Raw genomic sequence first — 55,832 nt, 5'->3', positions numbered from 1 at the left:
ACCGGCTCGGCCACCGACCTGACCGTCGAGGTCGGCCGCGAGGTCACCGTCGAAGAGGTCAAGGAGGCCTACAAGGCCGCCGCGGCCGAGGGCTCGCTGAAGGGGTACCTGACCTACACCGAGGACGACATCGTCTCGAGCGACATCGTCACCGACCCGGCGTCCTGCATCTTCGACGCGGGCCTGACCAAGGTGATCGGCAACCAGGTCAAGGTCGTCGGCTGGTACGACAACGAGTGGGGCTACTCGAACCGCCTGGTCGACCTGGTCAACCACGTCGGCGCCTCGCTCTGACGTTCCGTTCCGGTGCTTGCGTCCGAAGGTGACCCTGGTGTCCTCCTTCGGGCGCAAGCCTGTTTCTCCTGAGGATCTGACACTGTGAAGACCATCGAAGATCTCGGCGACCTGGCCGGTCAGCGGGTGCTGGTCCGCTCCGACCTGAACGTGCCGATCAAGGGCGAGGTGATCGGCGACGACGGCCGGATCCGCGCCTCGCTGCCGACGCTGATCACGCTGGCGAAGGCCGGCGCGAAGGTGATCGTCACCGCGCACCTGGGCCGTCCGAAGGGCGAGCCGAAGCCGGAGTTCACGCTGGCCCCGGTCGCGAAGCGGCTCGGCGAGCTGCTCCGGCCCGAGGGCATCACCGTGCGGTTCGCCGGCGACGTGACCGGCGACGCCGCGCAGGCCGCCGTACAGGACCTGGACGAGGGTGAGGTCCTGCTGCTCGAGAACGTCCGCTACGACCCGCGCGAGGAGAGCAAGGACGAGGCGCAGCGCGAGGCGCTGGCCGACGAGCTCGCCGCGCTCGCGGACGTATTCGTCAGCGACGGCTTCGGTGTCGTGCACCGCAAGCAGGCCAGCGTGTACGACGTGGCGCGCAAGCTGCCGCACGCCGCCGGCGGGCTGGTGCTCGCCGAGGTCGACGTCCTGAAGAAGCTCACCGAGGACCCGGCCCGGCCGTACGTCGTCGTGCTCGGCGGCGCCAAGGTGTCGGACAAGCTCGCGGTGATCGACAACCTGCTCGCCAAGGCCGACAAGCTGCTGATCGGCGGCGGCATGGTCTTCACGTTCCTGAAGGCGCAGGGCCACGAGGTCGGCAAGAGCCTGCTCGAAGAGGACCAGCTGGACGTCGTCCGCGGGTACCTGAAGGAGGCCGGCGACAAGATCGTGCTGCCGACCGACATCGTGGTCGCGGCCGAGTTCAAGGCCGACTCGCCGGCCACCGTGGTGGCCGCCGACGCGATCCCCGCCGACCAGCTCGGCCTGGACATCGGCCCGGAGTCCGGCACGGCCTTCGCCGCCGAGATCGCCGGCGCGCACACCGTGTTCTGGAACGGCCCGATGGGCGTCTTCGAGATGGCGCCGTTCGCCGGCGGAACCAAGGCCGTCGCGCAGGCGTTGACCGAGGTGGACGGCCTGAGTGTCGTCGGCGGCGGTGACTCCGCGGCCGCCGTCCGGCAGCTAGGCTTCGCCGACGAGGCGTTCGGCCACATCTCCACCGGTGGCGGTGCGTCGCTCGAATACCTGGAGGGCAAGGAGCTCCCGGGTCTCGCGGTACTGGAAGAGGACTGAAACCGATGGCCGACAGCGCCCGTACGCCGTTGATGGCGGGCAACTGGAAGATGAACCTCAACCATGTCGAGGCCGTGCACCTGCTGCAGAAGCTGAGCTGGACGCTGCAGGACAAGAAGCACGACTTCGACCGGGTCGAGGTGGCGGTGCTGCCGCCGTTCACCGACATCCGCAGCGTGCAGACGCTGGTCGACGGTGACCGGATGAAGATCAGGTACGGCGCACAGGACGTGTCCACGCACGACTCCGGGGCGTACACCGGCGAGATCTCGGCGGCGATGCTCACCAAGCTCGGCTGCACGTACGTGCTGACCGGGCACTCCGAGCGCCGGCAGTACCACAACGAGACCGACGAGCTGGTCAACGCCAAGACCACGAAGGCGCTCGAGGCGGGCCTGACCCCGATCATGTGCGTCGGCGAGGGCCTGGAGATCCGGAAGGCCGACGGTCACGTCGCGCACTGCCTGGGTCAGGTCGACGCCGGTCTGGCCGGGCTGAAGCAGGACGACGTCCGCAAGGTCGTGATCGCGTACGAGCCGGTCTGGGCGATCGGCACCGGCGAGGTCGCGACGCCGGAGGACGCGCAGGAGGTGATCGCCGCGATCCGGGGCCGGATCGAGGAGACGATCTCACCCTCGGTCGCCGACTCGGTACGGATTCTTTACGGCGGATCGGTGAAGATGGCCAGTGCAGGTGGCATCATGGCCCAACCGGATGTCGACGGCTGCCTGGTCGGAGGTGCGAGCCTCCAGGTGGACGAGTTCGCCGGCATCTGCCGTTACCTGGACCTTCAGTTAGGCTACTCCTCGTGATTCTCGCTTTCTCGATCGTCGTGATCGTCTGCAGCCTGTTCCTGACGCTGCTGGTGCTGCTGCACAAAGGCCGCGGTGGCGGCCTCTCGGACCTCTTCGGTGGCGGTGTGTCGTCCAGCCTGGGCGGCTCGTCGGTCGCCGAGCGGAACCTGGACCGGATCACCATCGGTGTCGGTCTGATCTGGTTCGCCGCCATCGTCGCGCTCGGCCTGCTCTACAAGCTCGGCTGAGGGGGAGTAGGTTCCCGTGGCTGGTGGTGGCAGTGCGATTCGTGGCAGCCGGGTCGGCGCCGGACCGATGGGCGAGGCGGAGCGCGGCGACACCGCGCCCCGGCAGCGCATCGTGTTCTTCTGTGCGAACGGCCACGAGACCGCGACCTGGTTCGCGGTCGAGGCGGCCATCCCGGAGGAGTGGGACTGTCCGCGGTGCGGTCTGCCGACCAGCACCGATGTGAACAACCCGCCTCCGCCGCCGAAGATCGAGCCCTACAAGACGCACCTGGCCTACGTGAAGGAGCGCCGCTCCGAGCAGGAGGCCCAGGAGATCCTCGACGAGGCGCTGGAGAAGCTCCGCGCCCGCCGCGCCCGCGGCGAGGTCATCTTCTAGCAACCACAACGAAGCCCGGACCGCCCGGTCCGGGCTTCGTCATGCCCGCCGCACCCGCACACCCGCGCACCCGCACCCGCACCCGTTTGAGTGGTTAACCCGTCCGCTTGCCCGTTCACCAGTCGCATGCAACTGGTGAACGGTGCCTTTCGGAGGTTAACCCCTCAAACGGGCGGGCCGCCTGGGTCGGCGGGGAGGCGGGAGGCGGGTGGCCGGGGGTGCTTGGGTGACTACGGCGCGCTAGGGTCTGCGCATGAAGTCGTCGATCGCGCCCGTCCGCTGGACTCCGCCGCCCGCGCCGCCGGCCCGGACGCCGACCGGGATCGAGGTGGCGGTCGTCGCGTTGCCGGGCGCCGGCCCCGAGGACACGCTGATCGACGAGGACGGCAGCGTCCTCACCGGGCTGTACGACGGCCGCATCCTGCGCGTCAGCGCCGACGGCCTGACGATCAGCACGCTCGCCGACACCGGCGGCCGGCCGCTCGGGCTGGAGTGGCTGCCGGACGGCAAGGTGCTGATCTGCGACGCCAACCGAGGTCTGCTCACCCTCGACCGCGACCACCGGATCAGCACGCTGCTGTCGGAGATCGACGGCCGCCCGATGCGGTTCTGCAACAACGCCGACGTCACCGAGGACGGCACGATCTACTTCACCGACTCCTCGACCCGGTTCGGCATCGACGAGTGGATGGCCGATCTCCTCGAGCACAGCACCACCGGCAGCGTGTACCGCCGGACGCCCGACGGGGAGATCACCCGGCTGGCCACCGGCCGCGGCTTCCCGAACGGCGTGGCGTTGAGCAGCGACCGCCGTTCGCTGTTCTGGGCCGAGACCGCGACGTACGGGCTGTACAAGCTCGACCTCACGACGGACGGCGCCGAGCCCGTGCAGATCGCCGAGATCCCGGGGCTGCCGGACAACATCGCGCGTGGCTCCGACGGCCTGATCTGGGTCGCGGTCGGCTCGCCGCGCAACGCCGTCCTCGACCTGTTGCTGCCCAAGCACCCGGCGCTCCGCAAGGTCGTCTGGGCGCTGCCGGACGCGCTGAAGCCGAAGGCCGCGGACATCATCGAGATCCAGGCGTACGACGAGACGGGCGCGCTGGTCCACGACCTGCGCGCCAAGCACCCGGACTTCCACATGCCCACCGGCGTCCGCGAACGTGACGGCAAGGTGTGGCTAGGAAGCATCGGCACCAGCTCCCTAGCCACGTTCCCCACGCCTACTTCGTAGGTTCGTCCTGCGGCTGCCCGTCGTTGCCGTTGCCGTTGCAGACGACCAGGGCGAAGTCGTCGCCGTGCCGGCCGACGCCCTCGATGACCGCCGCCTCGACCGCCTCCGAGCCGATCTCGCGGCGCAGCATCAGGGGATCGGTGCGCAGGTCCTTGGCCAGCGCCACCGCCAGCCCGACCATCACGACCGCGAACGGCAGCGCCGCGACGATCGTCAGATTCTGCAGGCCTTGCAGGGCATCCGAGCCGCCTCCGCCGGCGAGCAGCATCACCGCCGCGACCGCGCCGGTGAGCACGCCCCAGAAGATCACCAGCGGCTTCTTCGGCTCGATCGCGCCCCTCTCGGACAGCGTGCCCATCACGATCGACGCCGCGTCCGCACCGGACACGAAGAAGATCGCGACCAGGACGACCACGATGATCGTGGTGACCGCGCTGAGCGGGATGTGGTCGAGCATGCCGAACAGCTGGCCCTCGGTCGTCGACGCGCCCGCGATGTCGGTGCCGCCGCGCTGGATGTCGATCGCGGTCCCGCCGAAGATGCAGAACCACAGCAGGCTGACCAGCGACGGCACCAGCAGCACGCCGGTGACGAACTGCCGGATCGTGCGGCCGCGGCTGATCCGGGCGATGAACATGCCGACGAACGGCGTCCACGAGATCCACCAGGCCCAGTAGAAGACCGTCCAGCCGGACAGCCACGTCGCCATCGCGTCGCCGCCGCTGGCCTCGGTCCGGGCGGCCATGTCGGCCAGGTCGCGGAAGTAGTCGCCGATCGCGGTCGGGACCAGGTTCAGGATCAGCACCGTCGGGCCGACCACGAACACGAAGACCGCGAGCACGACGGCCAGCACCATGTTGATGTTCGAGAGCCACTGGATGCCCTTGGCAACGCCGGACACGGCGGACGCGACGAACGCCGCGGTCAGTACGGCGATGACGCCGACCATGACGCCGTTGCCGGTCTTGTCCAGCCAGCCGAGGATCCGGACGCCGGACCCGATCTGCAGTGCGCCGAGCCCGAGCGACGCGGCCGATCCGAACAGCGTCGCGAAGATCGCCAGCCCGTCGATCACCTTCCCGATCGGCCCTTCGGTACGGCGTCCGAGCAGCGGAGCGAACGCCGCGCTGATCAGCTGCGAGCGGCCGCGCCGGAAGGTGCCGTACGCGATCGCGATGCCGACGACCGCGTAGATCGCCCACGGGTGCAGCGTCCAGTGGAACAGCGTCGTCGCCATCGCGGTCTCCAGCGCCTGCGACGTACCGCCCTCGACGGTGCCGGGCGGAGGAGAGGCGAAGTGCGACAGCGGCTCGCTGACGCCGAAGAACATCAGGCCGATGCCCATGCCGGCGCTGAACATCATCGCGACCCAGGACACGGTCTTGAACTCGGGCTCCTCGTCGTCGCGGCCGAGCGGGATCCGCCCGTAGCGTCCGGCCGCCAGCCAGATCACGTAGACGACGAAGCCGGAGGCCAGCAGGACGAACAGCCAGCCGGTGTTCTGTTCGACCCAGCCGAGGGCCGAGGTGGACGCCGTACCGAGACCGGTGGCGTCGACGATGCCCCAGGCGACGAACGCCAGGGCGATGACCGCGGTGACCCCGAAGGTGACGCGGTCGAGTCCGGAGCCGCGACTTCGGCTGCCGGGTGGTGGTGGTGTGGCGATTGCGGGATGTGCTGCGTGGTCGGGAGTCTCTGTCTGGCTGTCGATGTCGATGGCCACAGGTAAGTCACGCCGCGCTTCGGCGCGCCTCCGTTCTGTTGTGTCGGGGGTAGGGCCTTACGACCGTGTCGGAGATCGTGGCAAAACGCAACAATCGTGGTCTCGGCCACACTCGGTAGGGTGCGGTGCATGCGTTTCGGGATCGCGATCCTGCCGGAGTACCGGTGGCGGGACGCCGCGCCGCGGTGGCGGCGGGCTGAGGAGTACGGGTTCGACCATGCGTGGACGTACGACCACCTGACCTGGAGCGGTCTCCAGGACTCACCGTGGTACGGGACGACGCCGACGCTGACGGCGGCCGCGCTCGCCACGGAGACGATCGGGCTCGGCACCTTCGTCACGTCGCCGAACTTCCGGCACCCGCTCGCGCTGACCCGCGACATCCTGGCGATCGACGACGTCTCCGACGGCCGCTTCCGGTGCGGGATCGGCGCCGGCGGCAGCCTGGACGCGACCATCCAGGGCGGGCCGGACCGGACACCGCGGCAGCGGCAGGACCGCTACGAGGAGTTTGTGAACCTGCTCGACACGCTGCTCACCACGGACGGCGTGGACTTCCAGGGCGAGTACTTCGAAACGCGCAACGCCCGGACGCTGCCGGGCTGCGTGCAGCAACCGCGCGTCCCGTTCATCCTGGCCGGCAACGGTCCACGGTCGGTCAGGTTCGCCGCCGAACACGGCGACGGCTGGATGACGACCGGGGGAGCGGCCGACGACCTGGACACCTGGTTCACATCGGTCGCCGACCTCAGCCACCGCCTCGACGACCTTCTCGAGGGCCGCCACCTGGACCGCTACCTGTCCCTCGACTCCAAGGTCTACGCCTTGTCCAGCCCGTCCGCCTTCGAGGACGCCGTCGGCCGCGCAGCCGGCCTCGGCTTCACCGACGTCATCACCCACTGGCCCCGCTCCGAAGGCGTGTACGCCGGCTCGGAGGCGGTGCTGGAGACGATCGCGACCGAGGTCATTCCTCGTCTCCGCTAGTGCGCCGGATGTAGGCCGGGACGCCGTACCAGAAGATCGTGAACCAGATCAGGATCAAGGCGACGGCGAGGACGGCCATCCCCCGGGGGAGGACGACGTCGAGGGCGAGCAGCAGGCCGCCGGCGACCGCCACGATCAGGAAGATCAGGCCGGCGATCGCCATCCGGCTGGCGATCGGGAGCATCCGGTGCCGGAGCTGGCGGCGGTAGATGAGCCGATGGAAGGACACCGGCGCCACGAACAGGCCGACCGACAGGGCGGACGCGATCAGCGTGGCGGCGTACACGGTGTGGACGAAGCTGCCCGCGTCCTGGAAGCGGGCCTGGAAGGCGATCCCGAGCAGGAACGCGAACAGGATCTGCGTGCCGGTCTGGGCCAGCCGCAGCTCCTGGAGGAGCTCGATCCAGTGGCGGTCGAGGCGCTCGCCGGGATCCTCGTCCGGCCGGCTGTACCGCGGGTCTTCGGTCACGCTTCCATTAGACCCGGGAAACGGCGAAGGGGCCGCACACCAATCGCGGTGTGCGGCCCCCTCGTAGGTTCTAGAAGGGTGATCCGACGAATCAGATCGCGCGGATGTTCTCCGCCTGCAGGCCCTTCTGGCCCTGGGTGATCTCGAACTCGACGCGCTGGTTCTCGTCCAGCGAGCGGAAGCCCGACATCTGGATGGCCGAGTAGTGCGCGAACACGTCCGCGCCACCGTCATCCGGGGTGATGAAGCCGAAGCCCTTGTCAGCGTTGAACCACTTGACAGTACCGACAGCCATTGTCTATCTCCTCGATGGCTATTAACAATCCGCGACCCACACCTCATGAGCCGCGCGTCGCCGAAAGGCCCCAGACGACAGACCGGCCATGCAGCACAGCAAAAGTCAGGGAGTCCAAACTTGCAACGCCATAACTGTAGCCGTTCTGCGGGCTGATGGTAGGGGTGACCACAAACACGTGTCGCTGATTGTCGCCGGTCGTTACCCTCCGTGCCCGGCCGAATCCGGCCGTGACGGTCGCGGTCCGGCACCGCAAATCACGCGCCGACCTGCTGTTTCGCAGGCGGCGGCGGGCGCCGGGCATTGGCAACGAAGGACAATTCACCGGTACGCCGGGTGATGGACGCAGAATTCTGATCGGATTTCCCGGCGTGTCGCGCGGCTGTGGACAGGTGCGGGGCAGGTGCGCTGGAGTTGCAGGGCACGCAACCGCGAGGAGGCAGCAGTGATCGTCAGCGTGACCCGCAGCGGCGGTTTCGCCGGGCTGATCCAGCAGGGCGAACTGGACACGACCGGCCAGCCGGACGCGGACCGGCTGGAGGCCGCGGTCCGCGCACTGGGCGCCAAGGACCTCGGCTCCGGCCGGCCGCAGCCGGACCGGTACGTGTACCGGCTGGAGGTGCGGGACGCGGACACCACGACGCACACCGTCGCCGAGCAGGACCTGGACGAGACCACCGCGTGGCTGCTCGACCGGGTCCTCGGGTCGGACGGCTGACTCGGCCGGGTCGGTCAGCGCCAGTCGATCTCCGGTGCCCGGTAGAAGTTGACGCCGAGCACCTCCCACCGCGATCCCTGCTCGGCCAGCCGGTCGCGGTACGTCGTCCAGTCGAGCGCGGACTCCGGTGACCACCCGAGCTCGGCGATCCCGGGGAGCCGCGGGAAGGTCATGAACTCGACCTTGTCCAGGTCGTCGAGCGTCTCCGTCCACAGCGGCGCCTCGACGCCGTCGATGGCGCTCGCCGGCACGTTCGGGATCAGCGTCGCCGGGTTCCAGCTGTAGGACTGCTCGACGCTGACCAGGCCGGCCCACTGCAGGCCGAGCGGCGTCTCCTCGTGGTACTTCATGTCCAGGTACGCCCGGTTGGCCGGCGAGAGGACGAGCCTCGCGCCCTGTTCGACCGCCTTCAGCGCGAGCGCCTGTGCTTTCTCGTCCTCGGTGCCCCAGTACTGCACGACCGTGCCGGCCGGCAGCGGCGCGTCGGCGATCTCGTGCCAGCCCATGACGGTCTTGCCCTGCTTGATGACGAGCTCGGCGGCCTTCGGTACGAAGGTCAGGTAGTCGGAGTGCGGCGTCGAGTGCGCCTCGTCGCCGCCGAGGTGGAGCAGGCCGCCCGGCGTCTGCTCGGCCACCTCGCGGAACACGTCGGCGAGGAACTCGTACGTCCGCTCCTTGTCGACGGTCAGCGTGCTGAACCCGACCTCGGTCTCGGTGTACAGCTTGGGCGCGACCTCGTCCGGATTGAGCTCCGGGTACGACGCGAGCGCGGCGTTCGTGTGCCCCGGAGTGTCGATCTCCGGTACGACGGTCAGGTAATGCTCCGCGGCGTACCGGACGATCTCGGCGAAGTCGGCCTTCGTGTACGCGCCGCCCGCGCCGCCGCCGACCTGCAGACTGCCGCCGTACTCCGTGAGGCGCGGCCAGGAGTCCACCTGGATCCGCCAGCCCTGGTCGTCGGACAGATGCAGGTGCAGCCGGTTGATCTTGTAGAGCGACACGAGGTCGATGAACTTCTTCACCTGGTCGACGGTGAAGAAGTGCCGGGTGACGTCGAGCATCACGCCGCGGTAGCCGTACCGCGGGGTGTCCGTGATCGTCGTACCGGCGATCTCCCACGGGCCTTCCTGGGCGCTGCCGGCCTCGGCCTTGGCCGGGAGCAGTTGGCGGAGCGTCGTGACGCCGCGGAACACGCCCTCGGCGCCGGCTGCCGTGATCGTGACGCCGGACGCGTCCGCGCGGAGTTCGTAGCCCTCGGCGCCCAGGGACTCGGCGCCGCCGGTCGACAGCGTGATGGTGCCGGCGCCGTCCTGCACCGGCAGCGCGAAGCCGGTCGACCCCCGCAGGCGCGCGGCGAACCGCTCGGCGATCGGCTGGGCAGCGGGGTCGTCGACGCCGATGGTGGCGTCCGCCTGGAGGGTGAAGGTCTCGTCGGGGAGCGGCTGCTGCGCTGTGGGCTGCGGAATCATGATCGAGAGTGTTCGCGGACAGCGGCTTTACGTCAAGAGGCTTCAATACCGCCGGGCGAGGTCGAGGGCCTGCGTCACGTAGCTGCCGCCGAAGAGCACGACATGCACCACCAGGGGATGCAGTTGGTGCAGCCCGATCCGGTCCCGCCAGCCGTCCGCGAGCGGGTGCGCCTCGTCGTACGCGCGAAGGACTCGATCGAGCCGCGGCAGCCCGAACAGCGCGAGCATCGCGAGGTCCGTTTCGCGATGCCCGCCGTGCGCGGCCGGATCGATCAGGTGGACACCGTCCGGCGTCCAGAGCACGTTGCCGGACCACAGGTCGCCGTGGATCCGGCAGGGCTCGTCCGACGGGTCGTCGTACGCACCCGCCTCCAGCCGGGTGCAGACCCGCTCGACGTCGTCGAGGTAGATGCCCTCGTCACGGGCGGCACGCAGGTAGGGCCGCAGGCGCAGGTTGGCGTAGAACTCGCCCCACGACGTCACGGGCTCTGACGCGTGCGACAGCGGGAGCGTGCCGATGTACCCGTCGCCGCGCCACCCGTCCGGCGGTACGCCGAAATAGCGGGCACCGGCGTCGTGCGTGACAGCCAGCCGCCGACCGAAGTCCTCGGCGTCGGACTCGGTCGGCGGTGCGCTGTCCAGCCTGGTGATCGTCAGCTGGGTGGGAGACACATCGAGCGGCTCGGCCACAGGGACGCCGCCAGGCACGGCCAGCCAGCGCAGACCGGCGGCCTCGACCTCGAAGAAGCCCGCCGGCGCGTCAGGCCGGCTCTTCACAAAGGTCATGGGCGCACTCTGGCACGCCGGCCCGGCGCCGGACCAGCAGGGGCTCGCTCAGCATCACCAGGGCTCCGGCCGCGGCCAGCAGACCGCCGACGAGCGCAACCGCGCGCACAGTCGTGGTGTCGATCAGCGCGCCGCCCACGAAGGCGCCGGCGGCGATGCCCACGTTGAACGCCGAGCTTGTCCCGGCCGAGGCGATGTCGGTGCTGCCCGGGGCAACCTGCAGTGTCCTGCTCTGGACGGCGACGGCGAGGCCGCTGAAGGACAGACCGATCAGCGCGATCAGTGCGACCGTCACGGCCTGCACCTGTCCCAGCGCGTACAAGCCGAAGAGGCCGAGCGCGATCAGCCCGAGAGGAACCACGGTCGTGCCCCACGGATACCGGTCGAGGATGCGGCCGACGATCAGCGTGCCGGCCAGGCCTCCGGCGCCGCTGGCCAGCAGCATCGGGCCGAGCACGTCGGGCGAGAACCCGGAGATGTCGAGCAGGAACGGCGTGACGTAGGTGTTGAACGTGAGGAACCCGGTCACGCCGACGGCCGAAGTGACGAGCAGGACGACGTACCGCCGGAGGTCGGGGGAGCTGCCCCGGCGCGACGGGCTGTCCTGCACCTCGGTGCGCGGCAGCAGGGCGGCGATCCCGGCGCAGGCGGCCGCGCCGAGCACGGTCATCACCACGAACGGCACCCGCCAGCCCGCCTGCTCGCCGAGCCAGGTGCCGAGCGGGATGCCGAGGATCGGCGCCAGCGCCGTCCCGATCGCGAGCCGTGCGACCACCCGGCCGCGGAACTCCGGCGGGAAGAGGCTGGTCGCGATCGGCGGCGCGATCGACCAGAACAGCGCCTGCGCGAGAGCGATCACGAGTCGCGCGGCGAACAGCAACTCGTACGACGGGGCGGCGGCGGAGAGTGCGGTGGCGACCGTGAGGACCCCGAGGGTGCCGGTCAGCACCAGGCGGCGGGGGAGGTGGTGGGTCAGCCGGGCGAGGGGGATGGACGCGAGCACGACGACAGCGGCGTACCCGGTGACGAGGAGGCCGACCTGCGAACGCGACCGCCCGAGGTCGTCCGCGATCACGGTCAGCAGACCGATCGGGAGGACCTCGATGGTCACGAACGAGAAGGTCGAGACGCCGAGGAACGCCAGCGCGGCGCCGGCTCGGCGGGACGAGAGGGTCATGGGTCACCTGATCCCGGTAAAATATCGGACAGTGGTAGCGTCTCATCCATGACCGACAGTTTTCGCGGGGAATATCGCATCGTGGGCGGCCACCCGGCTCTCGACCTCGTGAACACGGTCAGCCCGCGCACGCGAGGCGGCGCCGCGGAGGTCGACCACCTCACCTCTCCCGCCGAACTGCTGGCCTGGAGCCGCCGGAGCGGACTGATCGACCTTCGCGACTACAGCGCCGTCGAGGGCACCTGGCGCTCGGCCCCGGAGCTGGCCGTGAAGGCGCTGAACGCGACGCTCGAGATCCGCGAGGCGACCTATGACGTGCTCGCGCCGCGGGCCGCGCACGCGGTGATCGCGGCCGACGGCGTCAAGCAGAGCGAAGGTTCCGCGTTCGAGCGGCTGATGCTGCGCTGGTCGGCGGCGGCCGCGCGGTCGATGCTGATCCCGGATCCGGCCCGCGACCGCGGCATCGCCGAGCTGGTGGTCGGGACGTCGCCGGCGCAGCTGATCCCCGATCGGCTGGTGGTCGCGGCGGTCGAGCTGATCCGGACCGTCGAGCTGCGCCAGCTGCGGGCCTGCCCGGTCGACGACGGCGGGTGCGGCTGGCTGTTCCTGGACCGCAGCCGCAACGGTTCCCGGCGCTGGTGCTCGATGGAGGACTGCGGGACCCGGGCCAAGATCCGCAAGCTCGGCGAACGCCGCCGCGCTACCAGTGTATAGGGGTTTCAGCGGTAGAGAAATCGTCTCTTCACTGTCAGCGATCGGCTCGGTCGGCGAGAACGCGTGTCGAAAGATGCGAACTGTCCCCGCGACCTGTCATCGTAGGCGGCCGGGCCTTCCGACCAGAGGGCCCTGCCCGCACCTGCCCCGGGACCAGGGGCAGGCTGACGTACCAGAAAGTGGAGGACAGATGACGCAGGTGGCAGAGCAGCCGGGCAGTACTGCCGGGCGGCTCGGCTCGGTGGTTCTGGACTGCCCGGACCCACTCGAGCTCGCCCAGTTCTACTCGGCGCTGCTGGGGCTGGAGATCGACGAGAACGGCGACGAGGACTGGCGGAGCCTGACCGGCCCCGGTTCCTCGTTGGGGTTCTCGACGCTGGCCTTCCGGCGTTCGGAGGAGTACGTGCCGGCCACGTGGCCCGGCACCGACGCGCAGGATCTCCATCTCGACCTGATCGTCGAGGACCTTTCGAGCGGTCACGCCACCGTGGTCGCTCTCGGGGCCGAGCCGCTCGACCCGCTGGACCCACCGCCCGCCGACAACGCGCGTGGCTGGCGCATCTACGCCGACCCGGCGGGACACCCGTTCCGGATCTGCCTCGAGTGAGTCGTCGAAAGGGCCCGTCCCCCGGGGGCGGGCCCTTTCGCCTGTCCGGGCTCAGGCGCCGTTGAACGGGAAGTGCCGGCCCTCGACGTACGCCGGCCGCGGCTGGTAGCTGTTCACCCCGGGCGCACCGCGCAGGTGGAAGGCGCTCGGGTACGGCGACTCCGGGTCGGTGATCCTGGTCGACGTCGGGATGTAGCGGATGGTCAGCCCGCAGCGCCGGTACGGCGACGTGTTGGCGTTGCTGCCGTGCACGATGTTCGGGTGGTGCACCTCGACGTCGCCCGGGGCCAGCACCATGTCGACGGCCCGGGTCTCGTCGACCTCGACCGCGATCTCCTTGCCGAGCACGCTCTCCACCTCGATGTTGTCGCGCATCCCGGCCACCTCGGAGCGGTGGCTCCCCGGGATCACCCGGACACAGCCGTTCTCCGGGGTCGAGTGGTCGACGGCGAGCCAGAGCGTCACCACCTCCATCGGGTCGAGCGGCCAGAACGCCGCGTCCTGGTGCCACAGCACCGGCCGGCCGGAGTACGGCGGTTTGGAGATGTAGTGCGACGCGAACAGGGCGATGTCCGGGCCGATGAACTTCTCGGCGATGTCGACGAGCCGGTCGTCGCTGACCAGCCGCACCCAGAACGGGTCGTCGCGCAGGTAGACATGTCCGAGCTGCTCGGGCCGGACCTCGGGGTGCCGGGCCTGCAGCCACTCGACATGATCGTTCACTTCCTTGATCAGGTCTTGGTCGATGACGTCGCGGAAGATGACGTAGCCGTCTGTTTCGAACATGCCTTCAGCGTGCCGCTCCGGCGGACCGGGGAACTAGCAGCGCTGCGACAGGAATTTGTACCGTCTTGATGTGGAGCAGATCCTGCGGTTCGAGGCGCACGCGTTCGGCCGGCCGTACCACGCAGCTCGCGTGCGGATCCCGGCCAGGGCCAGGGACACCGAGTTGCACACCCATGCCGACTTCCACGAGTTCATGGGCATCGTGTCCGGCAGCGGCGAACACCTGCTGACCACCGGCGTCGAGCAGTTGCGTCCCGGTGAGGTGCTCCTGATCCGGCCGAGCGACCGGCACGCCGTCCGCGGCTCGGCGCCGGACGGCCTGGAGTTCGTGAACGTCGCGTTCCCGAGCTCGGCCTGGCAGGGATTCCTCGACCTGACGCGCACCGACCCGACGGCAAGCTGGGCGTCGGCGCGCCGGCCGGTGGCCTTCCGCGGGACGGGGGCGATCGCGGTCTTCGAGCACGCGCTGGAGCGGTTCCAGGACGCGCCCGGCCCCTACGACCTGCTGCGGTTCTGGATCGACCTGCTCCAGTTGGTGTCACCCGACGACGAGACGGCAGGCCCCGGCGTACCCGGTTGGCTGGCGAAGGCGTGTACGGCGATGCGCGCCGAGGACAACCTCCGCGGCGGCGTACCGCGGCTGCTGAAGCTCGCCGGCGTCAGCCCCGCCCACCTGTCCCGCTCGATGCGCGCGGCCTACGGAGTCACCCCGACCGCGTTCGTCACCGACCTCCGCCTCGAACACGCCGCATCCTTACTGGCGGCAACAAACGCCACGGTCGCGAGCATCGCCGCCCGCTGCGGCTTCGGCAGTCAGTCGTACTTCACTCGCTGCTTCACCACGGCCCACGCCCTCTCACCCCGGGCCTTCCGCCACCGCTCCCAACGAGCCTTCGTCCCCTGACGAGCTCTTCGCCGGTCGACGGCGAAGGCACGCGACGCCCATTTCATCCCCGTGCCCGCACTCGCGCACAGAGGCAACGGACCTCTGTGGCCGAGCCGAGCGGCCTGTCGGCGAGCTGATGAAAGGTGCCGTTCGGCCCTGCCTCGAAGCGATCCCGGAGACCAGCATGCGTTGAGTAGGGCGACGCCCCTGAGGCACAGGTGCGGAGGTGACCACCATGGGTCAGCAAGTCACGACGACGACCGAGAAGATCGACGTCAAGGGCGGACACCTCGTGGAGAAGGTCAGGGAACTGGTCCACGAAGGTAACGTGCGCCGGATCATCATCAAGAACTCCGACGGCAAGCCCGTGATCGAGGTACCGGTGACGGTCGGCGTGGTCGGATTCCTCGTCGCGCCGACGGTGGCCGCGATCGGCGCCGTCGCTGCGTACGCGGCGGACTACTCGATCGAAGTCGAACGGGAGTCCAAGAACTCGACAGAACGAGAGGCAGCCACAGGAAACTACAGAGAACTCCTCGAGCAGTACATCGAGAGGTACAACAAGGGCGATCTCGACGGCGTGATGGAGTTGTACGCCGAGGACGCCGTCCAGCTGATGCCCGACGGCTTCTTCGAAGGGCGCAGCGCCATCCGCGAGCGCCTGGGCAAGGAACTCGGCACGTTCTCGGACCTCGCCCACCGCTACACCAGCTACGTCGAGCAAGGCGACGCGTTCGCGGACGAGTTCGTGTTCGTCGGGACACAGACCGGTCCGGTCACGCTGCCCGACGGCACCGAACTGCCGCCGACCGGCAAGCGCATCGAGGTGCAGGGCATGGAACTGGTACGAGTCCGCGACGGCAAGGTCGTGCTCGACAACCTGTACTACGACAACGCGGCCGTCGCGGCGCAACTCGGTCTGTCGCCGCTCGGTGTTTCCGGTCCGGCATGAGGGGAGGTCGACAAATGCCGACAATGCAGCAAGCTGCATCCGCGTTCCTGACGAACAAGCGGATCGCGGTGACGGGTGTATCGCGCAAGCCGAAGGACCACGGCGCGAACGTCGTGTACAAGCGCCTGCGGGACCGGGGCTATCAGGTGTTCGCCGTCAACCCGAACGCCGACTCGGTCGAGGGCGACCGCTGCTACCACGACCTGAAGGGCATCCCCGGAGGAGTCGACGCCGTCGTCATCGCCACGGCGCCGTCGAGGGCCGAGGAGACGGTGCGCGAGTGCGCCGAACTCGGGATCACCCAGGTGTGGATGCACCGCGGCCCCGGCGAGGGCAGCGTGTCGACGGCCGCCACCGAGTACGGGCGGCAGCACGGCATCACGGTGATCGACGGAGGGTGCCCGCTGATGTTCGACCCGACGTCCGACTTCGGCCACAAGGTCATGCGGCTGATGTTCCGGAGCCACGTACCGAAGAACGTGTGAGGAGGCGGTCATGGCGAACCTGGAAGTCATCGCTCACCTCAAGGTTCGCCCAGGCCAGCTCGAGGGGATCAAGGCCCAGGCGGCCGAGATCCTCCGGCTGACCCGGGAGCAGGACACGCACACGCTTCGCTGCGACTGGTTCGTCAACGAGGACGGCAGCGAGTGCGAGGTCCACGAGCTGTTCACGGACGAACACGGACTGGCCGAGCACAACACCCACATCATGGCGGCGCGGACGATCCTCTTCCGCGACTACGCCTACGACCATCGATCGGCTCTGTACGGCGAGGTTTCGCAAGACTTCTTCGACCTGGTCGAGGCTCGCACGGGAGCGGCCCCGGCCGTCTTCTCGTTCCTGGACGGAATCCGGCCATCGGCGTCCGGTGCAGCCCAGGCCCATCTGGAGGTACACGCTCAGCTGAAGCTCCGGCCAGGCGAACTGGAGGGATTCAAGGCCCAGGCGGCCGAGCTCCTGCGGCTGACGCGGGAGCTGGACACGCACACCATCCGTTACGACTGGTTCGTCAACGCCGACGGCACCGAGTGCGAGGTCCACGAGGCGTACCAGAGCGGTGAAGGGCTGATCGAGCACAACGCGCATGTCATGGCGGCGCGAGCGGTTCTCTTCGAGAAGTACGCGTACGACCACCGCATGACGGCCTTCGGCGAGGTCTCGGACGAGCTGAAGCAATTGGGGAAGAAGCACGCCGGAGGACTCGCGGTGTACTCGTTCGTCCTGGGACTCGAACCGATCCCGGCCGTGTAGCCGAGAAGGGGGCGTGACGTCATGGCCGGCAGACGTCGCCTGGAACGACTGACAGCGTCGGACCTGTTCCTGCTGCTGTGGGACGACTACGGCTGGTCCACGGACATCGGCGGACTCGCCGTCGTCGACGGCACCAGCCTGCTCGACGAGCAGGGCCGCGTCCGTGTCGACACGGTCCGCCGGCACCTGGAGCCGAGACTGCAGCTCGTCCCTCGATTCCGGCAGGTGCTGTACCGGCCGCGGCTGGGGTTGGGCTGGCCGCTGTGGGTCGACGCCCCCTCCTTCGACATCGCAGACCACGTCAAGGTCCACGCGGTTTCCGACGAATCCCAATTACTGCGGGCGTGTGAGGAACTGGCCAGGCCCCGATTGGATCCAGACCGGCCGCTGTGGGAGCTCTGGCTGCTCCCCGGCCTGCCGGAGCATCGCATGGGCGCGTTCTTGAAGGTTCACCACGTCTTCGCGGACGGGCCCGCGGCGATGGCTGCCTTCGCGGCGCTGCTCGACCTGAGCGCCGATGCGTCCACTCCCGGAGCACCGCCGTGGACGCCGAGGCCGATCCCGTCGGCCGGCCAGCTGCTGCGCGACAACCTGCACCGCCGCGGGCAGGAGCTGGCTCGCGGGGTTTCGGGCGTCGTCCATCCGCGGCGGACGGTGCAGCAGGTACGACGTACCCTGCCGGCGTGGCGTGAGGTCCTCACCGAGCAGCCTGCTCCACAGACCAGCCTCAACCAACCGGTCGGTGCCGAGCGCCGGTTGTCCGTCGTACGCGGCCGACTCGACCTTGCTCAGCAGATCGCCCATGTCCAGCACGCCAAGGTCAACGACGTGATCCTGGCGGCCGTGGCAGGCGGGCTGCGCCGGCTGCTGGCAAGCCGCGGTGAGGACATCGACGGCCTGGTGCAGCGGGCCATGGTGACGATCTCCCAGCACCAGGAGGGTCCTGCCCAAGCCAAGGGCAACAAGCCTGGCTGGATGATGGTGCCGCTACCGGTCGGCGAGTCCGACCCGGTCCGGCGACTCGAGTTGATCGCTGCCGAGACCGCCGCGCGCAAGCACGAGGCACGTCCGGAGGCCGGCAGTGGAATCTTCCGGTTCGTCGCGGGGCAACGCGTCTGGTACCGGATGTTCCCGCGGCAGCGGTCGGTGAATCTGGTGGTCAGCAACGTCCCTGGCCCGCCGGTGCCGCTCTATCTCGCCGGCGCAGGATTGCTGGAGACGTTCCCCCTGATGCCGCCGATGGGCAACCTGACGCTGGTTGTCGCCGCGCTGTCGTACGCGGGCCAACTGAACATCACTGCCGCCGCCGACCGGGACAGCTGTCCCGACCTGGAGATCTTCACCCAAGGCGTCCACGACACCCTCGACGCCCTCGCCCGGTCGCTCGCGTCCGCGATCCCACCGGGCAAGCTCAGACACCGCTCCCGGAGTGCGTTCGCGCCGTGAGGTACTGGGCTGCCTCTGACTGCTTGAACCAGGTGGCCCAGCCGAGGACGTCGGCGTTGAAGCGGGGGTCGGTCAGGGACAGGTCCGCGCCGTGCTCGACGAGGAAGCGGAGGGTATCGAGGGATCCGGTGCCCGCGGCGAGATGCGCCGCGGTGACGCCATTCGGTGTGCGCTCGTTGAGACCGAAGCCCAGGTCGGCGAGTCGCGGGATGACTTCCCAGCGCTGGGCGGCGGCGGCCTCGGCGAGCAGGGCCGGCCGGTCTGCCGGCGTGACGTCGCCGGCCAGGGCGGGGGCGAACGGGTCCTCGGCGCGCAGGCCCCGGTAGAAGTCGCGGACGGACCCGACCTCGGCGCCGTGATGGATCAGCTCGTCGAGAATGTGCAGCACGAACGCCGTCCCGTCGTGGTCCGCCCACGGGCCCGCGATCTCCCCCATGGGCCGATCCAGGTCGTCCTGACTGAACGCCGCAAGCCGTCGGCGCCACACGTCGTACGCGTGCTGGAGTGCGGTCACGGCCTCCGCCGCCGACGCCGGTACCGGGGGTTGACCGTCGTCGTCCGCGGGCTGGTGCCCGAGCCACGTGGCGGTGCGGTCCTCCTGCAGGATGTCGACGATGTGGGTGATCCGCCACGCCAGGGTGGTGAACGGCGCCGGCTCCGGCGGGATCCAGGCCCAGTCGGCCGCGAAGCCTGAATCTGTCTTCCGGACCGTCCAGCAGCCGTCGAAAGGCTCCCAGAAGTACTCCTCGTCGGTGAGCCCGGCGACCCGGTCGCGCAGTCGCTGCCACGCGAAGTCGGATAGGTCGAGCAAGTTCTCCTGTGTCGTGGTCATGACCTCACCGTAGGACGACCTGCGGACAGGATCGGTCCGCAGGTCGGGGCAGAATGAGCAGATCATGGACACCGCGGCCCGCCTGCTCCGACTGCTCTCACTGCTCCAGTCCCGTCCGCAGTGGGACGGCGCCGACCTCGCAGCCCGGCTCGACGTCACGCCCCGGACCGTACGCCGCGACGTCACCCGGCTGCGGTCACTCGGGTACCCCGTCGACGCCGAGGCAGGGATCGGCGGCGGCTATCGCCTCGGGCCCGGCGGCCGATTGCCGCCGCTGCTGCTGGAGGACGAGGAGGCGGTCGCGATCGCGGTCGGGCTGCGCGTCGCAACGACCACGACGGTGTCAGGCGTCGAGGAGGCGGCGATCTCCGCGCTGGCGAAACTCCACCAGGTCCTGCCGGCGCGGCTGCGCGAGCAGGTCGCGGCGATCGGCGCACACACCAGTCAGCTGCCGCAGGGGGAGTTGCCGAGGGTCGACGGCGAGGTACTCGTCACCCTCGCCGCGGGGTGCCGAGACATCGAGGGGATCCGGTTCCGGTACCGCACGCACGGCGGCGACGAGTCCGAGCGCAGCGTCGAGCCGCTCCAGATCGTGCACACCGGCCGGCGCTGGTACCTGGTCGCCCGCGATCGGGACCGGCAGGCCTGGCGGACCTTCCGCGTCGACCGGATCGCGGACCCGGTGCTGACCGGCGCGCGCTACCGGTTCGAGAACCCGCCCGACCCGATCGCCCTGGTGGCCGAGGGGACCGGGGTGGCGCCGTGGGACATCGTCGCCCGGATCCGGGTCGAGGCGGAGGCGGACACGGTGCGCAAGGTCTTCCCGGCCCGCGAAGGCATCGTCGACCCGATCGACGCGACCACCTGCGAACTCCGCTTCGCGGCCAACGACCTCGGGCCGCTGATCGCCCAGACCCTGCGGATCCGCTGGCCGTTCGAGATCCTCGAACCGCCCGAGCTACGCACCGCCGTCCACGAGCACGCCCGGCGGCTACTGAACTCCTAGGTCTCGATCGCTGAGCTCGCCGAGGAACATGTCGGCGCGTTGCGCGAACAGATATGCCTCCTGCCGTTCGGCCACAGCGCGTGCCTGCCTGGCCAGACGTACGGCGCTGCCCGGATCAGCGAGCGTCTTCGCCAGCTGAGCCCGGACGAGAAGGTGCAGACCGTCCGCCGACCGCTGCCCGTAGCGGTCCCGGAAGGCGTCGGCCTGGTCGAGCGCAACAGCCGCGGCGTCCGGGTCACCGGCTGCCAGCCGCATCTCCGCGAGGAGTGCGTAGCACGTGGAGACGCTGGATCGGACAGGGTTCGTCAGGTTGGCCACGATCAGCCGCTCCGCTGCCTCCGCGGCCGCGCCAGGATCGTGACCGCTCATCGCCAGCGCCCAGCATCGCGCCAGGCGCAGGTAGGTGCCGAGAAAGACGAACGAGAACTGCGGATCCGCCGCGATCCCACGGTCCGCGACCTGCAGCGCCCAGTCCGGGTCGCCGACGACGGAGGCGGTCCGGGCAGCCATGCACGTCGCGACGGCGATCGCGTAGGAGTCGTCCCCCGCGCCCGCGACGAGCTTGTCGAGGGTCGCCCGGGCGTGAGCGGCCTTCCCGTGGTACGCGGAGATCTCGGCCAGCGTCGCCGCGATCAGCAGCCGCAGGCCGTCCCACACCGGGTCAGGGCCGTGGTCGCCAGGCAGCCCGTGGGACGCTGTCGCTGTCAGGTGGCGGTAAGACGCTCCGAGACGTCCGAGGTGCCACTGCTGAATTCCCCACGCGGCGTCGCCGTAGCCGCGGACGACCGGATCGCTGGAGCTCGATCCCTGCTCCAGCAGGCGGTCCGCCAGGATGTCGCTGCGTTCGTGCTCGAGGCCCTGCACGTGCGCGGTCCACCGGGAGAAGAGGAAACTCGCGGCCTGACGCTCCCGGCCGAGTGTCCTTGCCACGGTTTCTGCTCGTTCCAGCAGCTCGACGGAGGCAGCGCCGTACATGGACCGCATGCCGGCCACCGCGATCAGGCGGGCCAGCGCCTCCAGTTCGAGCTCGGGGAGCGAGGCTCCGCGGGCTCGCTCGACGGCCCGGACGAGGTGCCGTTCGGCATCCTGGAGCGCGGTCTTCGCCGTCGCCCGGGCCCCGGCCCGCAACAGAGCCGACACCGTGCGCGCAGGGTCGATGAGCGGACCGGCCTCCCAGAGATGGTGTGCCGCTCGCTCGGCGAGTGACTCGTCAGCGGGGCCGACGGCCTCGAGTGCGTCGGCGATATCGCGGTGCAGTGATGCGGCGCGTCCGGGCGGGATGGCCTCGCAGACCGCCTCGCGGACGAGATCGTGGGCGAAGCAGTACCTGAACGGATCGCCCGGTGCGGGGCCGGCGAGCCCGAGGTCGCGGACCGGCTCCAGTTGCTCGAGACAGGTCGCCACGGTCGCGGACGCGATCCTCGCGAGCAGCACGAGTTCGACGCTCCGGCCGGCGAGCGCGGCCGTCTGCAGAAGCTCCTGGGTGCCGGGATCCAGCGCGGCCATGCGGTCGCGGACGACGTCCCGGACTGTCAGGGGGACACCACTGCGCAGCACGGACTCCTCGGTGATCGTGCTGCCGTTGGTGAGAAGCCGCGCTACCTCTTGGACGAAGAAGGGGTTGCCGCCGGTGCGCGCATGCACCGCACGCGAGACTTCCGCGGCGGGCAGGTCGCCCGTCTCGCGTCGCATCAGCTCGGCAACACCCGGTGCGGCGAGCGGTCCGACGAAGAGGCGCCGGTGGCCGGGGATCCGGCTCGCGGCGGCGAGGGTCCGGGCCAGCTCAAGGCTGAGCGACGGGTCCCGGTTCCGCAGCGCGGCGATCACGGCCGTGCCTGCGGGAAGCCGGGCGACAACATGGTCGAACAGCCGCAGCGAGGCGGGGTCGGCCCACTGCAGGTCGTCGAGGACGATCAGCAACGGCCGCTCGGCCGCCGACTCGGAGATCACCCCCACAACCTCTTCGAACAACCGGAACCGCGCGCCGTCATCCGGGACGGTCGGTGCGGCCCGGGCGGTGTTGCGAGGCTCGGTGAGGCGGCTCAGGTCGCCGGCGAGCCACTCGGCGCGACGCGTTGCCGGCCGGGTCTCGAGGAGACCTTCGACGACCTCGACCCATGGCCACATGGTCGGTGCCCCGCCGCCCTGGAGACCGTGCCCCCACACCACCCGCGCGGCGCGATCGTGCGTATGACGAGCGATCTCCTGCAGTAGACGCGTCTTGCCGATGCCGGGCTCGCCTTCGAGTAGGGCGACTGCCGTCCCGCCGATCAGCGCCGGCTCGACGGCGCCGCGGAGCATGTCGAACTCCTCAGCTCGACCGACGAGCTCGAGGCCGGTGCCACTCTGCGCGGTCCGGAGGGACGCAGCCCGCTCGAGAACGCGGCGCTGGGCGGAGCGCAGCGCCGCGCCTGGTTCGATCCCGAGGTCGTCCGCGAGCCGCCGGCGGATCGCGTCGTACGCCGTCAGCGCCTCCGCCTGCTGCCCGGCGCCGCACAACGAGCGCACCAGGGCAGCGTGCACCGGTTCGTGCAAGGGCGCCATGGCCGAGGCGACGTGCAGCGCGGGCAGCACCAGGTGGGGTCGGTTCTGCGAGATCGCGAGCCTCGCCGCGTCGACACAGGCGCCGAAGAACTCGTCGTCGAGGCCGGCGAAGATCGGAACCGCGGCGGGGCTGTGCGCGGTGCCTCCTCCGGCCGGGCCGCTCCACAGCTCCAGCGCGGCGACGTACTGGTCGAGCGCGGCCGCTTCGTGGTTGTTGCCGAGGGCTGTCCGAGCCGTGGTGACGAGTTGCCGGAAGCGAGCGAGGTCCAAGACGTCCGGACCGGCGGTGCACAGGTACCCGTTGCCGCTGCGCACGAGGAAGGCTCCCGGCTCCCGCGGGCGCAGGGCGGGCTCGAGGAGACGGCGCAGCGCTCCGACGTACTTGTGGATCACGTTGAGTGCGCTGGCCGGCTCGTTCTCGCCCCAAATCAGGTCGATCAGCTCGCCCGCGCCGATCGGTCTCCCGGCGCGTGCCAGCAACAGCGCGAGCAGATAGGCCTGCTGGCGTGGACCGGGGTCGACCTCGAGACCGCCGTGCCAGACCCGTAGCGGACCCAGGACCTGCAGCCTCAGCGAGCTCACGCCGCCCGCGGGCTGCCCGGCGACGCTTCGAGGCGTGAGTGTCTCCGTCATGTCCGGCTCCCTCGCCATGGTCCGGCCTCCGCGACAGCTGCCGTCACGCGCGTCGGTCAAGTTGCACTCTAGAGGCTGGAGTCACGCTCCAGCCAGCGATCCACCGCAAATCCACTGGCCGTCAACTGCGGATCCCTACCGTCGGACGTGGCGTGCGCGCTCCCGCCCCGGGGCGACGGCACGCGGACCAGGTCAAGCGAGAAGGTGGGACACCATGGCAACGATCACGACCCCCGACGGGGTGGAACTGTTCTACAAGGACTGGGGATCCGGCCGGCCGATCGTGTTCAGCCACGGCTGGCCGCTGTCGGCCGACGACTGGGACAACCAGATGCTGTTCTTCCTCGGCCAGGGGTTCCGGGTCATCGCGCACGATCGCCGGGGACACGGAAGGTCGGCGCAGGTCTCCGATGGCCACGACATGAACCACTACGCCGACGACCTCGCGGCGCTGGTCACCCACCTCGATCTCCGCGACGCCGTGCACGTCGGCCACTCGGCCGGCGGTGGCGAGGTGGTGCGCTACCTCGGACGGCACGGCGAGGGCCGCGTGGCGAAGGCCGTCCTGATCAGCTCCGTCGTACCGTCGCAGCAGCTCACCGACGCGAACCCTGACGGTCAGCCGCCGGAGGTCTTCGCGGGCCTCAAGCAGGGCATCGCGGCGAACCGGTCGGTGTTCTTCCGCGAGGTGGCCGCCGGGCCGTTCTACGGGTACAACCGGCCGGGCGCCGAACCGTCCGAGGCGGTCATCCAGAACTGGTGGCGCCAGGGCATGATGGGCTCGGCGAAGGCTCAGTACGACTGCGTCGACGCGTTCGCCCAGGAGGACTACACCGACGACCTGAAGAAGATCAGCGTGCCGGTCCTGGTCATGCAGGGCGACGACGACCAGATCGTTCCGTACCGCAGTACCGCGCCGCGGGCCGTCGAGATCCTCGCGAACGCCACGCTCAAGACCTACCCCGGCTGGCCGCACGGCATTCCGACCACGAACGCCGACGTCATCAACGCGGATCTGCTGGAGTTCATCACGTCCTGAGGGGTGGACGGCGCCGCCGGGCGCGCTCCGATAGATTCGCCGCGGAGCCGCCCGCGCCGGTGCGGTCGTCGCAGATCGAAGGTGGGTATCGGGTGCCAGACCAGGAACAGTCCCGGAGCCGGCGCCACATCTACGCGGAGATGACCCGCCACGAGGTGGTGCGCTCGGCACGGAAGTTGTTCGGCCGGTACGGGTACGCGCAGACCACCGTCGAGAGCATCGCCCGGGATGCCCGGGTGTCACCGGCGACGGTGTACGCGCAGTGCGGCGGCAAGGAGGGGCTGCTCCAGGCGCTGATGGACAAGTGGACCACCAGCAGCCTGGTGCAGAGCATCATCGCCGAGTGCGCCGCCGCCGAGTCGGCGCGCGCCAAGCTGGATGCGCTGGCCAAGGGGTACGTCGCGATCTATGCGGAGTCGGGCGACATCATCCAGATCGTGACCCGGGCCGCGGCCGGCGCGCCCGCGGCGGAGGCGTTTCTGAAGGTCGCCGACGAGCGTCAGCAGCATGCTCTCCGGGAGATCGTCACAGGTATGCGGGACGCCGGCGGCCTGGCCGACGGGATCACGGTGGAGGAGGGCGTGCAGGTCATCTTCTTCCACTTCCGGTACGCGCAGTTCGCGCTCGCCGCGGACGGGTTCGGCTGGGGTGCCGAACGCACGACCTGCTGGCTCACCGAGCGGGTCGCGTCCGCGATCCTGAAGAGCTAACTCTCGGCCAGGGCCTTCCGGATCCGTTTCTCGGAGACCGGGTACGGCGTGCCGAGCGTCTGGGCGAACAAGCTGATGCGGAGTTCCTCGAGCATCCACCGGACCTCGAGGAGTCCCGGGCTTGGATACTTGCCGGTCGGCACCGCGCGGAGCTTCTTGCGGTACTCGTCGGTGAGCATGTCGACGACCGCCATCCCGGAACGGTCGCGCGCCGCGTTGGCGCCGAGCTTGTCCAGCCGCTGCTCCATGCCGCGCAGATACCGGACCAGGTCCGGCAGCCGCTGCGCGCCGGTCTCCGTGATGAAGCCGGGGTGGACGAGACCTTCGAGCTGGCCCCGTACGTCGGACAGCGCGGCCAGCAACGCCGGACTCGACGCTCGTGAGATCTGCTTGTCCACGGTCCGCGCGTGCCCGAGTACCTGCTCGACCTGCTGCAGGATCGTCAGCACGGTGTCCGCGAGCTCCGACCGTACGGCGTCCCGCAGGATCGAGAACGCGGTGAGGTTCCACGCCGGACCGCCCGCGGCGGCCATCAACTGGTCCACCGCAGCAGCGATCGCGTCGTCGAGGAGCGCGCCCACGTTGCGATGCGGACCTGCCATCAACGTCATCTTCTGCTGGTTGCTCAGCTGACGCTGCACGACGTCGATCACCGACGGCATGGTCAGCAGCAGGAGCCGGCGCGTGCCCGCCCACATCGCGGCGGCCTGGTCGCGCTCGGTCTCCTGCAGGCGGATCGCGACGCTCTTCCCCTCGTCGACGAGCGCCGGGTAGCCCGCGACGGTCAGGCCGTTGCGGTGCTCGGAGAAGCTCCGGGGGAGATCGCCGAACGTCCAGTCGGTCAGCCCGGACTTCTCCAGCCCGCTGACCGCCTTCGACGCGACCTGCGAGATCGCGGCCTTCGTCTTCGGCTTCAGCTTCTCCTTCAGCTTCGCGAGATCCTTGCCCTCGGCCACCGTCTTGCGCTGGTCGTCCTCGACCCGGAACGTCATCCGCAAGTGCTCGGGGACCCGGCTCCAGTCCCAGTCCCCGGGCTCGATGATCACGCCGCGCAGGTCCCGCAGCGCGCGGGCCATCGCGTCGGTCAGCGGCCCGGACGCCGGGTCGAGCTCGGGCAGGATCTGCCGTGCGTGATCCGGCGCCGGCACGATGTTGCGCCGTACGGCCTTGGGCAGCGACTTGATCAGCGTCGTCACGAGTTCCTCGCGGAACCCGGGCACGCTCCACTCGAAGCCGTCCGCGGTCACCTGGTTCAGGACCAGCAGCGGGATGTGCACGGTGACGCCGTCGGCGTCGGTGCCGGGCTCGAAGGCGTACGTCAGGTCGAACGTCATCCCGTTCTGCGTCCAGCGCAGCGGGAACTCCTCCTCGCGCACCTCCGCGCCCTCACGAACGACCAGCGAACGCTCGAAGTCGAGCAGGTCGTGGTCGCGCTGCCGAGCGGTCTTCCACCAGGTGTCGAAATGCCGCCCGGTGACCACCTCGGCGCCGATGCGCTCGTCGTAGAACGCGAACAGCGTCTCGTCGTCGACCAGCAGATCGCGCCGCCGGGTGCGCTCCTCGAGCTCCTCGACCTCCTCGATCAGCTTGCGGTTCTCGTGGAAGAACTTGTGATGGGTGTCCCAGTCGCCCTCGACCAGCGCGTGCCGGATGAACAACTCCCGCGACACCTCCGGGTCGACCTTGCCGTAGTTCACCTTGCGCCGGGCAACGATCGGTACGCCGTACAGCGTGACCTTCTCGTACGCCATCACGGCGCCGGCCTTGCGCTCCCAGTGCGGCTCGGAGTACGACCGCTTGATCAGGTGCGGGGCGAGGTCCTCGGCCCACTCGGGCTCGATCTTCGCGTTCACCCGTGCCCACAGCTTCGACGTCTCGACCAGCTCGGCGGCCATCACGAACTGCGGCGGCTTCTTGAACAGCCCGGAGCCGGGGAAGATCGCGAACTTCGTGCCACGCGCGCCGAGGTACTGGTGCTGGTTCGCCGGGTCCTTCATGCCGAGGTGGCTGAGCAGGCCCGACATCAGTGCGATGTGCACGCTCTGCGGGTCGGCCGGCTCGCCGCTGTTCAGCTGGACGCCGATCTGTGAGGCAACCTGGCGGAGCTGCGCGAAGATGTCCTGCCACTCGCGGACCCGCAGATAGTTGAGGTACTCGCTGCGGCACATCCGGCGGAACTGGTTGCCGGACAGCTCCTTCTGCTGCTTCTTCAGGTAGCTCCAGAGGTTCAAGTACCCGAGGAAGTCACTGTTCGGATCGCGGAACCGGGCGTGCGCCTGCTGCGCCTGGGCCTCGGCGTCGGTCGGCCGCTCGCGCGGATCCTGGATCGAGAGCGCGGCCGCGATCACCATCACCTCGCGGACACAGGCGTGCTTGTCGGCCTCGACGATCATCCGGGCCAGCCGCGGGTCGAGCGGGATCTGCGCGAGCTGCCGCCCGATCGGGGTCAGCCGGCCGCCCTTCGGCGTGTCGATCGCGCCGAGCTCGGTGAGCAGCTGCAGGCCGTCGGTGATGCTGCGCTTGTCGGGCTCGTCGATGAACGGGAACGCGGCGATGTCGCCGAGCCCGATCGCGGTCATCTGCAGGATGACGCTCGCCAGGTTCGTGCGGAGGATCTCCGGATCGGTGAACTCCGGGCGGTTCTCGAAGTCCTCCTCGGAGTACAACCGGATGCAGATGCCGTCGCTGGTCCGGCCGCTGCGGCCCTTGCGCTGGTTGGCGCTCGCCTGCGAGACCGGCTCGATGGGCAGGTGCTGGACCTTGGTGCGGTGGCTGTAGCGCGAGATCCGCGCCGTACCCGGGTCGATCACGTACTTGATGCCGGGGACGGTCAGCGACGTCTCGGCGACGTTGGTGGCGAGCACGATCCGGCGGTTGGCGTGCGGCTGGAAGACGCGGTGCTGCTCGGCGTTCGAGAGCCGGGCGTAGAGCGGGAGGACCTCGGTCGTCCGGCGGTCGCCGCGGAACTTGTCGCTCAGCGCGTCGGCGGTGTCGCGGATCTCGCGCTCGCCGGACAGGAACACCAGGATGTCGCCGTCCGCCTCGTACGCGAGCTCGTCGACGGCGTCCAGGATCGCCTGCGTCTGGTCGCGGTCGATCGTGCTCGGGTCCTCGGGGTCGTTGACCGGGCGGTACCGCACCTCGACCGGGTAGGTCCGGCCGGACACCTCGACGATCGGCGCCGGGGTGCCGTCGGCGGCCGCGAAGTGCTCGGCGAACCGCTCCGGGTCGATGGTCGCCGAAGTGATGATCACCTTCAGGTCCGGGCGGCGGGGGAGCAGCCGTTTGAGATAGCCGAGGATGAAGTCGATGTTCAGGCTGCGCTCGTGGGCCTCGTCGATGATCAGCGTGTCGTACCGGGTGAGGTCGCGGTCGCGCTGCAGCTCGTTGAGCAGGATGCCGTCGGTCATCAGCTTCACCAGCGAGCGCTCACTGACCTTGTCGGTGAAGCGGACGGCGAACCCGATCGTCTCACCGAGCTCGGTGCCGAGCTCCTCCGCGATCCGCTCGGCGACCGTGCGGGCCGCGAGCCGACGCGGCTGGGTGTGCCCGATCATGCCGTGCACGCCGCGGCCGAGCTCGAGACAGATCTTCGGGATCTGGGTCGTCTTCCCGGAGCCGGTCTCACCTGCGACGACGACCACCTGGTGGTCGCGGATCGCGGTCGCGATCTCGTCCTTCAGCTGGCTGACCGGCAGCTCTTCGGGGTAGGTGATCTCGGGTACGGCGTTGCGCCGCACCTCGACCCGCCGCTCGGCCTGCTCGACCGCGCCGACCACACCCCGCAACTCCGCCGCGCGCTTCTTCGCGTCCGACGTCCGCCGAACCCGCTCCAACCGCCGCCCGAGCTGCTCCCGGTCGTACGCCGTGAGCTCCTCGAGCCGTGCCGCCACCTCACCGAGGTTGAGCGCGCCGTCGACGGATGCGGGATCGGGTGCTGGTTCTGTGGCGGCTGGGCGCCTAGCCTTCCCGCCGCGGCGGCGGCGCCGGCGCGGGTCCTGGGAGGGGGCTGGGGATGGACTCGGGGACTCGGTCCGGGCATCAGGCATAACCCGTCCAGTTTAGGCGGCCCACCCCAGCGCCTCACCCGGATTACCGCAGGCGCCGGGCGAGGGCCGTCAGGACGGCGACCTGCTCGGTGATCGGGGTGCCGACGAGGTTCAGGTCCCAGTCCACTCGGCTGATGCCCTCGTCGGCGGAGCGACGGAGGTCGTCGAGGATGGTCTCGGGCGTGAAACCGGGCGGGCCTTCGAGCATCGGGTGCGGCCGCATCGGTCCGGCGCGGAGGACGATCGGCCCGCTGCCACCGGCCTCGTGGTACCAGCCGACAGCGGCCTGGGTGGAGTCCCAGTCGCGGTGCGCGAGCGTCAGCCCGTCCGCGAGCCGCGCCGCGCGTTCGACCGCCTGCCGCGTGACGCCGCCGCCGTACAAGGTGAGCGGAGCGACGGGCTTCGGCCCGACGATCGCCACCGGCACCGTGTAGCGCGCTCCCGTGTGTTCGACCGGATCGGGTCCCCAGCACGCGCGGAGTACGGCGATCGACTCCTCGAACGCCGCCACCCGGCCGCGCGCGGGTACGCCGGTCGCGACGAACTCCTCCGGTAACCACCCGAGCCCGATCCCCAGATCCATCCGGCCGCCGGACAGTTGGTCGATCGTCGCCACGCGGCGGGCCAGCACCAGCGGCTGCTGGAAGAGCGGTACGAGGATCGCCGTGTGCAGCCGGACCTGCCTGGTGTGCGCCGCGACGTACGCCAGCGTGTCGAGTGCGTCGTACGCGGCCTCTCCCGGCAGCCCGGCGTGGTTGACCCAATCGGGCGCGGCCGGGACGAGCAGGCGCTCGAACACCGAGACCGCGGCGAAACCCAGGTCGTCAGCTGCCTTCGCGATCGCCACAACTGCGTCGGGCCCACGCAACCCGACCACCGGGAGACCGACGCCAACCTCGGGATACACCATCGACAGTTCCTTCCGCTTCGGAGATCTACCCCGTAGTCGGAACGGACTGTGGGTTCTTGCGGTCAGTCGTGCGGGGACGGGACCTTCACGGCGAGGACCGGGACGGGGGACTCCAGCAGCACGCGTTGGGCGGTGCTGCCGAGGATGAGTTTGCCGACGGGGCTGCGGCGGCGCAGGCCGAGGACGATCAGGACGACGTCCTCGGCGGCGGCTGCCTTCAGGAGCGCGCCGGCGACGTCGCCCTCGGAGACCGCCTGCTGGATGGTGACCTCGACGCCGTGCTCGCGCAGCTTGGCCTCGGCGGCCGCCAACTCGTCGGCGTTGGCGTAGCGGGCGTCGATGTAGGCGTCGCCGCGGCTGGTGTTCAGCAGCAGGATCGAGGCCCCGCGCAGCTCGGCCTCGGTCGCCGCCGCGGCGAGCGCAGCCTCACCCTCGGGCGTTGGTACGTATCCGACGAGAATCTTCACGGCCCCACTCTCCCACGGGCGGACCTGCACCACTCACCAACCGAGCAGACTCACGCTCGGCCCCGGCCGCGGCACCGTCCGCCGCCCTGGTTGGTGAGTGCTGGGCGTCCGCCGCTCCTGCTGACCGGTTAGGGTCGAGCGCATGGTCGAGTTGCAGGTTGTCCTCCCGGACGAGTCGGCGACGATGCCGCCCGAACGACTGGTCGAGCTGGCGATCGCGGCGGAGGACCTCGGCTACGGTACGGCGTGGCTGCCCGATCACCTGCTTCCACCGGGTGAGTTCGGTTCGACGTACGGCGGTGTGTACGAGCCGCTCGTCACGATCGGGTACCTGGCGGCACGCACGACCCGGATCCGGTTCGGCACCTCGGTGCTCGTGCTGCCGTTGCGCAGCGCTTACGTGGTCGCGAAGCAGGCCGCGACGCTGCACCGGCTGTCCGGCGAACGCATCGTCCTGGGGCTAGGCGCCGGGTGGGCCAAGGAGGAGTTCGCGGCGGTCGGTGCGGTGTTCGAGGAGCGTGGACGGCGGACGGACGAGTCGCTCGGGATCTTGCGTGACCTGTTCGAGGGCCGCGATCGGGGCGGGGTGTTCGAGCCTCAGGTCCGGGCGCCGCTGCCGCTGATGATCGGCGGTACGACGCAGCCGGCGCTGCGCCGGGCGGCCCGGTACGGCGACGAGTGGCAGGGCCTCGGCCTGGACGGCGCCGGGTTCGCGGCGGCGGTAGCGCGGCTGCGGTCGTACGGCGACCGGCCGATCAAGGTCGGCACACGGCTCGACTGGTCCGCCGGCGATCCGGGGCCGGTCGTCGCGGCGGCGCAGGAACTCGTCGATGCGGGCGCCGAGACGCTGGCGGTGTCCTTCGGCGACGAGCGGACCGCGCTCGAACGGATGACGCGGTTCCGCGACCTGTTCACGGCGGGGTGAGCTTGTTGCGCAGGACCTTGCCGGTCGCGTTCCGCGGGAACTCGTCGAGAACGACGATCTGGCGTGGCGCCTTGTAGCGCGCGAGATTCGCCTTCACGTGGGTCAGCAGGTCGTCCTCGGTGGCCGGTTCGCGCAGGACGACGTACGCGACCAGGCGCTGGCCGAACTCGTCGTCGGGGACGCCGGTGACGACCGCCTCGGCGACCGCGGGATGCGCGGCGAGGCACTGCTCGACCTCGACCGGGTACACGTTCTCGCCGCCGGAGACGATCATGTCGTCCTCGCGGCCGTCGACGAACAGCCGTCCGGCCCCGTCCAGGTGACCGAGGTCGCCGGTGCTCATCCGGCCGTCGACGACGGTCTTGGACGAGCCGTCGGAGTACCCGCCGAACACCAGGCCGCCGCCCGCGAAGATCCGTCCGGTCGTCCCGGCCGGCACCGGGCGGTCCTGGTCGTCGAGGATCCGGATCGTGCTCCCGAGGCAAGGGCGCCCGACAGTGCCGGGAGCGGCGAGCAGATCGGCGGAGGTCGCGATCGTGGCGATGCCGACCTCACTCGACCCGTACGCGTCGCAGAGCACCGGGCCGAAGCGTTCGATGAACCGCTCGGCCAGTGGCGCGCCGAGCTGGGACGCGCCCGAGATCACGGCCCGCAGTGAGCGCAGGTCGTACTCCGCGATCGCGGCCGGTCCGAGCTCGAGCAGCCGGCGCAGCATCACCGGCACCGCCGCGACGGAACCCGCCCGCGTCGCCTCCACATCCGCCAGCAAGGTCGCTGCGTCGAACCGCGGTCGGAGGACGAGCGGTGACCCCAGGAAGAGAGCGAGCATCGAGGTGAGCAGCCCGAGCCCGTGGAACAAGGGCGGACACACGACCATCGGCTCACCCGCCCGCAATCCGAACCGGCTCAACGCGCTACCGGTCAATCCCGCCAGCCCCACCGCGGTCGGCACCCGCGGCGCCGCCTTCGGCGTCCCGGTCGTCCCCGAGGTGAGGATCGTGATGTGCCCGGCGCTCGCCGGCGAAGGCCCCGCCGGCGCCGCGCTCCCAGCCAACTCGTCCATTCCGGGAACACCACCGCCGTGGCCGGACTGGATCGCCGGAAGGTTCGGGGGTGGGCTGAACTCTTCGTCGTGGACGAGCAGGTCCGGGCGATGGCGTTCGAGGACTGCCGCCAGCTGGGGTGGGGCGAACTCGGTGTTGACGAACAGGACGTCCGCGCCCAGCCGTGACGCCGCGAGGGTCGCCTCGAGGAAGCCCCGGTGGTTGCGGCACAGGACCGCGACCTTGCCGCCGGCGCCGATCCCGTACTGCGCGTGCATCCCGGCCGCGATCCGCTCGCAGCGCCGGTCCAGTTCGGCGTAGGTGATCTCGTCGTCGCCGGTGATCACCGCCGCGCGGTCCGGGTAGCGGATCGCGGCGATCACGCCGAGCGCCGCCATCGACTGCCCCCAGGTCCGCAGCGCCCGCTCGATCCGCACGAGCTGCGCGGGCCCGGCCGAGCGCCAGACCCCGGATCTGACCAGGGCGACCGACAACTCGCCGACCTCGGCCGCACCTTGCATCAGCCAGCCCGGCGGCCGCAGCGGCGGGATCGGGCGGATCGTCCTCATCGCTTCTTCCCGCCTCCCGTCCGCCGGAAGTACTGCTCGAGCAACCGGTCCGTCGGCACGCGCAGCAGGTTGCCGAGGGCATCGGCCGGGCGGACGAACGGCGGCGTGATGTTGTGCGGCCGCTCCGCCACCGCCGTACACACCTGATCGGCGGCCTGCTCGGGCGTCAGCCCCGGCATCTTGTTGAGCAGCGGCGTCGGCTCGCTCATCCGCGTGTGCACCAGCCCCATGTAGACAGTCGACGTCGTCACACCGTCGCCGCGGACCTCCTGCGCCACGCACCGCAGCCAGACGTCGAACGCGCTCTTCGACGCCAGGTACGCCGACCAGCGCGCCATCGGCGGCGTCCGGACGCCGGCCGTCGACACGTTCACGATGTGACCCGACCGGTGGTCCCGCATCGACGGCAGCAGCTCGAGCACGAGCTTCGCCGGACCGAGGTAGTTGACCGCGTTCGTCCGCTCGATGTCGTGGAACCGCTGGTAGGTGTCCGCGATCGAGCGCCGGATGGACTTGCCGGCGTTGTTCACGAGGACGTCGACCCGCCCGTGCTCGGCGAGCACGGTCCGGACGAGTTCCTCGACCGCGGCCGGGTCAGCGAGGTTGGCCGGGTAGACGTACGCCGTGCCGCCGCGCAACCGGATGTCGTCGGCCACGACCTGCAACTGGTCCGCCGTCCGGGCCACGAGCAGCACGGTGGCGCCGGCCGCGGCCAACCGGCGCGCGGTCGCCTCGCCGATCCCGTACGACGAGCCGGTCACCACGACGATCTTGTCCCGGACCGCCGCGGCGAGCCGTTCGTCGGAGACCTTGGTCCGCCCGTTGGTCAGCGCAACGAGCAACGGCCAGCCGATCGGACGCTTCCCAGTCACCATGCGCCCGACATTACCCGCTGGTAGCCGTCAGCGGCAGAGGGTGATTCAGTCGGGCGCGGGCTGCGGAGCGATCCAGCTCGCGAGCAGCCGCAGACCGTCGGCGGTGGGCGAACCGGGCTCGACCTGGTACACGCAGAGCGTCTGCTCGGCATCGCCAGGCACCTGGAACGACTCGTACGCGAACTCCAGATCGCCTGCGACCGGGTGGTGATAGGTCTTCGCGCCGTGGGTCCGGCGCAGCACCCGATGGTCGTTCCACCAGCCGGTGAATTCGGGGCACTGCAGGGTCAGCTCACCGACGAGATCGGCGAGTCGGCGGTCGTTCGGGTGCCGACCGGCCTCGAGGCGCAGCATCGCGACGGTCTCGGCGGCGATTCGCTCCCACTCGCCGACCCGCTCGCGCGCCTCGGGATCGAGCAGGTAGTAGCGGGCGAGATTGCGGCGCGTCGCCGGCATCGCGTCGAAGTCCGTCAGCACCGCACGGGCCAGCCGGTTGGTCGCCAGGACGTCGGTCCGCCGCCCGAGGATGAAGGCCGGCACGTGGTCGAGCGTCTGCAACATCAGGTAGAGACCCGGCCGGACGCGCTGCGGACCGGCCGGCGTACGCCGGATCGGTGCGCGACGGGTCAGGAGATCGTCGAGGTGCTCGCGCTCGACCGCGTCGAGCCGCAGCGCGCCGCCGAGCGCGTCGAGGACCTCGGTGGACGGGTTGCCGACGCGTCCCTGCTCGAGCCGCGTGTAGTACTCCGTGCTGACACCCGCCAGCCGCGCCACTTCGTCCCGACGCAGACCGGGGACGCGGCGCTTGCGCCCGTCCTCGGGCAGCCCGGCCTCGGCGGGCGCGATCGCGGCCCGCCGCGAGCGGAGGAAGTCGGCGATCTCGGTACTGCGATCCATGGCTCCAGTGTGATCGAACGCCGCGGCCGGGGATGCCCGCTGGGTGGCCCTGCGGGTACCAGTCTGGGCGGTGCCTGCCCGCGCAGGGTCAGCTCGAGCGCCCACAACGCCTTCTGTGACTGGTGTTCTGGAGACACGGACGGCAATCGCCGCCCGACTCACTGGAAGGCAGTCAACACATGTCTGTGCAAGCCGAAGTCAAGCCGCTCGCAGGCCGGGTCGCGGTGATCACCGGCGCGTCGAGCGGTATCGGCGAGAGCGCGGCCGAACACCTGGCCGGACTCGGAGCGACCGTCGTCGTCCTGGCCCGGCGCGCCGATCGCCTGCGCGAGCTCGTCACCCGGATCGAGAAGGACGGCGGACACGCCCTGGCGCTGACCGTCGACGTGACCGACGCCGCGGCCGTCCAGGCGGCGGCCGATCGGGTCGCCTCCGAACTGGGCGGCGCCGACCTGCTCTTCAACAACGCCGGCGTCATGCTGCCGGCGCCGGTCGAGGAGCGCGCGACCGAGCAGTGGCGGCGCCAGATCGATCTCAACATCACGGGTCTGATGAACGCGATAAGCGCCTTCACGCCGCAGCTGGTCGCCGCGGCCGCCGAACGAGGCGTCGCCGACCTGATCAACACGTCGTCGATCGCGGCGCAGAACATCTTCCCGAACTTCGCCGTCTACTCCGGCACCAAGGCGTACGTCTCCCACCTGTCCCGGCACCTGCGCGCAGAGCTCGGCCCGAAGAACGTCCGCGTGTCCGCGCTCGAGCCGGGCATCGTGGGCACCGAACTGCAGAGCCACGTCACCGACGAGGGCGCGCTGCAATGGCTCGACGGCTCGAAGCAGTCCATGGAGTGGTTGACCCCGGACGACATCGCGCAGGCGGTCGGCTTCATCGCCGTCCAGCCGCCCCGGGTCAACTTTCAGCAACTCACGATCATGCCGACTGCTCAGACCAGCTGAATGCGCTGGAGCCATTCGCTGACCAAGGCCCCGAACAGTGCGGGCTGCTCGATCTGGAGGTTGTGACCGGCGACGTCGAGCACGGCGTACGTGGCGCGCGGGTAGTGGGGGAGCAGGGCCCACTGGTCCTCGTACCCGGTGACGGCGTCCTGCCGGCCGCACACCACGAGGGACGGTCCGTCGTACGGCGGGCCGCTCTCGGGGGCCGTGGTCAGCGCCCAGTTCTTCTGGATGCGCTCGAGCGCGGCCGTGTCGGCGACCGCGAGCCCGGGCGCGACGTCCGAACGGTACGCGGCCAGGGTGGCCGCCGACTGCACGACGGCCAGCTCCGTGAAGTCCTCGCCCTCGGTCAGCGATTCGAGCACGCCGGGCTCGGTCCGCAGCACGGCGTGCTCGGGCAGCACGCGGTCCTTGTGCCAGAGCGTGCCGACCGGGCAGATCAGCCCGAGGCCGAGGATCTGCCCGGGCCGCTCGGCGACCAGGCCGCGGGCGAGGTAACCGCCGTACGACTCCCCGATCAGCAGGAACGGCTCGTCGCCGATCTGCTCGTCGACGAACGCGCGGACGGCCGCCATGATGCCGTCCGAGCTGTCGATGTCGCCGGCGGGGGACTGCCCCATGCCGGGCAGGTCCGGGTAGAGCCGGCGGTAGCCGGGGAGCTGGGTGAAGATCGGCTCGAGGCAGCCGGTCATCAGACGGTGGTCCGGAGTCCAGCCGTGCAGGGCGAGGACGGGTACGCCGTCGCCGACGGACACATGGTGCAGGGTCATGGGGAAGTTGTAGCAACCCGCGCCGACAGTTCTAGAGTCACACCATGGCCCGTCGCTCAGCACTCCCTTCCGTCCCAGATGCCGATGTCCTCCGTGCCCGCCTGGACCGCGCCCGCGAGGCCGCGGCCGGCACCGGTCTGGTGATCGCGCCGGGCTCGGACCTGCGCTACCTGATCGGTCAGCCGGGCGGCTCGTTCGAGCGCCTCACCGCCCTGGTGATCGCGGCCGACGGCGCCCCGGCACTCGTCGTACCGAAGCTCGAGGCCCCGGCGTTCGAGAGGATCGCGGACCTCGGCGTCGACATCGTCACGTGGGTGGACGGCGTCGATCCGTACGGTCTGGCCGCGGAGCGGCTGACCGGTGCCGACCGCGTCGCGATCAGTGACTTCACGCCGGCGCTCCACGTGCTGGGGGTCCGCGACGCGCTGCCGAAGGCCGAGCAGGTGCTCGCCGGGCCGATCGTCCGTGAGCTGCGGATGCGCAAGGACGCGGCCGAGATCGACGCACTGCGGAAGGCCGGCGCGGCGATCGACCGCGTGCACGCCCGGGTCGGTGAGTGGCTGCGTCCGGGCCGGACCGAGGCCGAGGTCGGCGCCGACATCGCGGCCGCGATCGTCGCGGAAGGCCACACCGAGGCGGACTTCGTGATCGTCGCCGCCGGCCCGAACGGCGCGAGCCCGCACCACGCGCTGTCCGACCGGGTGATCGAGGCGGGCGACGTGGTGGTCGTCGACATCGGCGGCCCGGTTGCCGAGGGCTACAACTCCGACTCCACCCGCACCTACGCCGTCGGCACGCCGCGGGACGCCGACGTCGCCGCGACGTACGCCGTCCTGCAGGAGGCGCAGCAGGCCGCGGTGGACGCGGTTCGGCCGGGCGTGACCGCGGAGTCCATCGACGCGGCCGCGCGGGACGTCATCGCGGCCGCGGGGTTCGGTGACTACTTCATCCACCGGACCGGCCACGGCATCGGCCTGGACGTGCACGAGGAGCCGTACATCGTCGCCGGCAACGACCTGCCGCTGGAGGAAGGTATGGCGTTCAGCGTCGAGCCGGGCATCTACCAGGCGGGTCGCTGGGGCGCGCGGATCGAGGACATCGTCGTGGTGACCGCGGACGGCGCCGAGTCGATGAACAACCAGCCGCACGACCTGGTGGTTCTGACCTAACCGGCCCGGAACGTCTTGCGGTAGGCGAGCGGGGAGACGCCCAGCTCGGACCGCAGGTGGTGTCGCAGGGAGGCCGCCGTACCGAGGCCGGCCTCCTCGGCCACGCGGTCGACCGACAGGTCCGTGGTCTCCAGCAGCTGGCACGCGTGCCGCACGCGCTGCTGCAGCAGCCAGGTGCCCGGCGACTGGCCGGTTTCGGCCTTGAAGCGACGGCTGAAGGTGCGCACGCTCATCCGCGCGTGCTCCGCCATCGCCGCGAGGCTGATGTCCTCACTGAGCCGCCCGAGCGCCCAGGAGCGCGTCGGCGACGTACCTTCACTGCCTTCCTCGGGGACGGCGCGTTCGATGAACTGCGACTGCCCGCCGTCACGCCACGGCGGTACGACGCAGTGCCGGGCGGCCCGGTTGGCGACCTCGCTGCCGAAGTCACGGCGGATCAGGTGCAGGCACAGGTCGACGCCGGCGGCCAGGCCGGCCGAGGTGAGCACGTCGCCGTCGTCGATGAACAGCCTGTCTTCGTCGAGCTTCACCTGCGGGTAGACGCTGCGGAACAGTTCGGCCCGCCGCCAGTGCGTCGTCGCAGGCCGTCCGTCGAGGTAGCCGGCCGCGCCGAGGACGAACGCGCCGGTGCAGATCGAGGCGATCCGCGTCCCCGGCCGGATGGTCGCGAGCGCGGCGGCGAGGTCGGCGGGCAGCGTGCCCTCGTACCGCGGCTGGGCGATGTAGGTTCCCGGCACGATCACGGTGTCGGCGGCTGCGAGTGCCTCGGGTCCGTGATCCGGGACCAGGCTGAACCCGGCGCCCGCGCGGACAGGTCCGCCGAGTCCGCAGATGCGCACGTCGTACAGCTGGGTGCCGTCGGCCGTGGTGGCGGCGCCGAGGACGGTCGGCGGGATGGTCAGGTCGAACCCGACCACGGGCTCGAGCGCGAGGACCGCGACCACGTGCGGCCCAACGGCGGCCAGGTGACGACTCATGGCCATATCTTGACACATGTTGTCTGTCTGGCCACTAGTTCGATGATGGTCGAACCGCCACAGTTGTCCGGTGACGCAAATTCTGGAGACGCGAAGGACGCCCCGGGTGCACCTGGCCTGGGCGGTCGCTGTGGTCGGGTTCGTGACGCTGATCGGTGCGGCCGGGTTCCGGTCGGTGCCGAGTGTGCTGCTGGATCCGCTCCACGAGGAGTTCGGGTGGTCGCACGCGACGATCTCCGCGGCGGTGTCGATCAACCTGCTGCTGTTCGGCGGGATCTCGCCGTTCGCGGCGGCGCTGATGGACCGGCTCGGGCTGCGGAAGGTCGTCAGCGGCGCGCTGGTGCTGATCGCGCTGGGCAGCGGCCTGACGATCTTCATGACCGAGTCGTGGCAACTGCTGCTCTGCTGGGGCCTGCTGGTCGGTGTCGGCACCGGGTCGATGTCGATGACCTTCGTCGCGACGATCACCGGACGCTGGTTCGTGCGGCGTCGCGGGCTGGTGACCGGGATCCTGACCGCGGCCGGCGCGACCGGTCAGCTGATCTTCCTGCCCCTCATCGCCTCCCTGGCAGCCAACTACGGCTGGCGGGTGCCCGCACTCGTCGCAGCCGGAGCGGCGCTGGCCGTCGTACCGCTGGTGCTGTTGTTCCTGCGTGACTACCCGAGCGACGTCGGACTGCGTGCGTACGGCGCTCCGGAGGGTAGTGCTGCTGGGCAGCGCGTGGAAACGACCGGCAGCAGCGCGGTCCGGGCGCTCAACGCACTGCGGATGGCTGCGCGGCGGCCGGCGTTCTGGATGCTGGCCGGCGGCTTCGCGATCTGCGGTGCCTCGACGAACGGCCTGGTCGGGACGCACTTCGTGACGGCTGCACACGACCACGGCATGCCGGCGACGACGGCCGCGTCGCTGCTGGCGCTGGTCGGCATCTTCGATGTGGGCGGGACGATCTTCTCCGGGTACCTGACCGACCGGTGGGACCCGCGGTACCTGCTGATCGCGTACTACTCGCTGCGTGGCCTGTCACTGCTGGTGCTGCCGTCGCTGCTCGGACCGACCGCCGCGCCGAGCACCTGGGTGTTCATCATCTTCTACGGACTGGACTGGGTCGCGACCGTGCCGCCGACGGTGGCGCTGTGCCGCGAGTGGTTCGGCGAGGACGGGCCGATCGTGTTCGGCTGGGTGTTCGCGTCGCACCAGGTCGGTGCCGCGCTGGCCGCGACCGGCGCCGGTGCGATCCGGGACGCGCAGGGCAGCTACAACCTCGCGTGGTACCTGGCCGGCGGACTCTGCGCGGCGGCCGCATTGATGTCCGCGAGCATCGGACGCCGCCTCGTCGCTGCCTGATCCGTTCCGCTAGCCTCGATCTAGGTTGAGGTCGGAGGGACGGCGATGGACATCGAGCCGGGTGAGTTGACGGTCGGGCAGCTGTCGCGGCGCAGCGGCGTCGCGATCTCGGCCCTGCACTTCTACGAGCGTCAGGGGCTGATCGTCAGCCGCCGTACGACGGGGAACCAGCGCCGCTACAAGCGCGACACGTTGCGCCGCGTGGCGCTGGTCCGGATCGCCCAGCGGGTCGGCGTACCGCTGGCCGAGGTCGCCGCGATCCTCAAGCTGCTGCCGGAGAACCGGACGCCGAACCGGACCGACTGGGAACGCATCTCGGAGTGCTGGCAGGCCGAACTCGACCGGCGCATCGTGCACCTCGAACAGCTCCGCGACGACTTCAAGGACTGCGTCGGCTGCGGCTGCCTGTCCCTGGACCGCTGCGCCCTGGCCAACCCGCACGACAGCCTCGCGTCCGCGGGGCCCGGGCCTCGGCGCCTGATGAGCCCGGCCGGCGAACCCTGCCATCCGGGCAAGTGCGCCTGACTCCGGCGCGGTTTCCACAGGCCGCGGCCGGCGGCGAGCGAACTGGGGGTGTGGGCGTCTAGGGTCGTCGGCATGGGTGAGACCGACTCGATGCTGACGCTGACCGACGACCGCGCCAAGGTTGCGGGCGACCTGATCCGCGCGATCGCGGGGGAGGACGCGCGGCTGCGGCCGGATCAGGAGACCGCCGTCGCGGCACTCTGCGAAGCGGCGGCGCGGGTGCTCGTGGTCCAGGCCACCGGCTGGGGGAAGTCCGCTGTGTACTGGGCTGCCACGGCGATCCGCCGGGCCGAGGGGTTCGGGCCGACGCTGGTGGTCTCGCCGCTGCTGTCGCTGATGCGTGACCAGGTGGCCGCGGCGAGTCGCGCCGGGCTACGCGCCGCGACGCTCAACTCGAACAACATCGACGAGTGGTCCACCATCGAGCACGACCTGCGCTCCGGCGCCGTCGACGTGCTGCTCGTGTCGCCCGAGCGGTTGGCCAACCCGGGCTTCGGCAGGCGCGTGCTGGACAGCCTGGCCGGGGAGATCGGCCTGCTGGTGATCGACGAGGCGCACGCCGTGTCGGACTGGGGCCACGACTTCAGGCCGGACTACCGCCGGGTGTCCGAGGTGCTGCAGCAGCTGAACCCGAAGACCCCGGTGCTGGCCACGACCGCGACCGCCAACTCGCGCGTGACGGAGGACGTCGCGAAGCAGCTCGGTGAGTCGACGCTGGTCCTGCGTGGCCCGCTGGCCCGCTCGAGTCTCCAGCTCGCGGTGGTGGACGCGTTGTCGCCGCTGGACCGGTTCGCGTGGGTCGTCGACGTGCTGCCGAAGCTTCCGGGCTCGGGCATCGTCTATGCGTTGACGGTTGCGGACGCGCAGCGGCTCGCCGCGGTGATCCAGGAGGTGCACGGGCGGGACGTCCCGGTGGCGGCCTACACAGGCCAGCTGGAGGCGGGGGAGCGGGAGAGTCTCGAGGACGCGCTGCGGGACAACCGGTTGAAGGCGTTGATCGCGACGTCGGCGCTGGGGATGGGCTACGACAAGCCCGACCTCGGATTCGTGGTGCATGTCGGTTCGCCGCCGTCGCCGGTGTCGTACTACCAGCAGGTCGGTCGTGCCGGCCGCGGGATCGACCACGCGGTGGTGGCGTTGCTGCCCTCCGATGCGGATTCCGGTGTGTGGGACTACTTCGCGACGGCGACGATCCCGGTCCCGGAGAACGTCCAGCGACTGCTGCGGGCGCTGGAGGGCTACGGCCTGGACCAGCCGGCATCGGTGCCGGCACTGGAGGCCGAGACCGGGCTGCGGCGGACGCGCGTCGAGCTGATGTTGAAGCAGCTCGCGGTCGACGGGGTCGTCGAGCGGGTCGAGCGCGGCTGGATCCGGACCGGCGCCGAGTGGACGTTCGACGCGGCGCACTACGACGGGATCGTGTCCGTCCGGCGGCGCGAGGCAGACATCATGCGGGCCTACACCCGCGGTGATCGTTGTCTGATGCAACTTCTCCAGGAGTCGCTGGACGATCCGTCGGCGGAGCCGTGCGGGCGGTGCTCGGTGTGTCTGGGGCGGCTGCCGGAGCCTCTGGTCGCGCGGCCGGAGCCGGAGACCGTCGCGACGATCACCCGGTCGCTGCGCGGCGAGGTGCACGTCCTGGAGCCGCGGAAGATGTGGCCGGGCGGTGCGTTCGGCGCGCGCGGGAAGATCCCGCCCGGCCTGTCCGCCGAGCCGGGCCGCATCATCGTGTACGCCGACGCGCCCGAGTGGCGCGAGGTGTTGCAGGGCGCGTTCAACGGCTCGCCGGTTCCGGAAGCCGTCGAGGCGCTCCAAGCCGGTGCTGTTGCGGCGCTCTCGCGGTGGCGTGGTTCGTGGTCGGCGCGGCCCGACGTCGTCGTACCGCTCGCGGCGGGTGGTCATCCGGACCTCACGTCCGCGATTGCCGATCACGTCGCCGGGGTCGGGCGGTTGGAGCGGGCCGAGCTGACGATCGACCGCACCGGCTACACCGATGACCTGTCATCGGCGGAGGAGGCGAAGGTCTGGCGCGACGGCATCACTGTGGACGGCGCCACCGCCCAGGCCGTCACGGCACGCACAGTCCTACTGCTCGTGGACTCCACGTCATCCCAGTGGCCGGTAACCGTCGCCACAGCCAAACTCCGCGAAGCGGGCGCTGCGGCCGTTCTCCCACTGGTGATCCACAAACGCCCCTGACAGCCCCAGCGAGAGGCTTCCGCGGCGTGGCGCGCTGTCACGTGGCGCGGGAGCGCCACGTAGCCAGGGTGTCGGTCCAGGTGTCGTTTGCCCCGAGCAGTGCCGTGAGGACTTCGGGCTGCTCGGTGGCGAGGTTGTGAATCTCGGTCGGGTCATCCCCGAGGTTGTAGAGGTAGGTGCCGGGCGTTTGCGGGCCGCCCAGATGTTCGACGGGGTCGGTGACGAGTTTCCAGGGGCCGCGGCGGACGGCCTGCTGGCCGGCGTACTCCCAGGTGAGGGTTCGCTCGGGCGCATCGCCGGTGAAGAGCTGGATTCCGTCGAGGTCGGCAGGCGCCGTCGTCCACCCGGCTGATCATCGCGGCCATCACCTGCTTGTCCCACGGCAGATGCGCGTACGGCGCCATCGCGTCGGCGGGCGCGTGCATCGGGTAGTGCGGCGCGTTGTACGCGACGTAACACAGGAACGGATCGTCGACCGAGGAGATGAACTCCACCGCGCGATCGGTGATCAGGTCGGTCAGGTAGTCACCGTTGTGCCAGACCTCGTCGTCGTCCGACCACAGATCGTGCAACGGGCTCCGCACACCCCAGTACATGATGTGCGAGTAGTAGTCGACGCATCCGGCCCGGAACCCGAAGTGGTGGTCGAACCCGAAGCGCAGCGGCGCCGACCCTGGCTCGACGCCCAGGTGCCACTTGCCGAACACCGCCGTACGCCACCCCGCCGCCGACAACTCCGACGCGAGTGTGGACTGCGCGGGCAGACCGTGCGTGTCCCGCCGAGCGCCGAGGATGGACTCGACCCCCGCGTGCGCCGGGTGCCGCCCGGTCAGTAGCGCGGCCCGCGACGGCGAGCACACGGGGGAGTTCGAGTACCACTCCGTCATCCGCACACCGCGCGCGGCGAGCGCGTCGAGGTGCGGCGTCCGGATGTCCGGGCTGCCGTAGCAGCCGAGGTCGCCCCAACCCAGATCGTCGGTGTAGATGATCACGATGTTCGGACGGGGCACGCGCAACTCCTACCGGTCGACGGTGACGGACGCCTCCAGCAAGGATTTCAGATCCGCGAGCAGTGCCGGCCAGCCGTCCTGGATCATGGTCCGGATCGTGCTGCCGGGCTCGAAGCCGCTGTGGATCACGGTGAGCTTCACCTGGCCGTCGACCGGCTCCAGCTCGAAGGTTGCCATCGACAACGGCTCCCGGCCGGCCTGCTCGTACGTCGCGTCGTCGAACCCGACCGCCTTCGCGAACTCGGGCGTGATGTGGTGCCAGGTGTAGGACAGCCGCGTGTACGGCGTGTGCTCGACCACCACCTGCCCCGGTCCGTCGATCGTGACGTCGCCCTGGTGCCACACCATCGCGGAGCCGGGCTCCCAGTCGGTCTCGTGGTGGAGCTGCCAGTACTGCTCGGTGAACGCCGGGTCGGTCAGCGCCTGCCACAGCCGCTCGGGTGTGGTCCGGATGTACGTCGTGTAGACGAAGTCGTTGCCGGACGGATCAGTAGTCATCTCAGCCTCCAAGGCCGTCTTCAGGTCGGCGAACAGCTGCACCCGCCGACGGTCGTACTGATGGATCCAGCGATCGGCGATCGCGTTGATCGGCTCCGCGTTGAGGTGGTGCAACTTCTCGCGGCCGCGCCACACGGTGGTGACGAGGTTCGCGCTCTCGAGCACGGCGAGGTGCTTGCTGACGGACTGCCGCGCCATGTCCAGCTCGGCGCACAGCTCCCGCAGGGTCTGCCCGTTGCGCGCGTTCAGCAGGTCGAGCAGCCGGCGCCGGCTCGGGTCGGCCAGCGCCCGGAACACCTCGTCGTCCATCGCACTCCGATCGCTTCATGCAGCCGTCTGGCTGCCTTTCCAACATAGGCAGCCAGACGGCTGCATGTCAACCAAACCCGATTGACGCACCGGCGAGGATGGTCGCGTGGAGATCGAGAGCCTGGGATTCCGGACGGATCTGTTGCTGCTGAGCATGGGCGGCAGCGAGGTGCACGACACCGGCGCGTACGTCGTGGCGCGGACGCCGGCCAATCCGGGCTTCTGGTGGGGGAACTTCCTGCTCTACCGCACGCCGTTCGCGCCGGGCGGCGCCAAGCGCCGGATCGACGACTTCCGCCGCGAGTTCCCCGAGGCGCAGCATGTCGCCCTGGGCGTCGACAGCACGGACGGCGAGGTCGGCGTGGAGGACGAGCTGACCGCGGCCGGTCTGACTGTCGAGCGCAGCGTGGTCATGACTGCCCAGCAGGTCGTCCAGCCGCAGCGGCCGAACGAGCAGTCGACGTTCCGGTTCCTGAGCAGCGACGACGACTGGGAGCAGATGTACCACCACAACCTGGCGTGCGCGGAGATGGAGGTGGACTCGGCGTACGAGGAGTTCACTCGGCGAAAGCTCGTGACGAATCGCGCGCGGGTCGACGCCGGCCACGGGAAGTGGTTCGGGGCGTTCGACGGTGACCGGCTGCAGAGTTCACTCGGCCTGATCTTCGACGGCAACGGGCTGGCCCGGTTCCAGAGCGTGCTGACGTCGCCGGAGGATCGCGGCCGGGGTCTCGCCGGCACGCTCGTCCACCACGCGTCGACGTACGGGCTGACCAGGGCGAAGACCCTCGTCATCGTCGCGGACCCGGACTACCTCGCGATCCGGATCTACCGCGCCGTCGGTTTCACCGACGCGGAGACCCAGCTCCAGTTCATCGTGCCGCCCGCATGACAAAGTAGGGCGCATGAGTGAGGGACGACGTGGGGTTGTGCTGGTCACCGGTGGAAGTCGCGGCATCGGAGCGGCGGCGTCGCTCGCGCTCGCGGCGGACGGCTGGGATGTCGGGGTCAACTACCGGACGCAGGCCGACGAGGCCGCCGGGGTCGTGAAGGCCTGCGAGGAGCGCGGCGGACGGGCGATCGCCGTTCAGGCCGACGTCGTCGAGGCCGGGCAGATCGAGCGGCTGTTCGACACCGTGACCGCGGAGCTGGGCCCGATCGGTGCCGTGATCAACAATGCCGGCGTCGTGTCGCCGTCCGGGCGGGTCGCGGAGTACGACGCGGAGCGCCTCGACCGGGTGTTCCGGATCAACGCGATCAGCGCGTTCCTGGTCGCCGGCGCCGCGGTCCGCCGGATGTCCACGGCGTACGGCGGGACCGGCGGCGTCATTGTGAACATCTCCTCGCGCGCGGCGGTCCTCGGATCGGCCGGTGAGTACGTCGACTACGCGGCGAGCAAGGCGGCCGTCGACGCGCTCACCACCGGGCTGGCGAACGAGGTCGCGAAGGAGGGTGTCCGCGTACTCGGCGTCCGGCCCGGACTCATCCAGACCGACATCCACGAGCCCGGCCGCCTGGACCGCCTCGGTGCCACGCCGCCCCTGGCCCGTCCCGGCACCGCGGAGGAGGTCGCCGAGGTCATCGCCTTCCTGGCCTCACCCCGCTCGTCCTACATGACAGGCACCACGGTCGACGTCTCCGGCGGCCGCTGACCCCGCGATGGACCACTTTGTGCACCAGATCCGCGCCATCGGGCCGCTCCGGTACGGATCGGGTGCACAAAGTCGAGGGAGGAGGTAGGGCGTGGGCTTGCGGCCGGTGGATCTGGCGCGGCGGGCGGGGGTGTCGACCCAGCTCGTGCGCAACTACGAGGCGGCGGGGATCCTGCCGCCCGCACCGCGCTCGGACACCGGGTACCGGCAGTACGGGCCGGAGCACGTCCAGGCGCTGCTGACCTACCGCGCGCTCTACCCCGGGTTCGGTGCCGAGACCGCGACGGAGATCATGCGTGCCGTCCACAACGGCGACGAAGCACTCGCGTACAGGCTGGTGGACGCGGCCCACGCCGCGCTGCACGAACAGCGACTCGCGACCGACGCCGCCGACGAGGCGCTCGCCGCGCTGGCCGCGGAGTACGTCGACGAGCAGCCCGTGACCGGCCCGTCCCTTCTCGTCGGAGAGCTCGCGCACCGCCTCGGCATCCGTACGTCGGCCCTCCGGGTCTGGGAAGCCGCGGGCCTGCTCGCGCCGACGCGGGAGCCGGGCACGAAGTACCGCCGCTACGGCCCGGAGCAGGTGCGGGACGCGCGGATCATCCACATGCTCCGCCAAGGCCGGTACTACTTCGAGCAGATCAAGCCCGTCCTCGACGGCCTACGCCGTACCGGCAGCACCGACGCCCTGCGCGCCGCCATCGCCGAGCGCCGCGCCGCCCACGACCGCCAGACCAAGGCGATGCTGCACGGCGCCGCGCTGCTGCACCAACTCATCGACGACCTTGTGCCCGCACCAACCGCTGCTGCGCCAGTCTGATGGTTGGTGGGTGCTCAAGGTCGGTGCGGTACGGCGAGGTGGGTCGGGGTTGACCGGCCGCGGACGGTGACCTCGTCGCCGGGGCGCCAGTTGGCGGCCTCGGCGGGGGCCGACTCGGCGACCGCACTCATCGACGCGACCAGCCTGCCGGGCGCCGTCTTGGCCAGCTCGCTCAGCCTGGCCGCTTCGTTCACCGGGTCCCCGATCACGGTGTACTCGTGTCGCCGTACGTCGCCCACCGTGCCCGCCACCACGACACCGGCCGTTACGCCGATGCCCGCCGTTGCTTCCGGCAACTCTTCGGCGAGCCGCCGGGCCAGTTCACGCCCCGCGGCGAGCGCGCTGCCCGCCGGGTCCGCGAGTTCGGCCGGGGCGCCGAAGATCGCGAGCGCCGCGTCGCCGGCGAACTTGTTCACAAACCCGCCCTGGCGGTCCACCTCGGAGACCACGATCGCGAAGAACCGGTTGAGCAGCTGCACCACCTCGGCCGGCGGCCGCTCCGCTGCCAACTCCGTCGAGCCGACCAGGTCGACGAACAGCACCGCGGCGTACCGCTCCTCGCCGCCGAGGCTGTCGCTGCTCAGCGCCTCCTGCACGACGCCCGGGCCGACGTACCGCCCGAAGACGTCGCGGATCCGCTCCCGCTCGCGCAGCCCCTCGGTCATCCGGTTGAAGCCGGCCTGCAGCGATCCCAGCTCGGTGCCGTCGAACACCGGGATGCTCACGTCCAGCCGGCCCTCGCCGATCAGGCTGAGCGCGTCCCGGACCGAGCGCACCGGCGCCACCACCGACTTCGCCGACAGCCAGGTCAGCAGGCATCCGTTGCCGAGCGCCACGATGCCGAGGGCAAGGATGACGACCGAGAGCCGGGTCGACGTGACGTCGCCCTCGATCAGCGCCAGGACGGCGGCCAGCATCAGCCCGGCCACCGGGACACCGGAGCCGACCGCCCAGAAGAACACCATGCGCGCCTTCAGCCCGGCCGCCAGCAGCCGGCGCGGCGGCGGGGAGTCGACGAGCGCCCGTGCCGCAACCGGCCGCAGCGCGAACTCGGTCAGCAGATACGAGACCGAGCAGGTGATGATCGTGCCGTCGACGACCGTCAGTGCGACGCGCAGCGCGTTCTCCGGCTGCAGAATCAGCGTCATCACGGTGAAGAACACGGCAGCGAGCAGCCAGAGCAGCACCTCGATCAGCGTCAGCCGCAGCGGGAGTTGCAGCGTGGCGATCTGCTCGCGACGACTGGCCGGCCGTCCCAGGTCGATCCAGTGCGTCTCGCGGCGGGTCAGCCGGGTGCTCCAGACGCAGCCGACGGCCACCGCGACCACGAAGTACGCCGGGATCACGATCGCGTCGACGAGCTGGAGCTGATCGACCAGCGACGGCCCGGGCAGCACGAAGACCGCGAGCACGAACACGACGAGCGCGCCGATCAGGTTGGTCCCGATCGAGAACGTGGTCATCAGGATCTGCAGCCGGACGCGCAGCCTCTGCGCGCTCTGGTCGGCCGGTCCGAGCAGCCAGGATCCGAACGGCCGCCGTTTCAGCACCAGCTCGGGACTCTGCTGCGACATCATGGGACCCAGTCTGCCGTGTCAGGACCGAACGAGGGTTTTGGCACGGTGGTGCGGCTGGCCCAGATTGGCCGTCCGAACCGGCCGGGACGTGGGTAATGTTCCCCGGACGCCTCACCTGCGGAGCTTCCCTTGACGTACGATCGCCACTCCTTCGCCGAGCCGAACGTGGTTCGGACCACCCACCTCGAGCTCGACCTCGCGCTCGACTTCGCCGAGAAAGTGCTGGCCGGCAGCGCCACGCACACGCTCGCCTGGACCGGTGCGACCGACCGGCTCGTCCTGGACACCCGCGACCTCACGGTGCTGGGTGTCGAGGGGGAGACGGCCGACGGCTGGGAGCCGCTGGAATACAGCCTCGCGGTGCCGGACCCGGAGCTGGGTTCCGCGCTGACCATCCGGACCGCGGGTCATCCGCGGGTCAAGGTCAGCTACCGGACGGCGCCGACCGCGACCGGTCTGCAGTGGCTGGAGCCGGCCATGACCGCCGGCGGCGTGATGCCGTTCATGTTCAGCCAGTCGCAGGCGATCCACGCGCGCAGCTGGGTCCCGGTGCAGGACACGCCCGGCGTTCGGTTCAGCTACGCGGCCCACGTGACCGCGCCGCCGGAGCTGATGGTGCTGATGAGCGCCGACAACGGCACGACGTCGCGCCGCACCGGGTCGTACGACGTGGTGATGCCCGAGCCGATCCCGTCGTACCTGCTGGCGATCGCCGCGGGCGACCTGGTGTTCGAGCCGCTCGGCGAGCGGTCGGGCGTGTGGGCCGAGCCCGCGACGGTGCGCCGGGCGGCGACCGAGTTCTCCGACACCGAGGAGATGATGCGGGTCACCGAGGAGCTCTTCGGCCCGTACCGCTGGGGCCGCTACGACCTGCTCGTGCTGCCGCCCTCGTTCCCGTACGGCGGGATGGAGAATCCGCGGATGACGTTCGCGACGCCGACCGTGGTGATCGGCGACAAGTCGCTGGTCAGCGTGATCGCGCACGAGCTCGCGCACAGCTGGTCCGGCAACCTGGTCACGCAGGACAGCTGGGACGACATCTGGCTCAACGAGGGCTTCACGTCGTACGTCGAGAACCGGATCGTCGAGGCCGTCTACGGGACCGAGTTCGCGGTGATGGAGACCGCGATCAAGCAGCACGCGACGGTGGTGAAGCTCGACCCGCTGACGCCGGCCGAGCTCGCGGTCGAGCTGCCCGGTCTGCACCACCGGTCCGAGTACCACGGCAAGACGTCGACGGGTCCGCTCAAGGGCTCGTGGTTCCTGTCCTGGCTGGAGCAGCGGTTCACCCGCGAGGTGTTCGACCCGTTCCTGCGCGGGTACTTCGACCGGTTCGCGTTCCGCAGCATCAACACCGACGACTTCGTCGAGCACCTGCGGGAGCACCTGGTCGCGGCGCACCCCGGGGTCGTGACGGAGGCCGAGCTGGCCGCGTGGCTGTACGAACCGGGCATCCCCGGGTTCGCGGAGCGGGCGGTGTCGGCGCGGTTCCAGGTCGTCGACGAGGCGCGCGGCCTGTGGCTGTCCACGGGCGAGCTGCCGCACGGCGCGGAGCGGTGGACGACGCAGGAGTGGCTGCGGTTCCTCGACGCGGCTCCCGACGTCCTGAGCCCGGTGCTGCTGCAGCAGCTCGACCGCGCGTTCGGCCTGACCGGTACGGCGAACGGCGAGATCGCGCGGCGCTGGTACCAGATCGTTGCCGCGAGCAGCTACGAGGCGTCGTACGCCGAGATGGCCGAGTTCCTCACCCGGGTCGGCCGGATGAAGCTCGTCCTCCCGGTCTACCAGGCCCTGGCCGGCACCGACCGCGCCTTCGCCGCCGAGGTCTTCGCCAAGGCCCGCCCCGGCTACCATCCGATCACCACCGCGGCCGTCCAGAAGATCCTCGGCCAGTAGACCGGACAGTAGACTGGGCGGCATGACTCACATTCCTGACGGGAGGATGGATCCCGCTGCTCGATGAGCGGGATCCGGGTGCGGAGCCGCAAGGATCTCAAGCACCAACGCCGCCGCAGGTCCCACTCGTGCTGGGACCATCTGCTGATCGCGCCGCTCTGGCCGATGTACGACGTGAACCTCGGGACCCTGCTCCGGACCTGTGACGCGGTCGGGGCGTGTCTCGCGGTGCCGAAGTTGCCCTGGGTGCCGGACGCGCTTGCCAAGGGCAACACGCTGCGGCGCCGAACCTGTGTGCACTGGACCGGGCACGACCCGGTCCGCTGGCTGATCGACCAGCGGAGCAGGCCGGACACGACGGTGATCGGGGTCGAGCTCGCCGACGAGGCGGTCCGGCTGGCCGACCTGCGTTGTACCGGCTGGCCGGGCTGCTATAGGTCCAGCTTGCGCCGGTGCGTCCGGTACTGCGGGCGGTAGCCGAGGCGATCGTTGGTGCGGCGCATCGCCCTGTTCGTATCAACCGTGTCGGTGCGCAACCCGTCGAGATCGGGGAACCGGCGCCGGGTCTCGTGGATCTGCGCGGCCTTCATCCACAGCGCGAGCCCACGGCCGCGGTGCTCGGGGAGGACGGCGGTGCCGTAGTGCTGCCCGTCGCCCTTCCCGTCACCCGGTACGACGACCTCGGTGAAACCCGCGATGCGGCCGGTGCCGTCCACGGCCGCGACAACGGACAGGTGCTCGCCGCGTTGCGCGATCAGCTGTGCGGCGTACCTGGTCCGCTCGACGTCCCAGACGTCCACCGGGATCGCGATCGTGCCGGACGGCGCATCGTTCATCCCGGCGCGCGCGTCGGTGAAGGTCTGCACCAGTTCGTCCGGTGGCACACCGTCCCACGACACCAGCCGGTACCCGGCGACCGCCGGTACGTCGGGCGTGGTCGTGGACAGATCCAGCCGCGCGTAGATGAGCGTCAGGCCGATGGTGAACCCGCGCCGCTGGAGGAAGCGATCGCCGACCGAGTCGACGTCGACGTCTGCGACGATCGTCCGTACGTCGTGTTCGCGCGCGCCGTTGACGACCGCGCCGAGCAGTTGCGTCCCGATCCCGCGGTCGCGCTCGGCGGGGTGCACGGTGAGCTCTGCCTCGCCCAGGTGCGCGTGCGCCTTGCGGCTGTGCAGGCGGAGGAACGCGGAACCGACCGGCGTGCCGTCGGCCTCCGCGGCCAGCCACGCGATCCGGCGGCTGAACGGCTTGAAGTCGGGATCTGTCAGCGGAATCACTCTGATGCTCAAGCCGTCAACATAACGCGGTTGCGGGATCAGGTGCCGCGCGGAGGCCGATCGGCTAGCGTGGCCCGCAGGCCGAACGGGGAGAGGAGCCCAGGGGTGGAGCAGTTGGACGACGACGTGCGCGTCGTACGCACGATCGGTGCCGACCATGTGGCGCTCCGCGAGCAGGTCCTGGCGGAGCTGCGCCGGCGGATCGTGGACGGTGAGTACCAGGAGGGCGAGCGGCTGACGGAGACCCGGCTCGCGGACGACTTCGGTGTGTCCCGCAACCCGGTCCGGGAGGCGCTGCGCGTGGTCGAGGCCGAGGGCTTCGTGCAGATCCTGCCGCGGCGGGGCGCGGTCGTCGCGACGCTCGACGAGACCGCGGTGCGCGACCTGTTCGCCGTACGGCAGCAGCTCGAGACGCTCGCCGCCGGGCACGCGGCGGAGCGGGCGACGCCCGAGGGCATCGCGATGCTGCGCCGCCTGGTCGAGGACGCGAACGCCGCCACCAAGGCCGGGGACTTCGACCGGGTCGCGGAGCTGAACAGCGCCTTCCACCGCGCCGTGATCGAGGTCAGCGGCAACCGGTGGCTGCTCTCGATGTCGGCCGCGATGTACCACCACGTGCACTGGGTGTTCCGCGTCGGTGCCGCCCAGCGTGCACCGCATTCGTCCGAGGAGCACGTCCGCCTGGTCGACGCGATCGAAGCCGGGGACGCGGAGGCCGCCACCGAAGCAGCCCGCCTCCATGTCGAAGCCGCCGCGAAGGCAGCCCTCCGCCCTACGGCTTAATCGGTAGGGATCGCCAGGCCATCACAATTGCCACTCTCCTGCTGTCGTCACGTTCAGCACGTCGGGGGCGGCGCGATTGTGATGGCCTGCAGATCCGGGCTACCGGCCGACCGCGTAGCCCTGCATGCCGCGTGGGTTTGCAGCCGCTGCGAGCACGCCGTCGGCTTCCTTACGGACCGCGCACAGCCGGCCCAGGCTCCACGGGTCTGACTCGGTGACGACGTGCCCGCGCCGTGCCAGCTCGTCGACGACGGCACGCCCGACGCGGGTTTCGACCACCAGGCCGCCCGGCTCCGAGGTGCGCGGGTAGAACGACGACGGGAAGCCGGTCGTGTGCCACGCGGGGGCGTCGATCGCCTCCTGCAGATCCAGCCCCGCGCCCAGGTGCCGCAACAGGAACAGCAGCTGCCACTGGTCCTGCTGGTCGCCACCCGGCGAACCGCACGCCATCACCGGCTCGCCGTGCCGGAGCACAAGCGTCGGCGTCAGGGTCGTCCGCGGCCGCTTGCCAGGTGCGAGCGAAGCCGGCAGCCCTTCCTCGAGCCAGAACATCTGCGCGCGGCTGCCGAGGCAGAAGCCGAGCTCGGGGATCGTCGGCGACGACTGCAGCCAGCCGCCGCTCGGCGTCGCCGAGATCATGTTGCCCCAGCGGTCGACCACGTCGACATGGCACGTGTCGCCGCGCGTCTCCCCGACGGGCGAGACAGTCGGCTCGCCGGTCGTCGCGTCGCCCGTCTCGTTGCCGGCGGCAATCGACGGCAGCTTCGGCGTCCGTCCGCCGGGGCTGCCCGGGCGCAGTTCCAGCGAGGCGTCCGCGCCGATCAGCTTCGCCCGCTCGGCGGCGTACGCGGGGGAGAGGAGCGTGTCGAGCGGTACGTCGGCGCCGTCGCCGTACCAGGCCTCGCGGTCGGCGTACGACAGCTTCATCACCTCGACCGTGGTGTGCACGCCCTCGGCGGTGTCCAGGTCGACGTCCCCGAGCTCCGCGAGTACGGCGAGGGACTGCAGCAGGCCCGGACCCTGCCCCCACGGGCCGGTCTTGGCGACGGTGTACCCGTTCCAGTCGTACGTCGCTGCGTCCTCCCAGCTCGCCTCGAACGCGGCCATATCGTCGCCGGTGATCAGTCCGGCGTGGTCCGCGCCGCTGGAGTCGCGGTGCGGGATCCGCGAGAACTTGTCGATCGCCTCCGCGACGAATCCCTCCCGCCAGGTCTTCCGCGCCTGCTCGATCTGCGCCTCGCGATCCGGCCCGACTGCTGCGGCCACGAGCTTCTCGAGCGTCGCGGCGTACGCCTCGTTGCGGAACCGGCCCGTGACCGGGCGGCCGCCGTCGAGCCACAGCGCGGCGGACGTCGGCCAATGCTCCTCGAAGAGCTGCTGCACGGTGGCGATGGTGTCGGCGATCCGCGGCACGAGCGGGTGGCCGTTGCGCGCGTACTCGATGGCGGGCTCCAGTACGACGCTCAGCGGCAGGGTGCCGTGGTCGCGCAGCAGGAGCAGCCAGGCATCGACCGCGCCGGGAACGGTGGCCGCGAGCGGACCCGAGCCGGGCACCAGCGTGAGACCGAGCGAGCGGTAATGCTCGATGGTCGCGCCGGCCGGCGCGACGCCCTGGCCGGACAGCACCCGCGGCGTCGGGTCGGCGGCGGTCGCGATGATCGCCGGCACCTCCCCGCCGGGCCCGTTGAGGTGCGGCTCCACGACGTGCAGCACGAACCCGGCCGCGGCGCCGGCATCGAACGCGTTGCCGCCAAGCTCGAGGATCCGCATCGCCGACTGCGACGCCAGCCAATGCGTGGACGAAACCATCCCGAACGTGCCGCGCAGCGTGGGCCGGGTGGTGAAACTCATCGAGCGACTCCTTCAGTTGAGCGTACGTCGGGGCCGGTGCCGTCGTCCTCGACCAGGTGGCAGGCGACCTGGTGTCCACCTTCGCCGATCCTGCGCGGTTGCGGGACGACCGTCCGGCATGTGTCCACCGCGACCGGGCAGCGGGTGTGGAACCGGCAGCCGGGCGGCGGGTCGATCGCCGACGGGAGGTCGTCGCCGAGCAGGACCGGCCGGCGGGCGCGCTGCTCGGCGGGATCGGGGACGGGCGCCGCGGACAACAGCGCCTGGGTGTAGGGGTGCGCCGGCTTGCCGAAGATCCGCGCCCGCGGTCCCTGCTCCACGAGCTGGCCGAGGTACATCACCGCGACCTCGTCCGCGAGGTACTCGACCGCGGACAGGTCGTGGGTGATGAACAGGCAGGCGAACCCGAGATCACGCTGCAGGTCCGCGAGCAGATTGAGTACGGCGGCCTGCACCGAGACGTCGAGCGCACTCGTCGGCTCGTCCGCGACGAGCAGGCGCGGCTCGGAGATCAACGCGCGCGCGATGCTGACGCGCTGCCGCTGACCACCGGACAACTCGTGCGGCGCCCGCTGCGCCACTTCGGGCCGCAGCCCGACCCGGCGCAGTGCTTCGGCGACCTTGGCGGGGATGTCCTTGCGGCGCATCAGGCGCAGCGGTTCGCCGACGATGTCCCCGACGGAGAACCGCGGATCGAGTGAGCCCGCCGGGTCCTGGAACACGATTGACACGTCGCGTCGATGCGGGCGGAGCCTGCGGCGATTGAGATGGGTGATGTCGGCGCCGGCGAGCCTGACGGTTCCGCCGGTCGGTTCGAGCAGCCGGACGACGCAGCGACCGACGGTCGACTTGCCGGACCCGCTCTCGCCGACGAGCGCGACGACGGAGCCTTGCCGGATCCGCAAGGTGACGCCGTCGACCGCGCGGACCGGCCCGAAGTGCATGACGAGATCCTCGACGTCCAGGGCCGCCTCGGCGGGCTGGGAGACGGCGTCCATCAGACCTCCACTGGTTCGCGAACGGGGTTCCAGCACGCGACCCGATGCGGGGCGCCGGTGAGTTGCGGCTGGGACGACGTACAGGTGTCGACGGCGCGCGGGCAGCGGTCGGCGAACGTGCAGCCGTCGGGTTGCTCGGTGAGGACCGGCACCAGGCCGGGAATCTCGTTCAGCCGCTGGGATTCCGCGTGCCGGCCGGCGGCGGGCGAGGCGCCGAGCAGCCCGACCGTG

The 55,832-nt window shown here is 70.5% G+C and carries 54 protein-coding genes (2 of these 54 running past the window's edge); 30 read left to right on the top strand and 24 right to left on the bottom strand.

The window, feature by feature from the left end:
- The 6 genes from gap to AB0L64_RS32465 form a co-directional block, all read left to right on the top strand.
- Positions 1–294, top strand: partial view of a type I glyceraldehyde-3-phosphate dehydrogenase gene (gap, locus tag AB0L64_RS32490; RefSeq protein ID WP_363716378.1) — the final stretch only. The gene continues 714 nt to the left of window position 1, outside the view; the window shows 294 of its 1,008 coding nt (coding positions 715–1,008); the start codon falls outside the window, past its left edge; it ends in the stop codon at positions 292–294.
- Positions 295–378: 84 nt separating this feature from the next.
- The gene (locus AB0L64_RS32485; protein WP_363716376.1) at positions 379–1,572 is read left to right on the top strand and encodes a phosphoglycerate kinase; all 1,194 of its coding nucleotides are present in this window, start codon (positions 379–381) and stop codon (positions 1,570–1,572) included.
- 5 nt (positions 1,573–1,577) lie between these two features.
- Entirely contained in the window at positions 1,578–2,384 is an 807-nt protein-coding gene (gene tpiA / locus AB0L64_RS32480) for a triose-phosphate isomerase (protein ID WP_359925063.1), read from the top strand.
- Complete coding sequence (gene secG, locus AB0L64_RS32475; protein ID WP_130385521.1) at positions 2,381–2,614, top strand: preprotein translocase subunit SecG; 234 nt, start codon at positions 2,381–2,383, stop codon at positions 2,612–2,614. The genes tpiA and secG overlap by 4 nt, the downstream gene beginning before the upstream one ends.
- 16 nt (positions 2,615–2,630) lie before the next feature.
- Complete coding sequence (locus tag AB0L64_RS32470; RefSeq protein ID WP_131296896.1) at positions 2,631–2,990, top strand: RNA polymerase-binding protein RbpA; 360 nt, start codon at positions 2,631–2,633, stop codon at positions 2,988–2,990.
- A 253-nt stretch (positions 2,991–3,243) separates the two neighbouring features.
- Positions 3,244–4,224 (top strand): SMP-30/gluconolactonase/LRE family protein, encoded by a 981-nt coding sequence (locus AB0L64_RS32465; RefSeq protein ID WP_363716372.1) that lies wholly within the window; start codon positions 3,244–3,246, stop codon positions 4,222–4,224.
- On the opposite strand, the gene AB0L64_RS32460 is transcribed toward AB0L64_RS32465, so the two are convergent.
- Positions 4,214–5,947: a BCCT family transporter gene (locus AB0L64_RS32460; protein WP_363716370.1), complete on the bottom strand. Its 1,734-nt coding sequence runs from the start codon at positions 5,945–5,947 to the stop codon at positions 4,214–4,216. The genes AB0L64_RS32465 and AB0L64_RS32460 overlap by 11 nt on opposite strands.
- Before the next feature lie 129 nt (positions 5,948–6,076).
- Here AB0L64_RS32460 and AB0L64_RS32455 point away from each other — a divergent pair, with 129 nt between their 5' ends.
- Positions 6,077–6,931, top strand: coding sequence for an LLM class flavin-dependent oxidoreductase (locus tag AB0L64_RS32455; RefSeq protein WP_363716368.1), 855 nt, complete (start codon positions 6,077–6,079; stop codon positions 6,929–6,931).
- Here the strand turns inward: AB0L64_RS32455 and AB0L64_RS32450 are convergent.
- Both AB0L64_RS32450 and AB0L64_RS32445 read right to left on the bottom strand, forming a co-directional pair.
- A complete protein-coding gene (locus AB0L64_RS32450; RefSeq protein ID WP_363716366.1) occupies positions 6,912–7,400 on the bottom strand; it encodes a DUF6328 family protein in 489 nt (162 codons plus the stop codon). The genes AB0L64_RS32455 and AB0L64_RS32450 overlap by 20 nt on opposite strands.
- Positions 7,401–7,491: 91 nt before the next feature.
- Entirely contained in the window at positions 7,492–7,695 is a 204-nt protein-coding gene (locus tag AB0L64_RS32445; protein WP_134100749.1) for a cold-shock protein, read from the bottom strand.
- A gap of 445 nt (positions 7,696–8,140) precedes the next feature.
- Between AB0L64_RS32445 and AB0L64_RS32440 the strand changes: the two genes are divergently transcribed.
- Positions 8,141–8,413 carry a protealysin inhibitor emfourin gene (locus AB0L64_RS32440; RefSeq protein ID WP_363716363.1) on the top strand — a complete coding sequence of 91 codons (273 nt, stop codon included), beginning with the start codon at positions 8,141–8,143 and terminating at the stop codon, positions 8,411–8,413.
- Positions 8,414–8,427: 14 nt separating this feature from the next.
- Here AB0L64_RS32440 and AB0L64_RS32435 read toward each other — a convergent pair whose 3' ends face one another.
- The 3 genes from AB0L64_RS32435 to AB0L64_RS32425 are packed head-to-tail and all read right to left on the bottom strand — an operon-like array spanning position 8,428 to position 11,845.
- Complete coding sequence (locus tag AB0L64_RS32435) at positions 8,428–9,882, bottom strand: beta-N-acetylhexosaminidase (RefSeq protein WP_363716361.1); 1,455 nt, start codon at positions 9,880–9,882, stop codon at positions 8,428–8,430.
- A gap of 42 nt (positions 9,883–9,924) precedes the next feature.
- A complete protein-coding gene (locus tag AB0L64_RS32430; RefSeq protein ID WP_363716359.1) occupies positions 9,925–10,668 on the bottom strand; it encodes a fructosamine kinase family protein in 744 nt (247 codons plus the stop codon).
- A complete protein-coding gene (locus AB0L64_RS32425) occupies positions 10,643–11,845 on the bottom strand; it encodes an MFS transporter (RefSeq protein ID WP_363716357.1) in 1,203 nt (400 codons plus the stop codon). The genes AB0L64_RS32430 and AB0L64_RS32425 overlap by 26 nt, the downstream gene beginning before the upstream one ends.
- A 48-nt stretch (positions 11,846–11,893) precedes the next feature.
- Here AB0L64_RS32425 and AB0L64_RS32420 point away from each other — a divergent pair, with 48 nt between their 5' ends.
- Complete coding sequence (locus AB0L64_RS32420) at positions 11,894–12,559, top strand: CGNR zinc finger domain-containing protein (protein WP_363716355.1); 666 nt, start codon at positions 11,894–11,896, stop codon at positions 12,557–12,559.
- Positions 12,560–12,749: 190 nt separating this feature from the next.
- Entirely contained in the window at positions 12,750–13,166 is a 417-nt protein-coding gene (locus tag AB0L64_RS32415) for a VOC family protein (protein WP_355692545.1), read from the top strand.
- Between the two features lie 51 nt (positions 13,167–13,217).
- Here the strand turns inward: AB0L64_RS32415 and AB0L64_RS32410 are convergent, their stop codons facing one another.
- A complete protein-coding gene (locus AB0L64_RS32410) occupies positions 13,218–13,952 on the bottom strand; it encodes a phytanoyl-CoA dioxygenase family protein (protein ID WP_363716352.1) in 735 nt (244 codons plus the stop codon).
- 70 nt (positions 13,953–14,022) lie between these two features.
- Between AB0L64_RS32410 and AB0L64_RS32405 the strand changes: the two genes are divergently transcribed.
- The 5 genes from AB0L64_RS32405 to AB0L64_RS32385 all read left to right on the top strand — a co-directional run bounded on the left by AB0L64_RS32405 (position 14,023) and on the right by AB0L64_RS32385 (position 18,487).
- Entirely contained in the window at positions 14,023–14,856 is an 834-nt protein-coding gene (locus AB0L64_RS32405; RefSeq protein WP_363716350.1) for an AraC family transcriptional regulator, read from the top strand.
- Between the two features lie 217 nt (positions 14,857–15,073).
- Entirely contained in the window at positions 15,074–15,790 is a 717-nt protein-coding gene (locus AB0L64_RS32400; RefSeq protein WP_363716348.1) for a DUF4342 domain-containing protein, read from the top strand.
- 14 nt (positions 15,791–15,804) lie between these two features.
- Positions 15,805–16,275 (top strand): CoA-binding protein, encoded by a 471-nt coding sequence (locus AB0L64_RS32395; protein WP_363716346.1) that lies wholly within the window; start codon positions 15,805–15,807, stop codon positions 16,273–16,275.
- Positions 16,276–16,285: 10 nt separating this feature from the next.
- On the top strand, positions 16,286–17,041 hold the full coding sequence (locus tag AB0L64_RS32390) for a hypothetical protein (protein WP_363716344.1): 756 nt from the start codon (positions 16,286–16,288) through the stop codon (positions 17,039–17,041).
- A 21-nt stretch (positions 17,042–17,062) separates the two neighbouring features.
- Positions 17,063–18,487: a wax ester/triacylglycerol synthase family O-acyltransferase gene (locus tag AB0L64_RS32385; RefSeq protein ID WP_363716342.1), complete on the top strand. Its 1,425-nt coding sequence runs from the start codon at positions 17,063–17,065 to the stop codon at positions 18,485–18,487.
- Here AB0L64_RS32385 and AB0L64_RS32380 read toward each other — a convergent pair.
- Positions 18,453–19,319 carry a DinB family protein gene (locus AB0L64_RS32380; RefSeq protein WP_363716340.1) on the bottom strand — a complete coding sequence of 289 codons (867 nt, stop codon included), beginning with the start codon at positions 19,317–19,319 and terminating at the stop codon, positions 18,453–18,455. The two genes, AB0L64_RS32385 and AB0L64_RS32380, sit on opposite strands and share 35 nt — an antisense overlap.
- A gap of 64 nt (positions 19,320–19,383) precedes the next feature.
- Between AB0L64_RS32380 and AB0L64_RS32375 the strand changes: the two genes are divergently transcribed.
- The gene (locus AB0L64_RS32375) at positions 19,384–20,325 is read left to right on the top strand and encodes a WYL domain-containing protein (RefSeq protein ID WP_363716338.1); all 942 of its coding nucleotides are present in this window, start codon (positions 19,384–19,386) and stop codon (positions 20,323–20,325) included.
- On the opposite strand, the gene AB0L64_RS32370 is transcribed toward AB0L64_RS32375, so the two are convergent.
- On the bottom strand, positions 20,311–23,502 hold the full coding sequence (locus AB0L64_RS32370) for a BTAD domain-containing putative transcriptional regulator (RefSeq protein WP_363716336.1): 3,192 nt from the start codon (positions 23,500–23,502) through the stop codon (positions 20,311–20,313). The genes AB0L64_RS32375 and AB0L64_RS32370 overlap by 15 nt on opposite strands.
- Positions 23,503–23,716: 214 nt before the next feature.
- On the opposite strand from AB0L64_RS32370, the gene AB0L64_RS32365 reads away from it, so the two are divergent.
- Together AB0L64_RS32365 and AB0L64_RS32360 are read left to right on the top strand one after the other, a co-directional pair.
- Positions 23,717–24,541, top strand: a complete 825-nt coding sequence (locus AB0L64_RS32365) for an alpha/beta hydrolase (protein ID WP_363716334.1) — start codon at positions 23,717–23,719, stop codon at positions 24,539–24,541.
- Between the two features lie 92 nt (positions 24,542–24,633).
- Positions 24,634–25,251 (top strand): helix-turn-helix domain-containing protein, encoded by a 618-nt coding sequence (locus AB0L64_RS32360; protein WP_363716332.1) that lies wholly within the window; start codon positions 24,634–24,636, stop codon positions 25,249–25,251.
- On the opposite strand, the gene hrpA is transcribed toward AB0L64_RS32360, so the two are convergent.
- From hrpA to AB0L64_RS32345, 3 genes are all read right to left on the bottom strand, one after another.
- Complete coding sequence (gene hrpA, locus AB0L64_RS32355; protein WP_363716330.1) at positions 25,248–29,144, bottom strand: ATP-dependent RNA helicase HrpA; 3,897 nt, start codon at positions 29,142–29,144, stop codon at positions 25,248–25,250. The two genes, AB0L64_RS32360 and hrpA, sit on opposite strands and share 4 nt — an antisense overlap.
- Positions 29,145–29,343: 199 nt before the next feature.
- A complete protein-coding gene (locus tag AB0L64_RS32350; RefSeq protein ID WP_363716328.1) occupies positions 29,344–30,210 on the bottom strand; it encodes a TIGR03619 family F420-dependent LLM class oxidoreductase in 867 nt (288 codons plus the stop codon).
- A 62-nt stretch (positions 30,211–30,272) separates the two neighbouring features.
- Positions 30,273–30,677 (bottom strand): universal stress protein, encoded by a 405-nt coding sequence (locus tag AB0L64_RS32345; RefSeq protein WP_363716326.1) that lies wholly within the window; start codon positions 30,675–30,677, stop codon positions 30,273–30,275.
- A 142-nt stretch (positions 30,678–30,819) separates the two neighbouring features.
- Between AB0L64_RS32345 and AB0L64_RS32340 the strand changes: the two genes are divergently transcribed.
- On the top strand, positions 30,820–31,602 hold the full coding sequence (locus AB0L64_RS32340) for an LLM class flavin-dependent oxidoreductase (protein WP_363716324.1): 783 nt from the start codon (positions 30,820–30,822) through the stop codon (positions 31,600–31,602).
- On the opposite strand, the gene AB0L64_RS32335 is transcribed toward AB0L64_RS32340, so the two are convergent.
- From AB0L64_RS32335 to AB0L64_RS32325, 3 genes are read right to left on the bottom strand one after another with little or no spacing between them, the layout of a single operon-like run.
- Positions 31,589–33,214 carry an AMP-binding protein gene (locus AB0L64_RS32335; RefSeq protein WP_363716322.1) on the bottom strand — a complete coding sequence of 542 codons (1,626 nt, stop codon included), beginning with the start codon at positions 33,212–33,214 and terminating at the stop codon, positions 31,589–31,591. The genes AB0L64_RS32340 and AB0L64_RS32335 overlap by 14 nt on opposite strands.
- Positions 33,211–34,089, bottom strand: coding sequence for an SDR family NAD(P)-dependent oxidoreductase (locus tag AB0L64_RS32330; RefSeq protein WP_363716320.1), 879 nt, complete (start codon positions 34,087–34,089; stop codon positions 33,211–33,213). The genes AB0L64_RS32335 and AB0L64_RS32330 overlap by 4 nt, the downstream gene beginning before the upstream one ends.
- Before the next feature lie 45 nt (positions 34,090–34,134).
- Positions 34,135–34,986, bottom strand: coding sequence for a helix-turn-helix transcriptional regulator (locus tag AB0L64_RS32325; protein ID WP_363716318.1), 852 nt, complete (start codon positions 34,984–34,986; stop codon positions 34,135–34,137).
- A gap of 179 nt (positions 34,987–35,165) precedes the next feature.
- Here AB0L64_RS32325 and AB0L64_RS32320 point away from each other — a divergent pair, with 179 nt between their 5' ends.
- Positions 35,166–35,942 carry an SDR family oxidoreductase gene (locus AB0L64_RS32320; RefSeq protein WP_363716316.1) on the top strand — a complete coding sequence of 259 codons (777 nt, stop codon included), beginning with the start codon at positions 35,166–35,168 and terminating at the stop codon, positions 35,940–35,942.
- On the opposite strand, the gene AB0L64_RS32315 is transcribed toward AB0L64_RS32320, so the two are convergent.
- Entirely contained in the window at positions 35,930–36,712 is a 783-nt protein-coding gene (locus AB0L64_RS32315; RefSeq protein WP_363716314.1) for an alpha/beta hydrolase, read from the bottom strand. The two genes, AB0L64_RS32320 and AB0L64_RS32315, sit on opposite strands and share 13 nt — an antisense overlap.
- Before the next feature lie 44 nt (positions 36,713–36,756).
- Between AB0L64_RS32315 and AB0L64_RS32310 the strand changes: the two genes are divergently transcribed.
- Positions 36,757–37,881, top strand: coding sequence for a Xaa-Pro peptidase family protein (locus AB0L64_RS32310; protein ID WP_363716312.1), 1,125 nt, complete (start codon positions 36,757–36,759; stop codon positions 37,879–37,881).
- On the opposite strand, the gene AB0L64_RS32305 is transcribed toward AB0L64_RS32310, so the two are convergent.
- Complete coding sequence (locus AB0L64_RS32305; protein ID WP_363716310.1) at positions 37,878–38,858, bottom strand: helix-turn-helix domain-containing protein; 981 nt, start codon at positions 38,856–38,858, stop codon at positions 37,878–37,880. The genes AB0L64_RS32310 and AB0L64_RS32305 overlap by 4 nt on opposite strands.
- Positions 38,859–38,928: 70 nt before the next feature.
- Between AB0L64_RS32305 and AB0L64_RS32300 the strand changes: the two genes are divergently transcribed.
- The 3 genes from AB0L64_RS32300 (at position 38,929) to AB0L64_RS32290 (ending at position 42,927) form a co-directional block, all read left to right on the top strand.
- Entirely contained in the window at positions 38,929–40,203 is a 1,275-nt protein-coding gene (locus tag AB0L64_RS32300; protein WP_363716308.1) for an MFS transporter, read from the top strand.
- Between the two features lie 45 nt (positions 40,204–40,248).
- Complete coding sequence (gene soxR, locus AB0L64_RS32295) at positions 40,249–40,728, top strand: redox-sensitive transcriptional activator SoxR (RefSeq protein ID WP_363716306.1); 480 nt, start codon at positions 40,249–40,251, stop codon at positions 40,726–40,728.
- A 72-nt stretch (positions 40,729–40,800) separates the two neighbouring features.
- On the top strand, positions 40,801–42,927 hold the full coding sequence (locus tag AB0L64_RS32290; RefSeq protein WP_363716304.1) for a DEAD/DEAH box helicase: 2,127 nt from the start codon (positions 40,801–40,803) through the stop codon (positions 42,925–42,927).
- A 152-nt stretch (positions 42,928–43,079) separates the two neighbouring features.
- Here the strand turns inward: AB0L64_RS32290 and AB0L64_RS32285 are convergent, their stop codons facing one another.
- Together AB0L64_RS32285 and AB0L64_RS32280 are read right to left on the bottom strand one after the other, a co-directional pair.
- Positions 43,080–43,937, bottom strand: a complete 858-nt coding sequence (locus AB0L64_RS32285) for a sulfatase-like hydrolase/transferase (protein WP_363716302.1) — start codon at positions 43,935–43,937, stop codon at positions 43,080–43,082.
- Between the two features lie 9 nt (positions 43,938–43,946).
- Positions 43,947–44,744, bottom strand: coding sequence for a metalloregulator ArsR/SmtB family transcription factor (locus AB0L64_RS32280; protein ID WP_363716300.1), 798 nt, complete (start codon positions 44,742–44,744; stop codon positions 43,947–43,949).
- A 106-nt stretch (positions 44,745–44,850) separates the two neighbouring features.
- Between AB0L64_RS32280 and AB0L64_RS32275 the strand changes: the two genes are divergently transcribed.
- From AB0L64_RS32275 to AB0L64_RS32265, 3 genes are all read left to right on the top strand, one after another.
- Complete coding sequence (locus AB0L64_RS32275) at positions 44,851–45,636, top strand: GNAT family N-acetyltransferase (protein ID WP_363716298.1); 786 nt, start codon at positions 44,851–44,853, stop codon at positions 45,634–45,636.
- Positions 45,637–45,649: 13 nt separating this feature from the next.
- Complete coding sequence (locus tag AB0L64_RS32270) at positions 45,650–46,396, top strand: SDR family oxidoreductase (RefSeq protein WP_363716296.1); 747 nt, start codon at positions 45,650–45,652, stop codon at positions 46,394–46,396.
- A 91-nt stretch (positions 46,397–46,487) separates the two neighbouring features.
- Positions 46,488–47,216 carry a MerR family transcriptional regulator gene (locus AB0L64_RS32265; protein ID WP_363716294.1) on the top strand — a complete coding sequence of 243 codons (729 nt, stop codon included), beginning with the start codon at positions 46,488–46,490 and terminating at the stop codon, positions 47,214–47,216.
- Between the two features lie 14 nt (positions 47,217–47,230).
- On the opposite strand, the gene AB0L64_RS32260 is transcribed toward AB0L64_RS32265, so the two are convergent.
- The gene (locus AB0L64_RS32260) at positions 47,231–48,793 is read right to left on the bottom strand and encodes an adenylate/guanylate cyclase domain-containing protein (protein WP_363716292.1); all 1,563 of its coding nucleotides are present in this window, start codon (positions 48,791–48,793) and stop codon (positions 47,231–47,233) included.
- Positions 48,794–48,922: 129 nt separating this feature from the next.
- Here AB0L64_RS32260 and AB0L64_RS32255 point away from each other — a divergent pair, with 129 nt between their 5' ends.
- Both AB0L64_RS32255 and AB0L64_RS32250 read left to right on the top strand, forming a co-directional pair.
- Positions 48,923–50,689 carry a M1 family metallopeptidase gene (locus AB0L64_RS32255; protein WP_363716290.1) on the top strand — a complete coding sequence of 589 codons (1,767 nt, stop codon included), beginning with the start codon at positions 48,923–48,925 and terminating at the stop codon, positions 50,687–50,689.
- 63 nt (positions 50,690–50,752) lie between these two features.
- A complete protein-coding gene (locus AB0L64_RS32250; protein ID WP_363716288.1) occupies positions 50,753–51,166 on the top strand; it encodes a hypothetical protein in 414 nt (137 codons plus the stop codon).
- On the opposite strand, the gene AB0L64_RS32245 is transcribed toward AB0L64_RS32250, so the two are convergent.
- Positions 51,121–51,981 carry a GNAT family N-acetyltransferase gene (locus AB0L64_RS32245; protein WP_363716286.1) on the bottom strand — a complete coding sequence of 287 codons (861 nt, stop codon included), beginning with the start codon at positions 51,979–51,981 and terminating at the stop codon, positions 51,121–51,123. The genes AB0L64_RS32250 and AB0L64_RS32245 overlap by 46 nt on opposite strands.
- Positions 51,982–52,074: 93 nt before the next feature.
- Between AB0L64_RS32245 and AB0L64_RS32240 the strand changes: the two genes are divergently transcribed.
- Positions 52,075–52,752, top strand: coding sequence for a GntR family transcriptional regulator (locus AB0L64_RS32240; RefSeq protein ID WP_363716284.1), 678 nt, complete (start codon positions 52,075–52,077; stop codon positions 52,750–52,752).
- Between the two features lie 99 nt (positions 52,753–52,851).
- Here the strand turns inward: AB0L64_RS32240 and AB0L64_RS32235 are convergent, their stop codons facing one another.
- The 3 genes in view from AB0L64_RS32235 to AB0L64_RS32225 are tightly spaced (each overlapping or abutting the next) and all read right to left on the bottom strand, a layout consistent with a single transcriptional unit that may run on beyond the window.
- Positions 52,852–54,603 (bottom strand): gamma-glutamyltransferase, encoded by a 1,752-nt coding sequence (locus AB0L64_RS32235; RefSeq protein ID WP_363716282.1) that lies wholly within the window; start codon positions 54,601–54,603, stop codon positions 52,852–52,854.
- Complete coding sequence (locus tag AB0L64_RS32230) at positions 54,600–55,601, bottom strand: oligopeptide/dipeptide ABC transporter ATP-binding protein (RefSeq protein WP_363716279.1); 1,002 nt, start codon at positions 55,599–55,601, stop codon at positions 54,600–54,602. The genes AB0L64_RS32235 and AB0L64_RS32230 overlap by 4 nt, the downstream gene beginning before the upstream one ends.
- Positions 55,601–55,832, bottom strand: partial view of an ABC transporter ATP-binding protein gene (locus AB0L64_RS32225; RefSeq protein WP_363716277.1) — the 3' end only. Its footprint extends 746 nt past the window's final position; 232 of the gene's 978 nt are visible here — the last part of the coding sequence; its start codon lies beyond the right edge, outside the window; the stop codon is at positions 55,601–55,603. The genes AB0L64_RS32230 and AB0L64_RS32225 overlap by 1 nt, the downstream gene beginning before the upstream one ends.

The organism is Kribbella sp. NPDC051936, assembly GCF_040680955.1.
In the GTDB taxonomy this organism is placed as follows: domain Bacteria; phylum Actinomycetota; class Actinomycetes; order Propionibacteriales; family Kribbellaceae; genus Kribbella.
This window is presented reverse-complemented; position numbering and strand designations above follow the sequence as displayed.

Bases quoted from the DNA above. Each gene is read 5' to 3' on its own strand.
- AB0L64_RS32420 (WP_363716355.1), top strand. From the start codon at position 11,894: ATGACCGACAGTTTTCGCGGGGAATATCGCATCGTGGGCGGCCACCCG.
- AB0L64_RS32410 (WP_363716352.1), bottom strand. From the start codon at position 13,952: ATGTTCGAAACAGACGGCTACGTCATCTTCCGCGACGTCATCGACCAA.
- AB0L64_RS32335 (WP_363716322.1), bottom strand. From the start codon at position 33,214: ATGAGGACGATCCGCCCGATCCCGCCGCTGCGGCCGCCGGGCTGGCTG.
- AB0L64_RS32455 (WP_363716368.1), top strand. From the start codon at position 6,077: ATGCGTTTCGGGATCGCGATCCTGCCGGAGTACCGGTGGCGGGACGCC.
- AB0L64_RS32315 (WP_363716314.1), bottom strand. From the start codon at position 36,712: ATGACCCTGCACCATGTGTCCGTCGGCGACGGCGTACCCGTCCTCGCC.
- AB0L64_RS32385 (WP_363716342.1), top strand. From the start codon at position 17,063: ATGGCCGGCAGACGTCGCCTGGAACGACTGACAGCGTCGGACCTGTTC.
- AB0L64_RS32395 (WP_363716346.1), top strand. From the start codon at position 15,805: ATGCCGACAATGCAGCAAGCTGCATCCGCGTTCCTGACGAACAAGCGG.
- AB0L64_RS32445 (WP_134100749.1), bottom strand. From the start codon at position 7,695: ATGGCTGTCGGTACTGTCAAGTGGTTCAACGCTGACAAGGGCTTCGGC.
- AB0L64_RS32435 (WP_363716361.1), bottom strand. From the start codon at position 9,882: ATGATTCCGCAGCCCACAGCGCAGCAGCCGCTCCCCGACGAGACCTTC.
- AB0L64_RS32415 (WP_355692545.1), top strand. From the start codon at position 12,750: ATGACGCAGGTGGCAGAGCAGCCGGGCAGTACTGCCGGGCGGCTCGGC.
- AB0L64_RS32290 (WP_363716304.1), top strand. From the start codon at position 40,801: ATGGGTGAGACCGACTCGATGCTGACGCTGACCGACGACCGCGCCAAG.
- AB0L64_RS32260 (WP_363716292.1), bottom strand. From the start codon at position 48,793: ATGATGTCGCAGCAGAGTCCCGAGCTGGTGCTGAAACGGCGGCCGTTC.
- tpiA (WP_359925063.1), top strand. From the start codon at position 1,578: ATGGCCGACAGCGCCCGTACGCCGTTGATGGCGGGCAACTGGAAGATG.
- AB0L64_RS32250 (WP_363716288.1), top strand. From the start codon at position 50,753: ATGAGCGGGATCCGGGTGCGGAGCCGCAAGGATCTCAAGCACCAACGC.
- soxR (WP_363716306.1), top strand. From the start codon at position 40,249: ATGGACATCGAGCCGGGTGAGTTGACGGTCGGGCAGCTGTCGCGGCGC.
- AB0L64_RS32310 (WP_363716312.1), top strand. From the start codon at position 36,757: ATGGCCCGTCGCTCAGCACTCCCTTCCGTCCCAGATGCCGATGTCCTC.
- AB0L64_RS32330 (WP_363716320.1), bottom strand. From the start codon at position 34,089: ATGGTGACTGGGAAGCGTCCGATCGGCTGGCCGTTGCTCGTTGCGCTG.
- AB0L64_RS32320 (WP_363716316.1), top strand. From the start codon at position 35,166: ATGTCTGTGCAAGCCGAAGTCAAGCCGCTCGCAGGCCGGGTCGCGGTG.
- AB0L64_RS32430 (WP_363716359.1), bottom strand. From the start codon at position 10,668: ATGACCTTTGTGAAGAGCCGGCCTGACGCGCCGGCGGGCTTCTTCGAG.
- AB0L64_RS32400 (WP_363716348.1), top strand. From the start codon at position 15,074: ATGGGTCAGCAAGTCACGACGACGACCGAGAAGATCGACGTCAAGGGC.
- AB0L64_RS32325 (WP_363716318.1), bottom strand. From the start codon at position 34,986: ATGGATCGCAGTACCGAGATCGCCGACTTCCTCCGCTCGCGGCGGGCC.
- AB0L64_RS32370 (WP_363716336.1), bottom strand. From the start codon at position 23,502: ATGACGGAGACACTCACGCCTCGAAGCGTCGCCGGGCAGCCCGCGGGC.
- AB0L64_RS32365 (WP_363716334.1), top strand. From the start codon at position 23,717: ATGGCAACGATCACGACCCCCGACGGGGTGGAACTGTTCTACAAGGAC.
- AB0L64_RS32390 (WP_363716344.1), top strand. From the start codon at position 16,286: ATGGCGAACCTGGAAGTCATCGCTCACCTCAAGGTTCGCCCAGGCCAG.
- AB0L64_RS32380 (WP_363716340.1), bottom strand. From the start codon at position 19,319: ATGACCACGACACAGGAGAACTTGCTCGACCTATCCGACTTCGCGTGG.
- AB0L64_RS32305 (WP_363716310.1), bottom strand. From the start codon at position 38,858: ATGAGTCGTCACCTGGCCGCCGTTGGGCCGCACGTGGTCGCGGTCCTC.
- AB0L64_RS32350 (WP_363716328.1), bottom strand. From the start codon at position 30,210: ATGGTGTATCCCGAGGTTGGCGTCGGTCTCCCGGTGGTCGGGTTGCGT.
- AB0L64_RS32465 (WP_363716372.1), top strand. From the start codon at position 3,244: ATGAAGTCGTCGATCGCGCCCGTCCGCTGGACTCCGCCGCCCGCGCCG.
- AB0L64_RS32340 (WP_363716324.1), top strand. From the start codon at position 30,820: ATGGTCGAGTTGCAGGTTGTCCTCCCGGACGAGTCGGCGACGATGCCG.
- AB0L64_RS32235 (WP_363716282.1), bottom strand. From the start codon at position 54,603: ATGAGTTTCACCACCCGGCCCACGCTGCGCGGCACGTTCGGGATGGTT.
- AB0L64_RS32280 (WP_363716300.1), bottom strand. From the start codon at position 44,744: ATGGACGACGAGGTGTTCCGGGCGCTGGCCGACCCGAGCCGGCGCCGG.
- AB0L64_RS32375 (WP_363716338.1), top strand. From the start codon at position 19,384: ATGGACACCGCGGCCCGCCTGCTCCGACTGCTCTCACTGCTCCAGTCC.
- AB0L64_RS32230 (WP_363716279.1), bottom strand. From the start codon at position 55,601: ATGGACGCCGTCTCCCAGCCCGCCGAGGCGGCCCTGGACGTCGAGGAT.
- AB0L64_RS32270 (WP_363716296.1), top strand. From the start codon at position 45,650: ATGAGTGAGGGACGACGTGGGGTTGTGCTGGTCACCGGTGGAAGTCGC.
- AB0L64_RS32425 (WP_363716357.1), bottom strand. From the start codon at position 11,845: ATGACCCTCTCGTCCCGCCGAGCCGGCGCCGCGCTGGCGTTCCTCGGC.